Origin of the sequence: Stutzerimonas stutzeri (assembly GCF_002890915.1) — a bacterium.
GTDB lineage: Bacteria > Pseudomonadota > Gammaproteobacteria > Pseudomonadales > Pseudomonadaceae > Stutzerimonas > Stutzerimonas stutzeri_AF.
This window is the reverse complement of the sequence record NZ_POUT01000007.1, coordinates 226,181-274,797: the sequence shown is the minus strand read 5'-3', so window position 1 is coordinate 274,797 and position 48,617 is coordinate 226,181. Positions and strand designations below refer to the sequence as shown.

Below are 48,617 nucleotides of genomic sequence, written 5' to 3'. Positions count from 1 at the left end.
GAAATGTACGGCGCTGTCGAGACACGAAACCCTCCAGAAAGTGGCTTGAAATGGTGTCCACCAAAAATAGGTGGACACCATGCCGTTATCTGGAAGAAGCGGGGAGATGGGTTCGGCGGACGGTTACGTTATTCTTGCCATAGATCGAGAGCAGCCGCTCCACCTCGGCAATTATGATAGGTATGTCGGCCGCAGCAGCCTGATCCGTCTTGGCGTCGACAAAAACCCTACGCTCAAGACCGTAGAAGAATAGGAACACGTAGCCGATGTTGGCATGCGGAGCCTTTCGACCACTGGATAGCCATTGCAAGTATGCGCGGCGGGCCTCAGGAGAGATGCTGTCGTAACTGGGCCAGTAAGAGGTGAGACGCTCAGATATATCGACGATGCCCCGTGCGACCTTCAGTTTGGGGTTGATCAGTGACGGTTCCGAAGGTCCATTGCGCCTGTTTTTATCTTCGCCGACGTAGATCAGACCAATTGGGATATTTTCGCCCGCCACTTCGATGGTTTCGCCAGCAGAAAGCCACCGGACGTTGGCACTATTCAGGTTCGCCGGCGCGCTCGGAATTCGGTGGGAAGGCCGCTCAGTGGCCTCCAAAGTTACGGTAAAAAAGCCAGAGTCGTCTCGCTTTGCCGAAACCTGCCGGGGCGACGCCGAGACTTGCGCAGGAGCAGAGGGCTCACTTAGTGGCGAGACCTCATCCAATGAAAACGTCAGGCCGGTGCTCATGCCGAGGTCCGAGGAACTTGAACGAGTTCCCCCTTGAGGTGGCCGCATAGTTGTTGCCGAAGACATGACTGACGGTTTGCTGAAGGCCTTTCTTACTAGCCACCCGCCTATGCCGACAATGAGTGCTCCGCCCAAGAAAACCCAAACACCCTTGGGAACGGAAGCTAGCCCCCCAATCACTAGGGCACACAGAACTATCGCTCCAGATACACCAGACTTGCTGCTGCGCTTACGCTTCCCTGCCATCGCTTCGACTCCCTATACAAGCATGCTGGCCATTTAGCAGTATCGGCAATTCGGGTGCATCAGCCAATACCTCGCACCAAGCTACGTGTTGAATCTCTTTATGACGTTATCCAGATGTGTTCCGTATGCACTGGTGAAAAGGCGGCTCGATGCGAGCCGGGCGACCACGGGGTAGAATTGATGAGCAGGCACAGCGCTGTCCGCCCTACTACGTCGGTTGCCTCGCGCTGAGCAGTAACTGCGCTAACCGTGCCAGATTACGCGCATCGTCGATGGCCCTGTGATGCTCACCCTCCCAGGAAAGGCCTATGCTTTCCACTGCATACTTCAGTCCTAGCGCACGGCAAGCGAAAATCTTCCAAAAGCACTTCTTTAGATTGATATGACGCGCCGGATCCAGCAATACATCTACCCCTGCTCTGAAAGCGTCCTCCTTCAGCTGGTTTAGGTCGTAATCGCCCCAAGAGCACCAGCGCCAGCCTTCTGTATTTCGCGGCTTCAACCAGTCACCAAGCTGCTCTTGTACCTCCGCGAAACGCTTTGCAGTATCGACGTCAGATTGAGATATGCCGGTCAGCCCCGTGCAAAACTCAGTCAGCGTGGGGCGAAGTAGCGGCCGGACAAACTGTCCGAAATGATCGACAATCCTGTACTCCGACTGAACATCCAACAGCGCGATGCCAATATCGATCGTCTCCATCTCGTCGCGCTGGACCTTCAATACGTGAGCGTTCCGGGCCGCCTCGTTTAGGCCGGCAGGGTAGTCATCGCAAGTCGCTTCCAGATCCACGCAAAGTAACCAGCGACTTTCTCCAAGTTGTTGACGAAGCGCATCAAGCTGCCCCCAACGCTTTACCTGCATGACACCCCGCCCTTCTTTTCCTCAGAGGATATAAACTTACGAGCATCAGCACGGACCGTGGGCTCAGCTTTATAGTACTGACACGAGAAAAGGATCACTGTTTCGTTACCGGGGTTGCGTGTATGCCTTTTGCCCTCTGTGCCAACAGCCAATCCAGTGACAGGCGCCCGTCTTCTTTGAAAGTCACAATAACGTACAAGCTGCCCGTGGCGGTAAACAGCGCCCAAAACCCGCCTTGCTCATGAGCTTTCAGTACATCGGAGGTCCGAACCCGGTGACCGTCCTGGAACCTACCATACACATCCGCCCGCACGTGACGATGAACCACGCCGATACAACAGCCTGCGATTAAATAAGCGTCCGTGAGATACGCCGTAACTTCCCTACCAAAAGATATATCCATTGCTCGCGACAACGCGTCAGATACATCACGTGCTTGGTCGATACTTCGTTTAGTTGAACTCATCACGTCAGCACCCAAATTCGGATCAAAACTCGTTGCCTCCCCCCACTAACGGCTAGCTGTCCAACCAATAATCGTCTCGAGCAATACGCCCAAACTTGTAGTCTTCATGCTGCGGGGCGTCGCCAAACAAATGATGTATGCGTCGCTCCTGTCGCAAATACGCCAAGGTCATGAAGAAGCAGGTTTCACACATCCGTACGCGATAACGCTCACCGTCATGTCGCGCGCCGTATCCCCAGTGCGCTTGCAGCACACCGAACTGTTCGCCGTACCCAGGCACTCGCATGGAGGTACCACAGACGTCGCAAGGCACATCGGGGTGTCGGTTGTCTGGTACGTCCATGCCCGCCAATATCTGACTACGCATCAAAAAATCTTCAACACAGTAGTGAGCTCGGCGCTTTTGCGAGCCCCTGGGCCAGCAAGCACATATCGCGTATTGCGCGTTCTGAAAATGCACCCATCGGCAAACTCAATCAGTTGTGTTGTACGCACCCAGTCACCCTCTTGGAAACGGTTGGCACTGTCGTACAACACGCGGCCGGCATACACCATCGCGGGCTGTTGCCCGGACGCCTGTAACGTTTCTCGTATCGCGTCAGGCACGATGAGATCGATCCAGATCCAGTCACGCACAACACAGAAAGGCACCTCGTCATGCAACGCAGCCGCTGAACCACGCGCGCACGCCTCTGCTAACGACATCTCGATACCAGGCATTACCTCACCCGGGGCGTATAACAAATGAGATACTTTCTTTAAATCGTCCATACCGTCTCTCTATCTGAGCCATAGATGTCTAGAGGCAGAATCTGGGCAAAACGTCCCTACCTTGACAAACCTACCAAGTATGAAAAGCTTGTTTCCCAATGAGCGTCAGTTCTGACTTTTAATATATGGCCTGAGTCTAAAAGGCGAGCAGCGCAACCCCATCAACCTCCATTATTAAACTAAGTACTTTATTCATCGATGCAAGCCTATGGCGTCGCCCCACTACGCTCAGTATTGGACAAAAAACAGCAACCTGAAACCAATGCAATAAAATAATCCAGCTCCAGCGACGGCTCGTCAAGCACTTTTAGAAAAGAAAAAAGCCAACCACTGACCATCGGTATTTGTAATACGTATATATTGACAAGGATTGCCAGAACACATGCACCAGAAGAGAAAGAAGATAATCCTTATCGGACTTACCCTGGGCGCGGCCAATGACTATTTGAGATCAAGACATATCTCCACGGACGATGCGAGGCTGATCCAACCGGCTCGGAGTCGTCTTTTCGAATTTTGAAATTTCGCACCGTTGGTAATCACCACAAGCGAGGCGCGTCTGTGACGCGGAAGGGTACCGCGACTCCTCGCGACTGCTTAAATTGCAAACGAAAGCGGATGATCTGAGTAATTTGTAGCGAGGGGCAGGTTCGAGAAAGTCTGCGTACGCTGAGATCTGCTTACTAACACCTAGCTACCTATCTAGTGCACGCATGAAGCGCGTCACGCGTCGAGCTGAACGGCGGGGCCACAAAATAATGGAAATTATGGCTCAGCAATAATTATGGCTGAGCCATAATTCCATATAACCGCAGCGTCACGGAAAAACCGCAATTATTTACAGCCTGCAATTGACCATGACAGCTGCCCCTCCAACGAGGGGATAGACTAAGTGGGTTAGCTAACTCGGGGCTGTGGAGATGATCGAGGATCGCGCCAATGAGCTGTTCATCAGCGCCGCTAGCATCTGGGAAATCGGCCAAAACGCGATGGGCAAAGCCAGCTTTCAGTTCGATTCAGGAGTACTAAGAAGGTCTCTTCTGGACGGCGACTACAAGGAGCTGTCCGTGACCAGCCGACACGCCATTACGGCTGCGGCCTCGCCTCTCCTTCACAGCGCCCATTTGATCGGATGCTCATCGGACAAGCAGCTTCGGAAGGCTTCATCCTAGTAACCAATAATCATGCTACAGCGAAGTATTCGGGGCCAATCAAGCACGTCGGTTGAATGCGCCAGCCTTCATACCCTGTCGTAACGGGATGTCTAATGACCATACAAGCCGTCATTTTTGATGCTTTCGGGACACTGATAAAGATTCAAGATGGGTCGCATCCGTACCGACAGTTGATGAAGATCGGAAAGGCGCATGGGCGGCGCCCCCGCCCGGACGACGCGTCTTTCCTGATGAAATCTGCGATAACGTTGACGCAAGCCGCAGCGCATTTGGGGATCACTGCAAGCCCTGAACAATTGAGCACTCTGGAAACTGTCCTGGCAGAAGAGATCGCAGCCGTTGAGGCATATCCTGACGGGCTCGAAGCGGTGAAACTGCTCCAAGAGCAAGGCATTCGAATCGGTGTTTGCTCGAATTTGGCTTTCCCGTACCGGCAAGCCGTCCTGCGTTGCTACCCCATGCTAGACGCATATGCGTTTAGCTGTGATTTAGGCGTAATGAAGCCCGAACCCACCATCTACAGTTGGATTTGCGATCAGCTTGGGGCGTCCCCGACCGCATCGTGGATGATCGGTGACTCCCAACGTTGCGACCGAGATGGGCCAACGGCAGTAGGCATCCGAGGCTTTTTTGTTGACCGAAACAGCACCAACGGTGACTGCCCTGAATTGGTTACGTTCGCTCGTAAGGTATTGGCAACCGCGCGTTGAGCGAGCGATGTCAGCCCCATCCATTTTCGCACCTCGCGATTGAAACCTGGAATCACACCAGGCAATCCTGCTCCATGAACCTCGAACCGCAGTCAAAATAAGACCGTAAATTGAGTTGAGGTGATTATGATCGGGTGCCAACGGGAACACCTTAGAAACCCAAGGCGCCTCCCTAGATCATTGGTAACTTCAAACTCAGGAGCGTTTGGCTTCAACGCAGCCTAAACCCAACCGACTGCGGGCAGCTCTACTCGCCAACGCACGCAAAGCCACTCTCACAGATAGGTGAATGCGATGCTTGACAAGGCTCGAAAGGTTCATATACTCGCGCTCACTGTGAGCAATCCAACAAATCAAGGTTTCTTGCATAATGCGCTGAAGCCTTGATTTGGCCGGGATATTGAAGTTTGGGATTCAAATCCCCCCGGCTCCACCATCACAAGCGCAGAGCCCCGTACTCCGGGGCTTTGTGCTGTCTGAGCCTGTCGTTTTTGGCAGGTGTGACATCGAGTAGTCACATCCACGTGGGGCATCAGCAGGTGCCCAGGATGAAACTCATTGTGCGCTTCGATTCGATCCCGGTAGAGCTTCGCGCATGAGCGTGCGCAACGACTACGGGCCATATTGCAGGCGGCAACCGGGAACAACCTCCGTCGTGCTCAATGAGCAGTCCGACACGCCCCCATAGGGGGGCGTCGGTACTGGCATCAGAAGATGTAGTCGGTGGTCAGGAAGCTCGAATGGCGGCCCTGGATGATCTCGCTGAACAGCGCCTTGTTGGCTTCCCGATCACGCGTGGCGACCAGGGTGCGGATGGAGAACACGCGCAGCGCATCGTGCACCGACAGGGTGCCTTCGGCCGAGTTCTTGCGCCCGTTGAACGGGTAGCGGTCCGGGCCGCGCTGGCACTGGGTATTGACGTTGATGCGGCCGACCTGGTTGGCGAAGGCGTCGATCAACCGGCCGATCTGCAGCGGGTCGTTGCCGAACAGGCTGAGTTGCTGGCCGTAGTCCGAGCGCAGGACGTAGTCGATCACTTCAGCGAGGTCGTCATACGGCACCACCGGAATCAGCGGGCCGAACTGCTCTTCATGGTACAGGCGCATGTCCGCGCTGACCGGGCTGAGTAGCGCCGGGTAGAAGAAGGTTTCGCGCTGGCCGCCACCGCCCGGGTTGATCACCTGTGCGCCTTTTGCCAAGGCGTCCTGCAGCAGGCCGTTGAGGTAGTCCACCTTGCCCGGCTCCGGCAACGGCGTCAGGGCCACGCCCTCTTCCCATGGCATGCCGGGCTTGAGTGCCGCCAGCCGGGCGCTGAAGCGATCGAGGAACGGCTGCAGGACATCGCGCTGGACGAACAGAATCTTCAGTGCGGTGCAGCGCTGGCCGTTGAACGACAGGGCGCCGGTCACGGCCTCTTCCACGGCGTTGTCCAGGTCCACCTGGGGCAGCACGATGCCGGGGTTCTTCGCATCCAGGCCGAGCACCGCGCGCAGGCGGTGCGGGCGCGGGTGGAGCTTCTTCAGGTCGCTGGCACCCTTGTTGGTGCCGATGAAGGCGAACACGTCCACCTTGCCGCTGGCCATCAGCGCGCTGACGGTATCGCGGCCCTTGCCGTAGATGACGTTGATGACGCCGGGCGGGAAGCTGTCGCGAAAGGCTTCGAGCAGCGGACGGATCAGCAGCACGCCGAACTTGGCCGGCTTGAACACTACCGTGTTGCCCATGATCAGCGCCGGGATCAGGGTGGTGAAGGTTTCGTTGAGCGGGTAGTTGTAGGGGCCCATGCACAGCGCCACGCCCAGCGGCGCGCGGCGGATCTGGCCGAGGGTGCCCTGCTCCAGCTCGAAGCGGCTGGAACGGCGGTCGAGCTCTTTCAGCTCGTCGATGGTGTCGACGATGTAGTCGCAGGTGCGGTCGAATTCCTTCTCGGCATCCTTGAGGCTCTTGCCGATTTCCCACATCAGCAGGCGCACCACGGCGTCGCGCTGCTGGCGCATGCGCAGCAGGAAGCTTTCCACATGGCGGATGCGCTCGGCCACGCGCAGGGTCGGCCAGGCGCCCTGGCCGTTGTCATAGGCCCGCACGGCGGCATCCAGCGCCGCCAGGGCGGCTTCGGCGTCCATCAGCGGGGCACTGCCGAGGATCACCTGCTCGGTGTGGCCATCGCCGTGGGTCAGGCAGATCGGGCTGCGCACACTGGCCAGCGGGCCTTCCCAGCGATGCAGTTGGCCATCGAGCAGGTACTCGCGCTGTTCGATCGGAATGTCCAGCCGGTACTGCTCGGGAATCCGGGCTGCACTGGGAAAGAGATTGTTCAATGCGTTCTCTGAGCTCATGGTTCCGGTCCTTTCGGTCGCTGCGAATAGGGGGGCGCCGCCAGCGGCGCCGGGTCCGACTGGCTCACGCCAGCAGTTGCAAGGCCTCGGAACCGGCCTGGGTGATGCGCTGCCAGTCACCGCTGCGCACCCAGGCATCCTCCAGCATCCACGACCCGCCGACGCACATCACGTTGGGCTGCTGCATGTAGTTCCGCAGGTTGCCCGGGTTGAGACCGCCGGTGGGGCAGAAACGCACGGTGCCGAATGGGCCGCGGAACGCCTTGAGCGCGGCGATGCCGCCGGCCAGTTCAGCGGGGAACAGCTTGAAACGGCGGTAGCCCAGAGCGTAGCCGAGCATGATTTCCGAGGCGCTGCTGACGCCGGGCAGCAGCGGTACCGGGCATTCGATACCGGCTTCGAGCAGGGCCTGGGTACAACCCGGTGTAACGATGAACTCGGCGCCGGCGGCCACCGCATCGGCCAGCATGCTTTCATCGAGCACCGTGCCGGCGCCCACGCACAGTTCCGGTCGCGCCTTGCGCAACTCGGCGATGGCCTGCAGGCCGAGGTCCGAGCGCAGGGTGACTTCCAGGGTGCGCAGGCCACCGGCGGCGAGGGCATCGGCCAGCGGCAGGATGTCCGCTTCGCGTTCGATCCTGATCACCGGGAGGATGCGTGCCGCCGCGCACAGGCTGTCGATGCGCGCGATCTTGCTGGCCATGTCCGGCAGTGGTGCGGAGGTCGCCTCGTGGCGTTGCGGGTCGTTCATCGGTTCTATCCTCGGGGGCCGTGGCCCCTGACTGGGGGTTGGGAAAGGCGGAGACCGGCCACTGGGGCGACCCGCCTCGGCATTGCAGCGACGCGCCAAAGATAGCGCTGTCTTTTCGCGATGCAATCGTGATGGCCCGGGCGGGTCGTCACGATTGCAGTGGTTCTATTTCAGCGCCGCCAGGGCCTGGGTAAAGACGCTGGCACCGAGTTCGGCCGAACTGAAGGAGCCGCGCATGAAGGCGAACAGCTCGCGGCCACAGCCCACGCTCTCAGTGGCCGAGGGCTGCACAGGCTGGCGCGCGGCCAGCTCGGCGGCGTCGACGTTCACCTGCAGCTCGCCGCTGCTGCCATCGACCCGCACGATGTCGCCGTCGCGCAGGCGCGCCAAGGGGCCGCCATCGATGGCCTCGGGGTAGACGTGGATGGCCGCGGGCACCTTGCCGGAGGCGCCGGACATGCGCCCGTCGGTGACCAATGCGACCTTGAAGCCGCGATCCTGCAGCACGCCGAGGTAAGGGGTCATCTTGTGCAGCTCGGGCATGCCGTTGCTGCGTGGCCCCTGGAACAGCATCACCGCGACCAGGTCGCGCTCCAGTTCGCCGGCCTCGAAGGCCTCGACCAGTTGCTGCTGGTCATGGAAGATTCGTGCCGGCGCTTGCACCACCTGGTGTTCCGGCGCCACGGCAGAGATTTTCATCACCCCCTGGCCGAGGTTGCCGCGCATCACCCGCAGGCCGCCTTCGGCCGAGAAGGGCCGCGCCACCGGACGCAGGACATTCTCGTCGAGACTCCGTGCCGGACCGTCGCGCCAGACCAGCCGGTCGCCATCGATGAACGGCTCCTGGGTGTAGCGGCGCAGGCCGTGGCCCACGACCGTGTCCACGTCCTCGTGCAGCAGGCCGGCGTCGAGCAGCTCGCGCACCAGCAAGGCCACGCCGCCGGCGGCCTGGAAATGGTTGATGTCGGCCTTGCCGTTGGGATAGACGCGGGTCAGGGTCGGCACCACCTCGGAGAGGTCGGCCATGTCCTGCCAGGTCAGCTGGATGCCGGCGGCCTGGGCGATGGCCGGCAGGTGCAGGGTGTGGTTGGTGGAGCCGCCGGTGGCATGCAGGGCGACTACGGCGTTGACCAGCACACGCTCGTCGAGCAGGCGGCCAAGCGGCGTGAAGCTGCCGCCCTGGCGGGTCAGGCGCACCACCTGGCGCGCGGCCTCGTCGCTCAGCCACTGGCGCAGCGGGGCCTCCGGGTTGACGAAGGATGCACCGGGCAGGTGCAGCCCCATCACTTCCATGAGCATCTGGTTGGTGTTGGCGGTGCCGTAGAAGGTGCAGGTGCCGGGGTCGTGGTAAGCCTTCATTTCGGCTTCGAGCAGTTCTTCGCGGCTGGCCCGGCCATCGGCGAAGCGCTGACGTACATCGGCCTTGTCCTTGTTGGGCAGGCCGGAGGTCATCGGCCCGCTGGGCATGAACAGCGCCGGCAGGTGGCCGAAGCGCAGGGCACCGATCAGCAGGCCGGGGACGATCTTGTCGCAGATGCCCAGGTACAGCGCCGCGTCGAACATGTTGTGCGACAGGGCTACCGCGGTAGACAGCGCTATCACTTCGCGGCTGGCGAGGGACAGCTCCATTCCCGGCTCGCCCTGGGTCACGCCATCGCACATGGCGGGCACGCCGCCCGCCACCTGGCCGACCGAGCCGATTTCGTGCAGCACGCGCTTGATCCGCTCGGGGTAATCGACGTAGGGCTGGTGCGCCGACAGCATGTCGTTGTAGGCGCTGACGATGGCCACATTGGCCGAGTCCATCAGGCGCAGGCGCTGCTTGTCGCTACCGCCGCAGGAGGCCACGCCGTGGGCGAAGTTGGCGCATTGCAGCTTGCCGCGCTGCGGGCCGTCGCTAGCCACGGCCTCGATCATGGCGAGGTAGCCTGTGCGAGTGGCACGGCTGCGTTCGATCAGGCGCTCGGTCACCTCAAGGATGCGTGGATGCATGGGCGGACTCCAAATCGGGTGTTCGTGTGAGCAGGAGCGGCACTGCGCCGTTCCTGCCGGTGGCTGGGGCGCCGCCGCGCGCGGCGCACGATGGCGTCTGGCTCAAGTGCTCTCGCGCAGCATCAGCTCAAAGCCCAGATCCTGTACCTGTTCAGGCAGCGTCTGGCCGCCCATCAGGGCAAGCAGCATCTCGGCGGCGCGACGGCCAATCGCTTCGCGCGGCGTGCGGATGCTGCTGAGCCGCGGCACGCAAAATGCTGAGGCGGGCAGGTCGTTGAAGCCGAGCACCGAAATCTGCTCGGGAATGCGGATGCCCAGGCGCAGAGCTTCGAGCAGGGCGCCCTGGGCAAGGTCGTCGTTGCCGAAGAAGATGCCGTCCAGGTCCGGATGCTCGGCGACCAGGCGGGCGAACAGTTCGCAGCCCAGGCCGACGGTCGAACGCCGGGGCGTCAGCACTTCCAAAGCGGGGTCGTAGAGCCCGGCCCGCTGCAGGGCGCGGCGAAAGCCCTCACCGCGCAGCAGGGTCCGCTGATCCAGCTGGGCGCCGACGAAGGCCAGGCGGCGGCGGCCTCTGGCGACCAGGTGTTCGGCGGCGCAGGCGCCAGCCTGTACCTGGGAGAAACCCACGCAATGCAGGCCAGCGCCCGGATCGATGTCCATCATGTAGACGCAGGGAATACCGCTGGAATCGAGCAGGCGGCGGGCGCTCTCGGTGCGCTCGAAGCCGGTCAGCAGGATGCCGCGGGGCTGGTATGCCAGGTAATTGCGGATCAGGTCTTCTTCTTCATCGCGCGAGTAATGCGAGTTGCCGATCAGCACCTCGAGGCCGCGCGGGCGCATGACATCGTGGATGGCCTCCAGGGTCTCGACGAACAGCTGGTTGGTCAGCGACGGCACGATCACGGCAATGGTCTGGCTGTGCGAGGAGGCGAGCGCGCGGGCTGCCGGGTTGACCACATAGCCCAGCTTGCTGGCGGCCTCGCGAACCTTGTGTGCCAGCTCCTCGGCGACGCTGGGGATGCCGCGCAGGGCACGAGACGCGGTGATCGGGCTGACGCCGGCGTGGCGGGCAACTTCATTGAGGGTCGGCCGGCCGGTCGTGCGGGTGCTTCTACCAGTTTTGGAAGTGCTCATCGGGGACATATCGCATGTTCTATATTTTTTATTCTGCTGCACTCGGCGCCTGGATCGCGAGCCCGGCGAAGCAATCAGCCGGGCGCACGAGAGAAGACGTCGGCGCACCCCGAGGCGGATACCCCGCATGACTCCCGGCCTGCCGCTCTTGCCAAGACGAAACATGCCACCTAGGATAGCGCTGTCTTTCCAGCGCGGCAACGCTAAAGCGTCAGGCATAACCATAAATAGCGGCATGTTGATGGAATTTTCGCTGCCGTTACGACAAAAACTACAATGCACTTTGGCGCTCCTCGCTTCACCTCAATGAGATAGCGCTATTTTTACGAGGTACCGTACCTATGCAACCAAGCATCAATGCACTGGTGATCATGGGTGTCGCCGGCTGTGGAAAGAGCAGCGTCGGTCATGCCATCGCGACCCGTACCGGCGCCGCGTTCATCGAAGGCGACCAATTTCACCCCGCGGCCAACATTGCCAAGATGAGTTCGGGCATCCCCCTCGATGACGATGATCGTGCCGGCTGGCTGGCTCGTCTCGGTGAAGAGCTGTGCAAGGCGACCCGCAACGGCGGGCAGGCGGTGCTGACGTGCTCTGCGTTGCGGCAGGCCTACCGCAGGCAGCTACGCCAGGCGGTCCCCGGCCTGGGCTTCGTCTACCTGGAGCTGACCCGCGAAACGGCGGGTGAACGGGTCGCCAGCCGCCCCGATCACTTCATGCCGGCCAGCCTGATCGACAGTCAATTCGCCGCCCTGGAACCGCCTACCGCCGAACCCCTGACCCTGGTGCTCGATGCCACCCAGCCCGTCGACCAGCTCAGCCGCCAGGCCGAAAGCTGGTGGAAGTCGGTGAATGCCCTCGCGAGGCAGGCCTGACCGCAACCCGTTCACTTGCCATTCCTCTACGACAAGAATAATGAGGTAGACCATGAACCCACTGGCTTCCACACCCGACGCCACGGTATTGCTGCTCACCGCCACCGCTGCCGTCGCATTGCTGCTTCTGCTGATCATGCGCTTCAGGGTGCATGCCTTTCTTGCGCTGGTCCTGGTCAGCATCGTCACCGCGTTGGCGACGCACATCCCCTTCGATCAGGTCGTTCCCACGCTGCTGAGCGGCTTTGGCAATACTCTGGCTGCGGTCGCCCTGCTGGTGGGCCTCGGGGCGATGATCGGGCGTCTGCTCGAAGTGACGGGCGGCGCCCAGGTGCTGGCCGACACGCTGATCGGCACCTTCGGCGAGAAGCGCGCACCGCTGGCGCTCGGGATTGCGGCGCTACTCTTCGGTTTCCCGATCTTCTTCGATGCCGGCCTGGTGGTGATGCTGCCGATCATCTTCAGCGTGGCCAAGCGCTTCGGCGGCTCGACCCTGCTGTATGCCTTGCCGGTCGCCGGTGCCTTCGCGGCGATGCATGCGCTGGTGCCGCCGCATCCCGGCCCGGTCGCCGCTGCCGATCTGCTCGGCGCGAACATCGGCCTGCTGGTGATCATCGGAGCGCTCATCGCGCTGCCAACCTGGTACGTCGGCAGCTACCTGTTCGGCCAGTGGGCCGGCAAACGCTTCGACCTAAAGCTGCCGGCGACCTTTCTGACCGACACCGAGCGCGACAGCTCGGTGACGCCACCCAGTTTTCCCCTGGTATTGGCCATCCTGCTGCTGCCGTTGCTGCTGATCTTCCTCGATACCGGGCTCAACACGCTGACGGTCATGGGGTATGTCGAGGCCGGCGATAGATGGGTGCAGCTGCTGCGCATGATCGGCAAGACGCCCGTGGCGCTGCTGATCACCACCTTCTTCGCGTTGCTGGTATTCAGCGGGCGCTACACCCCCAGGCATCTGGAAAAAGTCTGCGAGGGTGCGCTCGGGCCGATCTGTTCGATCGTGCTGGTGACCGGTGCCGGCGGCATGTTCGGCAGCGTGCTGCGTGCCAGCGGCATTGGCGACGCGCTGTCGTCACTGCTGGCCGATACCGGGCTGCCGGTGATCGTGGCGGCCTTCCTGATCTCCGCCGCCCTGCGCGTGGCGCAGGGTTCGGCCACCGTGGCGCTGACCACTGCCGCCGCGCTGATGGCACCGACCGTGGCCGCCACGCCGGGCCTGAGCCAATACGACCTGTGCTTCATCGTCGTCGCCATCGCCGGTGGTGCGACCGTGCTGTCGCATGTCAACGACTCCGGTTTCTGGCTGGTCAGTCGCTTCCTGCAGATGGACGAGAAAACCACCCTCAAGACCTGGACGGTGATGGAGACCCTTCTCGGCGGTATCGCCTTCCTGCTGGCGCTGATTGGCAGCTTGCTGCTCTGAGCCACCCCGTCCCCACATACGCAAGACCCGCCAGTGACGGCGGGTCTTGTCGTGCCGGGCAGTGTGGCGCAACGGCGGCGCCCGGCCTTTTTAGGCGAACACGCGGAACCGCTGTTCGTCGTCGATGAAGGCCTTTTCGCCGAAGCCGCCCTTGTTGGCACCGAAAGGCATCTGGGCGCGCAGCTTCCAGCTGGCCGGCAGGTTCCATTCGGCGGCGACGGCCGCGTCGGGCAGCGGGTTGTAGTGCTGGAGGCTGGCGCCGATGCCGGCGTTGGCCAGCGCGGTCCACACGGAGAACTGGGCGATGCCGCTGGCCTGCTCGGACCAGACCGGGAAATTGTCGGCGTAGGTCGCGAACTGCTTCTGCAGGCCGGCGATGACGTCCTGGTCTTCGTAGAACAGGACGGTGCCGGCACCGGCAGCGAAGCTGTCGATCTTGGCTTCCGTCGTGGCGAAGGCATCGCCCGGCACGATCTTGCGCAGTTCTTCCTTCACGAAGCCCCAGAACAGGTCGCTCTGGGAGCCGTACAGGATCACCGCGCGCGAGCTTTGCGAGTTGAACGAGGACGGCGACAGCCTGATCGCCTCCTGGATCAGCAGGGTGACTTCTTCCTGCGGCAGCGGCAGATCCTTGCCCAGCGCGTACTGGCTGCGGCGACTCTTGATGGCATTGATGTAGGCATTACTCATGCAGATGTTTTCCTATCGAAGGGTTCGGTCAAGATGAAACTCAAAGCCAGCGGCACCACGGGGTGCCGGGCCCTGCCAAGAGGCTCTGTGGCGACGATCATAAGAGTGCAAAGCGGATGCGAGAACAGGGGGAATCGAATAGCACGCTTTCCACTTTCACCAGGGTCGGTTGACGTTTCAGTGTGCGGGTAGCGTCGACATCGCCGCGGGGACGCCGCGTCCATGCCCGGCTTCCATCATCTGCGGGTTGTTCCTGGCGAGCCCGGCTCCGGCCTTCTTGTTTTGGGAGAGGACTTGACTCCAGTCGTTGAGCAGCATGGCGTGTCTCCGATTGTGGGGGAGTGAAATGCCAGGGCCTCGTCCCGGCATGTGGCAAGCATTCATTCAGGCGGGTTGGCCAGCGCCTCGCTCCAGGCACGGATGCCGCCCTGCAGCGCGAAGACACGGGGACGCCCCGTCGCCCGGATGCGTTCGGCCAGGTAGGCCGCCGACACCTCGCTGGGGCAGTCGCAATAAACCACCACCAGGGCATCGGCAGGCAGCGTGTTCAGTTCATGCGCCTTGGCGTCGAGGCTCATGTGGATGGCGCCGGGGATACGCACCTCGCCATCGCCGAGGTCGCTGCGTACATCCACCAGGACATGCGGCAGCCCCTGGGACTGCAGGGTCTGCAGGTCGCCGACCTGCAGCCGCGGCACCTTGTGGCTGCGCCGCATCAGGCGTGCCCGATGCGCCCATTTCCAGACCAGGAAGGCCGCGAACAGGGCGAGCACGACAAGCGTGCCCGGCAGCACATAGCGGGTGAACAGCGCCAGGATGGCCCACACGGCGTTCTCGAAAACGATGCCCATCATCAGCGCCGAAGCGACCCAGATGGCGGAACCGGCGGCGTCATAGAGCAGGAAGGTCACCAGCGAAGTGCCGGAGGTGCCCGCCATCAGCGTGGTCATGGCCCCCGCCCCGGGCAGGAACTTGGCGATCAGCAACAGCCGCGGCCCCAGCTGGCGATAAAGGTGGGTGCTCTTGCGGATGCAGCTGTCCGGCGACAGCGAGACCCGGCAGATGCCGCGCATCAGCCAGGTGCCATGCCGGCGCCCGAGCCAGAACCAGACCGTGTCGGCGATCAGGCAGGCCAGGACGGCAAGCCCGAACACAGTGGCCACCGAGGCCCCATTGCCGCCTTGCGCCAGCGTCCCGGCCACGACCAGGGACGGATAGGCGGGGATCGGCAATCCTGCCTGCTCCAACAGGATGTTGAAGAACAGCAGGGCCAGTCCGTGCTCGGCCAGCGATGATTGAAGCGCCTCGGTGAAAGCCATCGGTCAGAACCGCTGCTGGTAGTAGAACTGAGTGAAATTTATACCAATAGGCGAGCTGAGCCTCATGCGGCAGCGGCATGGACGGCAAGAGATATCTGTTTCATCGATTCACAACTTCCAACGGCTCGAAACCGAGCGCTTAGCAGCAATGAGCATCGCCCGAGGCCGATGCGATGAGGAGCACGGTCGCGAGGTTCAGCGCGCGCTGCGCTTGCGCCGGCTGTCCAGGCTCAGCAAACCACCGCCGAAGGCCACGATCTGCAGCAGGCCACCCGCGACGACGATGTTCTTGAAGAAGTGGATCGACTGGTTCTGGTCGCTGAGCTGCAAGTGGAAGACCAGCGCCGTCACGACCGAGAACACGGCCAGGATGGCGGCCGTCAGGCGCGTCTTGTAGCCCAGCACGAGCATGATCGGCAGCACGATCTCGACGAACAAGGCAATTGCGTAGCCCAGCGTGGGCACTGGCAGGCCGGCCGATGCGATATAGCCGATGGTGCCGGCTGGCGCAGCCAGTTTCCCGAAGCCACTGACCAGGAACAATGTCGCGATGAGTACACGGCCAATGACGGCAATGAGCGGGTGATTACGGTTTTCCATGATGCGTTACTCCAGTTGGTTGCGAAAAAAGGTACCCATGCCGTGGTCGCGGCGACCACAGCAGATCGTTCTGTATTCATTGGTTCGGCATTGGCCCTGAAGGCCGCCAGGCGGACTCAGGAATCGGGCCAGCGCCCTCCCCTATGCCCGCCCGGATGGGGCTTCGGAACCGCTCCGTAGGAACCCGCTTGCGGGCGATCGCTCCAGCACAACGCCGATCGCCGCAAACGGTTGGGCGAGTGCCTCACACGGCCCAGCAGGAACAGCCCAGGGCGCCGAAGAAGCTCCTGGCGTCCGATACCGGCACATTGGAGCCCCAGGCACTGGCATGGTCATGGCCATGCAGGCCGCAGGAACTGGCGCAACCGCACGAGGCCGCAGCATGGGCGCGTACCGGCGCCAGCGAGTTCCGCCCTGCGCCATCCGGTTCGCCCCAGGCGCCGTAGCCCTTGAAGGTGCGCGTCGGCGACCAGTCGGGCATGGCCGGTGGCAGCGGGTTGTCGTCCAGCGGCGCGAAGTCGCCGGCGCCATAGACCACGCGCCCGCCGACCACGGTGAGGTCCGAGGTGAGGAAGGAGATCTCGTCCTCGGGCACCGTGAAGTAGTCCTTGCTCGGCACGATCAGGTCGGCGAACTGGCCCACTTCGATGCGCCCGCGCTTGCCTTCCTCGTTGGAGAACCAGGCAACGTTCTCGGTCCACATGCGCAGCGCTTCTTCCCGGTCGAGCAGGTTGGCCCGCGGATACAGGCCGAGGCCGCCGACGGTCTTGCCGGTGATCATCCACGACAGCGACACCCAGGGGTTGTAGGACGCCACGCGGGTGGCGTCGGTGCCGGCCGAGACCTTCACGCCCTTTTCCAGCATGCGCTTGACCGGCGGCGTCGCCTCGGCGGCGCGGGCGCCGTAGCGCTCGACGAAGTATTCGCCCTGGTAGGCCATGCGGTGCTGCACGGCGATGCCACCGCCAAGCGCGGCGATGCGGTCGATGGACTTCTCCGAGATGGTCTCGGCATGGTCGAAGAACCAGTTGATGCCCTGCAGGGGAATGTCCTGGTTGACCTTCTCGAACACGTCCAGCGCGCGGGTGATGGTCTCGTCATAGGTGGCGTGCAGTCGCCACGGCCACCTGTTCTGCGCGAGGATGCGCACCACTTCCTCGAGTTCGCCCTCCATCTGCGGCGGCATGTCCGGTCGCTCGACGCGGAAGTCCTCGAAGTCGGCCGCCGAGTACACCAGCATCTCGCCGGCGCCGTTGTGGCGGAAGTAGTCGTCGCCCTGCTTGTACTTCACGCTGGAGGTCCACTTGAGGAAGTCCTCCTTTTCTTCCTTGGGCTTCTGGGTGAACAGGTTGTAGGCCAGGCGCACGGTGATCTGGCCTTCATCGGCCAGCTTCTGGATGACTTCGTAGTCCTCGGGGTAGTTCTGGAAACCGCCACCGGCGTCGATCACCCCGGTCACGCCCAGGCGGTTCAACTCGCGCATGAAGTGGCGGGTGGAGTTGACCTGGTAGTCGAACGGCAGCTTCGGCCCCTTGGCCAGGGTGGAATAGAGAATCATCGCGTTGGGCTTGGCCAGCAGCAGGCCGGTGGGGTTGCCGTTGGCGTCGCGGGTGATCTGGCCGCCCAGCGGTTCCGGGGTGTCCTTGGTATAGCCCACCGCGCGCAGGGCCGCGCCATTGAGCAGCGCGCGGTCGTACAGGTGCAGCAGGAACACCGGGGTGTCGGGTGCGATGGCATTGATTTCGGCGATGGTCGGCAGGCGTTTCTCGACGAACTGGTGCTCGGTGAAACCACCGACCACGCGCACCCATTGCGGCGCGGGCGTGACAGCGACCTGGCGCTTGAGCATGTCCAGCGCGTCGGCCAGCGAGCGTACGCCGTCCCAGCGCAATTCGAGGTTGTAGTTCAGACCGCCGCGGACCACATGGGTGTGGTTGTCGAACAGGCCGGGCAGCACGCTGCGGCGCCTGAGGTCGACGACGCGCGTGGCGCTGCCGGCCAGCGGGAGGATTTCCGCGTCGCCGCCGACGGCCAGGAAGCGACCGTCCTTGATGGCGACGGCGCTGGCGACAGGGTTGCTGCGATCCAGCGTGGTGATCCGGCCGTTGTGGAAGATGACGTCAGGTACGGAATCGGACATGGAAGACGCTCCTTTTCTGAATGCTTCAGCGACCGCGCCGCGGCCCAGGACGCTGTTCAGCGCCAGCGCGGACGCCAGCGTCGTCGCGGCACCGAGAACTTTTCGCCGGGATGTCATGGGTTTTGGCTCCAGTTGATTAATCGACTGCCTTCACCCGTCCCCCCCTCGAGCCCGCCACTGCGCCGCAGTCTCGAGGGGTGGGCGGGGTTTGCTCATGCGCGGTCCTCATCGGATGCCTTACCTGCGGCGCTCCGGCCGGGCAACTGACCGAGTACGTGGTCGGCTGCCCGGGCCTTGTCGCAGGCGGCACTGAAGGCGCTGCCATTCAACAACTGCTTGCCGACCGGGATGACCTGCTCACCGAGCAGGATGCCAAGCAGGCCGACCAGGGCCACCAGCGGGGGCGCGGGAGAACGGACACTCAATAGACTGTAGATGATGCCGACGAGCAGACCGGCTCCCAGGGACAGAACATAGAGTTTCATGGCTCACCTCGGATCAGAGCGCGGGGTACGCCGGGCGGCTGCCGCGCTCGCGGCAGTGCCCGGTGCCTGTGCCTGCCTTACTGGGCCGGGTTCGGGCCGACGGTCTCGCCGTGCTGCACGCGCTCGGGCGCCTTGTGCACCATGGTGTAGGCATAGTCGACGCCCATGCCGTAGGCGCCGGAATGCTCGCGCACGATGTCCATCACCGCATCGTAGGTGTCGCGGCGCGCCCAGTCGCGTTGCCATTCCAGCAGCACCTGCTGCCAGGTCACCGGCACCACGCCCGCCTGGACCATGCGGTCCATGGCGTATTTGTGCGCGTCGGCCGAGGTGCCGCCGGAGGCGTCGGCGACCATGTAGATCTCGTAGTCGGTGTCGTGCAGGCACGACAGGGCGAAGCCGAGGTTGCAGACTTCGGTCCACAGGCCGGAGACGATGATCTTCTTGCGGCCCTGGGCGGCACCGACGGCCAGCGCATCGCGCACGTTCTGGTCGTCCCAGGAGTTCATCGAGCTACGCTCGAGGAGTTTGTGGCCGGGGAACACGGCCAGCAGCTCGGGATAGGTATGGCCGGAGAAGCTTTCGGTCTCGACCGTGGTGATGGTGGTGGGGATGTCGAACACCTTCGCCGCCTTGGCCAGGCCGACGACGTTGTTCTTCAGCACCTGGCGGTCGATCGACTGCACGCCGAAGGCCATCTGCGGCTGCTGGTCGATGAAGATGAGCTGGCTGTTCTGCGGGGTCAGCACTTCGAGGTATTTATTGGACATGATGCTTCTCCTTTGATGGGAGCGGATTGAGTCATGGAACGCAAGAGGCGGCGGGTAATGCGTGACGCAAGGGGCGCCGCCAGCTCCCCCTGCGCCAAGCGGAAACTCAGCTGGCAGCGTCCACCAGCACGAGTTCGGCATCTTCGAGGGCGGTGACGCGGATCACCTCCTCACCACTGATGGCCGCGCCATCGCGGGCATCGAGGTGCACGCCGTTGACCTCGACCTTGCCGCTGGCCGGGACCAGATAGCCGTAGCGTTCAGCATCGGCAAAACGGTATTCGGCCGTCGCCCCCGCTTTCAGCGTGGCCCCGAGCAGCCGTGCATCGGTACGGATCGGCAGCGCGTCCTCGTCACCTTCGAGGCCGCTGGCCAAGGCGACGAACTGGCCGGAGCGCTCGCCCTTGGGAAAGGGCTTGGTGCCCCAGGCCGGCGGCTCGCCGCTGCGGTCGGGAAAGATCCAGATCTGGAAGATCCGCGTGATGCCGGGTTCGAGGTTGTATTCGGAATGGCGAATGCCGGTGCCGGCACTCATTACCTGCACGTCGCCGGCGAGGGTGCGGCCTTTGTTGCCGAGGTTGTCCTGGTGGGTGATGGCGCCTTCACGGACGTAGGTGATGATTTCCATGTCCGCATGCGGGTGCGGCGGGAAGCCACTGCCGGGCTGGATGGTGTCGTCATTCCAGACCCGCAGCGCACCCCAGTGCACGCGCGCCTCATCACGGTATTCGGCGAAGGAAAAGTGGTGCTTGGCATCGAGCCAACCATGGTTGGCTCCACCGAGGCTGTCGAAGGGGCGACGTTCGATCATGACGTCCTCCTGTTGGCGTCTGATTACGATGGCCTCAGCTTATGCCGTTCTCCTCCCCTCCGGAATACGATGAATCGAATTACATTCTTTCCATTATTGAGATGCTGTTTTCATGCTTCCGTCATCATTCCGCGGTGCTCAGAAGAGTCCTGCTAGAGGCTGGCTATCGGAAGCTGGCGATGACTCCATTCACAACGATCCATTCGATCGCCTGTTGTTCGGGCAAGCGTTCACTGAAGGTTTCTTTCTAGTCACAAACGATCTGGCCACTGCGAAATACGTCGGTTCTATCAGGACGTCAGGTAGTATCACCTGACGCTCAGCCAGGAAGCCCCAACACGGAGCAGCCAGATGGGCGGGCCCTCATGCGTGAGAGATAAGCTCCGAGCCGTGGCCAATGACCGAGCCAGTCAGTAGCCGGGGTCATGGCCAGATAGTCGAGCATGGGCGTCAGCAATGCGTCCGCCAAACTGTAATGTTTCCCACATAAGTAGGGATGTTCATCTAATTGAACATCGAGGATGGCGAGCGTTGCTTCTACCTGCAATTCCGCACTAGCCAATGTAGCGGGATCAATTACTGTGGGCCGGTTGGGTCCAGCAACAAGCAGCAAGTAATCGCGTACAAGATCTTTGTCGACAGAGGTGACCAAGGCACTCGACCATTGGTCGACCAATATCCGTGTGGACATTTCGAATGGTTGAAGAGAATTCTCTGGAAACGCCGTGTCCAGATAACGGCAGATCGCATTAGTCTCGAACACATGCGCGTCTGCATGAAATAGCACCGGCACCTTCCCAAACGGATGATAATTCCGGTGCGCCTCACTGCGCCAATCAATCGCTTGCCCCTTCAGATTCATGCCATAGGTGTAGCTCAGGCCTTTTTCCTCGCAATACAGACGAACACTGCGGGCAAGGGTGCTGAAATCGGGGCCAAAAATATGCAGTTCCATATGCGCCTCTCTTGTTGGACCAAGGCTGGAATTCTGCAGCCCATCACCTTATGTTCAAGAACATAATCACAAGGAGAGCGTTTATGTCTTGGCCTACTCAGCAGCGCGATCGGACTCGTACCCGCATCTTGGAAAGTGCTGCACGGTTATTTGCACTGCGGGGTTTCGAACAAGTAGGCATTGACGAACTGATGGCCGATGCAGGTCTGACGCGTGGCGCGTTCTATCACCACTTTCAAACCAAGGCAGAACTCTATGCCGAAGCCATTCGGTACTCTGCCAAGGCAGGTAGTGAGCGACTTGACGAGCTGGGTGCCTATGGATTGGGCGATTTGATAGAGGGCTATCTTCGGCTTACCCATGCGCAAGGTGAGTCAATGAGATGTCCGCTGGCGTTCATGGCCACCGACGTGACCCGGCAAGAACCCAAGGTACGACAGGCTTACAGCACGGCGCTTCGAAACTTCGTGGGGCGTTTGGAGGCGACAGCGCCGGCCATAGATCGCCAGCAAGCACTACAGACCACCGTTGCGCTGATAGGCGGCGTGGTGCTGGCGCGTGCGGTTGACGACCCCCATCTCGCAGAGGAACTACTCGCAGCCTGCCGATCAGACTGCTATGCCTTACTGGCCAATCCGCAGGAATCGGATTAGCGAAGAGGCTAAGCGCCCGAGCTAATGTTCGTCCTATACAGGGGTACGATCACTTGATGAACGTCCTGATGTCCGCCATACCAATCGGTCGCCCCAGCCCTTAACCGCTCTGTGCCCACGGCGCGGCGGCGAAGCGTTCGGCCAGATAGTCGATCAGCGCCTGCACGCGGGCCGGGCGGCTGCGGCCCGGAGGAGTCACGATGTGCAGGGCGATCGGCTCCACCTGCCAGTCGTCCATCGCTGTCTCCAGCGCGCCCGACTGCAGGTCCTTCCAGGCCAGGAATTCCGGCTGCAGCGCCAGGCCCAGCCCCGCCCGCAAGGCCGGCGCCAGAGCCTCGGCGTTGTTGGCCAGCAGCGATGCGGAAATTGCCTGGGCGAATTCGCCATGCCGTTTATGGCGGAAGCGCCAACTGCTGCCGCCGCGTGAATAGCTGTATTGCAGTGTGCGATGCCCGGTCAGCTCGCGTGGATGGCTGGGGCGCCCGTGGCGCTCGAAATAGGCCGGCGCGCCAACCAGCAGAATGCGCACGGTGCACAGGCGGCGGGCCAGCAGGCTGGAATCGGCCAGGGTCGAGATACGCAGGGCCAGGTCGAAGCCCTGAGCGACCAAGTCGACCAGCTCGTCGCTGAAATGGGCGTCGAGCACCACGTCGGGATGGCGCGCCATGAATTCCGGCAGCACCGGTCCCAGGTGCGAGACCCCGAACGACATCGGCGCGGCGATCCGGATGGGCCCGCGCAGGCTGGTCGACTGCTCGGTCACCTCGGCCTCGACCGCCTCGCCCTCGGCGAGGATGCGGGCGGCGCGCTCCAGCGCGGCGTGGCCGCTCTCGGTCAGCGACATGCGGCGCGAGGTGCGATGGAACAGCATGGTTTTCATGCGCCCTTCCAGGCGCGTGATGGCTTTGGAAACGGTGGCCTGCGACAGGCCGAGTTCGGCGGCGGCGCGGGCGAAGGAGCCCGTTTCCGAGACCGTGGCGAAGATCGCCCAGGCTTCGAGATCCGGCAGTTTTTTCATGGCAGTCCTGGAAATGATCCGATCACATGGATTCCATGGGATTCTCCACGATCAGTATGAAACCCGCCACATACAACAACAAAATAGAAAGAATGGCTTTCCATTGGTTCCATTCTCAATTATTGATTTCGCTGCCTATAGTGACTTCATCGAAACGAACTCGACCCGAAAGTACCGCTTCGCCGGCGCCAACCGCTATGGCTACCTGGTGCCGGCCAACGGCGAAGCGCCCATCCGTATCAGCGCCAGCGAGGATGCCGAGCTGGTGCTGGTGGACGCCGCAAGCTGAGCGGCAATACTCAAGGTGCGGTTTTCGCGGCACCTGCGTGCCGGCAGGGCCACGGCGACCGCCGCATGCAGGCTCCTGCCGGACGGCGGTTCCAGGTGAGCAACCACTATTCGATGCATGACCAATCAGGAGTGCAGCATCCATGACAGCACCAGCGTCCACGTCTGCCGGCGGTTTCGCTCCGCTGCGGCAGACGCTGTTCAGCGTCCTGTGGGTGGCGACGATCATCGGCAACACCGGCAGCTTCATCCGCGACGTCGCCAGCGCCTGGATCATGACCGACCTGTCGCCATCGCCGGCGGCCGTCGCGCTGGTACAGGCCGCCGCGACGTTGCCGATCTTCCTGCTGGCGATTCCCGCCGGCGTGCTGTCCGATATCCTCGACCGGCGCCGACTGCTGATCGCCATCCAGCTCCTGCTGGCCAGCGTCAGCGTCTGCCTGATGCTGCTGTCGTTCGCCGGGCTGCAGTCGATCGCCTCGCTGGTGACCCTGACCTTCCTCGGCGGCATCGGCGCGGCGTTGATGGGGCCGACCTGGCAGGCCATCGTCCCGGAGCTGGTGGAGAAGAAGGACCTCAAGAGCGCAGTGGCACTCAATTCGCTGGGCATCAACATCGCCCGCGCCATCGGCCCGGCGATGGGCGGCCTGATCCTGGCCAGCCTGGGGGCGGCGTTCACCTATGGCGTCGACGTCATCAGCTACGTCTTCGTCATCGCCGCACTGCTGTGGTGGCGGCGCCCGAAAGCGGAACAGGATGTGCTGGCCGAGCGTTTCCCCGGCGCCTTCCGTGCCGGGCTGCGTTATGCCCGCGCCAGCCGCGAGCTGCATGTCGTGCTGGTGCGCGCCTTCGTCTTCTTCGCCCTGGCCAGTTCGGTCTGGGCGCTGCTGCCGCTGGTGGCGCGCGGCCTGCTCGGCGGTGGCGCCGGCTTCTACGGCATCCTGCTCGGTGCCGTCGGCCTGGGCGCGATCGTCGGCGCCATCGTCATGCCGAAGCTACGCGAACGGCTGAGTGCCGACGGCCTGCTGCTGCTGGCGGCGCTGGTGACGGCGGCGGTCATGGCCTTTCTCGCCTTCGCGCCGCCAAAGTGGGCGGCGGTGGCGGCCCTGCTGTTGCTGGGCGCGGCCTGGATCAGCGCGCTGACCACGCTCAACGGCGTGGCACAGTCCATCCTGCCGAACTGGGTGCGCGGGCGTTCGCTGGCGGTGTACCTCACTGTGTTCAACGGCGCCATGACCGCCGGCAGCCTGAGCTGGGGCGCGGTGGCCGAGCTGATCGGCGTCCCCTTCACGCTGCTGGCCGGCGCCGGCGGGCTGGTCGTGGCGGGGCTGGTCGCCCATCGTCTCAAGCTGCCCAGGGGCGAGGCCGACCTGATGCCCTCCCGGCACTGGCCCGAGCCGCTGACCGCGGCGCCGGTCGAGCATGACCGGGGCCCGGTGCTGATCCAGATCGAGTACCGTGTGGCTCCGCAAGATCGCGCCGAGTTTCTCAAGGCGCTGGCCCGGCTGTCGGCCGAACGCCGCCGCGATGGTGCCTACGCCTGGGGCATCAGCGAGGATACGGCCGACCCGACGCTGATGCTCGAATGGTTCCAGGTCGAGTCCTGGGCCGAGCATCTGCGCCAGCACAACCGGGTATCCAAGGCGGACGCCGACATCCAGGCCGATGTGCTGCGCTTTCACCAGGGCGAGGACCGGCCCGTGGTGCGACACTTCCTGGCGTTCAACCATCCGGGCGAAGGGCGGGCGTAGCGGGCGCTCAGCGGGCCGGCAGCTTTCTCACCTGCTCCAGCAATGGCCCGCACTGGTCCGCCTGACCACCGCTGGGCGCGACCAGTGCGAGCAGGCCGGCCACCGGACCGACGGTGCTGCCCAGCACGATCAGGCCCACACTGCGCAACGCCAGCGGGCCGGCATGGACGCCCGGGCGCGGATTCTTCAGGGTGCCGCGAACGTAGAGCGGCGAGCGCAGCGAGATGATGCGGATGCCCTTGGAACGCGGCACCACGTCCAGGTCGATGTTTTCGCTCTTGAAGTCGACCTGGCCGGTGACATTGATCACCGCATTCTCGGTGTCCAGCACGAACAGCCGGGGCGCGGCCAGGCCGTCCTTCATGCCCAGATCGACCACCGCGCAATTGATCTGCACCTCTTCGTCGCCGAACAGCCGGCCGACCAGGTAGTTGCCGACGTTGAGGCCGGCCAGTTCCATCAGCCCGCGGCTCACGGTGCCATCGTTCATCAGCAGGCGCAGCTCGCCATTGGCGCTGCCGAGCAGCGCCGCCACCGAATTGCCGGTGCCCTGGATATCGGCTGTGCCGTTCAGCTCGCCGAGGCTCTTCTGCATGGCCTCGACCGTGGGGAACAGCTGGCGCAGCTTGAGCGAACGGGCTTCCAGCCGCATCCGGCCGGCCAGCGGCGTGCGCTGCCCATCCAGGCGCACGTCGGTTTCCAGGCGGCCGCCGGCGACACCAAAGCTCAGCGGCTGCAGGCGCAATACGCCGTCGTCGAGCAGCACGTGGGCGTTGAGGCCCTGGATGGGCAGGGCCTCGTCGTGGACGATGCGCTTGCCGACGAAGCGCACGTCGGCGTCCATGTCGCGCCAGCGGTCGGTGCGGAACGCTTCCACCGGCAGCGCCTTGGCCGCCGGCTGCTTGCGGGACGCGCCGCGCGCCTGGCGCGATTGCTCGGAGTCGGCGCCGATCAGCGGCGCCAGGTCGGCGAAACGCAACTGGTTGGAGGTCAGCTCGCCGCTCAGCCGCGGGCGCGGCTCACCGGCGACGTAGCTGAGGTCGCCATGGATGTCGCTGCCACCGATGCGGCCGTTGAAGCCCTGGTAGTGGAACGCGGCGCCGTCCGGGTCCTGCAGGTCGGCACGCAGGCGGCCGTCGGTGGCATAGGCGCCGGTGTCGGGCAGGGTCACGCCGATCAGCGGGTAGAGGTTGCCCAGGCTGTCGCCGGACAGGCGCAAGCGCAGGTCCAGCGCGCCCAGGTTGCGCGGGTCGGTCAGGGTACCCTCCACCGTCACCCGGGTCTTGCCGGCGCGCAGGTCGACCTGCAGCGGGAAGGGCAATGTCGCATCCTGCAAGGCCAGCAGGCCACCCACACGGCCCTCGCCGGCCAGCGGCTGGCCAGCGTAACGGCCCTTGGCGTTCCAGGCGAAGGCGTAGTCCTGGGTCGCCGCACCCTGCGCCTGGCCCTCCCCGCTCCCTTCGCCCTGGGCCGCGCCGAGAATCTGGCTGTAGGGCACCGGCTCGCCCAGCGGGGTGACGTTCAGTTGCAACTGGGCGCGCGAGAGCGGGTCGTCGAGGCTGACGCTGCCCTGGTCGAAGCCGATGGTGCCGATGTCCAGCACCCAGGCCGAAGGCTTCTCGTCCGCCGCCTCGTCGCTGGCGGCCAGCTTCTCGAAGGTCCAGTTGGCGCGGCCGTCGGCGAGCCGCTCGAGATGCGCCGACGGCCCGCCCAGGGTGATGGCCGGGATGCTCACGCGCTTGCCCAGCAGCGCCAGTGGGCGCAGCTCCGCCGCGACGCTATCCAGGTGGATGAAATAGGGCGCCTGGCCCCATTCGGCATTGCCCAGGGTGATGTCCTCGGCGATCAGGGTCGGCTGCGGCAGCCAGGTGCGCCAGCCCGGCCGTTCGCGATCGCGCTGCCAGCGCAGGTCCAGCTCGCCCTGGATGGCGAACGGCCGGCCGAGGGTGTCGGACACCCGCTCGTTGAGGGTGGGCCGGAGCAGGTTCCAGTCGAAGGTGGCCAGCAGCACGACCAGCGCCACGGCCAGCACCGCCACGCCGCCCAGCAATCCTAGGAGAAGTCCACGCGTTCGGCTCATCGCGCTCTCGCTGTTTCCGCTTAGCAGGCATGCTCGTCTTGTTTCGACTGGCATCGGACCGGATCGACTCCCCAACGGCCGGCATTTCCTTGTCCATCGGCGTCACCCCGCCAGCACCGGCGCGACGCCGAGCAGCGGCAGCCGGCTCACTCGGCGACATCGACCGGGCGCCTTTCCTCGGAATGACTGGGGTCGCGGCTGTCCAACTGCAGGAACAGCGCCGCCGCCAGCATGGCCATGGCGCCGACGCTGAGGAAGGTCAGCTGGAACGCCCTGAGCACCTCGTCGCCTTGCGCCCCGCTCACCGTGAAGCCCCCGAGCAGCGCACCGGCGGTGGCCACGCCGAGGCTCATCGACAGTTGCACCACCACCGAGAGCAGGCTGTTGCCGCTACTGGCGTCGGCATTGCTGAGGCCGACCAGGGTCACGGTATTCATCGCGGTGAACTGCATGGAGTTGACCATGCCGATCAGGCCCAGGTGCAGCAGCAGGAACCAGGTCGGCGTCTGCCCGCTGATGGTCGCCAGGCTGGCGATGAGGCTGCCGAGCAATAGCGTGTTGCCGATCAGCAGCCGACGGTAGCCGAGGCGATCGATGATCGGCTTGGCCAGCGACTTCACCGCCATGGCGCCCAGTGCCAGCGGGATCATGCTCATGCCCGCCTGAGCCGGCGAATAGCCCAGCGCCACCTGCAACAGCAGCGGCAGCAGGAACGGCAGCGCCCCGCCGCCCAGGCGGGCGAACAGGTTGCCGAAGATCCCCACGGCGAAGCTGCGCGTACGAAACAGCGCGGGGCTGAACAGCGGGGCATCGATGCGCCCGGCGCGCAACCAGTAGGCGGTCATGCAGGCCACGCCGCCGAACAGCAGCAACGTGACCCGCGCATGCGGCATGTGCAACTCGCCGAGCCCCTCCAGGGCGATGGTGATGAGCACCATCGCCGCACCGAACAGCAGGAACCCCAGGCTATCGAAGCGCACCCGCTCGGCGCCCTTGAGGTCCGGCATGAAGCGCAACGCGGCAAGGCAACCGACCACACCCACCGGCAGGTTGATCAGGAAGATCCAGTGCCAGGACGCGTATTCCACCAGCCAGCCGCCGAGGGTCGGCCCCAGCAGCGGACCGACCAGCCCCGGCAGCGCGATGAACGCCATGATCCGCACGAACTCGCTGCGCGGGAAGGCGCGCAGCACCACCAGCCGCCCCACCGGCAGCATCAGCGCGCCGCCAAGGGCCTGCAGGACGCGGGAAGTCACCAGCTGGTTGAAGCTGGTCGACAGCGCGCAGAACAGCGAGCCCAGGGAAAACAGCACGATGGCGACGACGAAAATGCGCCGGCTGCCGAAGCGGTCGGCGATCCAGCCGGACGCCGGGATCAACAGCGCGACGGTGAGCATGTAGGCGATGACCACGCCCTGCATGCGCAGCGGGTCCTCGGCCAGATCGCGCGCCATCGCCGGCAGCGCGGTGTTGAGGATAGTGCCGTCCAGGGTCTGCATGAAGAAGGCGATGGCCACCAGCCACGGCAGGATTCGGGCGGTGCGGGCGTCGAGCGGAACGGGCGGTTGCATGGAGTCCCCGGATGCGAAAGGTGCAATATCTTAGAGGAACTGGCGCCCGCGGGTTCGCCGAAGCGCCGTGCACCCCGACCGCGGCGCCCCTGTGACGACACGCCGCACCTTGGCGTGCAACGCCCGCCATTGTGGCGTTCTGCTGGCAAATACCGCGCACTGCGGAGCGGCCGTAACAAAATATTTCTTCATAAATTGACGCGAATCATTATCATTCGGAGCCGCAAGTGCGACCCTCGCTCCGTCATTTCCCGTTTCCGGAGGCTCCAATGCGCATTCCCGCCACCCTGGCCATCACCTCGTTGCTCCTCACCCCGCTCGCCCAGGCGAAGGAATATCCCATCGGCGAGCCACAGCAGTGTGGCGGCATGGAAGTCGGCGCAGTGTACTTGCAGCCGGTCGAAATGGACCCACCGGGCATGATGCGTGCCGCGGCGGAATCCGACGTGCACCTGGAAGCGGACATCAGCGCCACCGAGGACAACCGTAACGGTTGGCAGGAAGGCAGCTTCGTCCCCTACCTGAGCATCCGCTACGAGCTGCGCAAGAGCGGTTCGGAGCAAGTGGTCGAGGGCGACTTCCACCCGATGGTGGCCAACGACGGGCCGCACTACGGCGACAACGTCAAGCTGCTCGGCCCCGGCAAGTACCAGCTGACCTACAAGATCCTGCCGCCGGGCTCGGGGCATAACATGTTCGGTCGCCACACCGACAAGGAGACCGGCGTCGCGCCCTGGTTCGAAGGCTGCGAGCTGCACTACGAATTCACCTATGCCGGCATCGGCAAGAAGGGTGGCTACTGATGTGCCGCGCCGGGCGCACGCTGCTCGGCGTCCTGCCGCTGCTGGCCGGGCTCGCCGGCACGGCCCAGGCCGCCCTGCCGACGTATGAGCTGACCATCCGCGATGGCCATTTCGAACCGGCGACCCTGGAGGTGCCGGCCCGCCAGCGCTTCAAGATCATCGTGCACAACGCCGGCAGCGGACCGACCGAATTCGAGAGCACGCCGCTGCGCATCGAGAAGGTGCTGTCGCCGGGCGTGACCTCCTTCGTCGTGATCCATCCGCTGAAGCCGGGCCGCTACCCATTCTTCGACGAATTCCATATGGATCTTCCCGAAGGCGAGATCATCGCCAAGTAGTAAGCAAGTAGCGAGGAGCACATCCATGGGCCAATCCATGTTCATCGTCTGGCGTGAAAGCATCGAGGCCCTGCTGGTCATCGGCATTCTGCATGCCTGGCTGCGCCAGCAACCGGGCGCGGCCGGCGCGCTGCGCATGCTCTGGGCGGGCGTAGCCGCCGGCCTGGGCCTGGCCAGCGCGTTGGGCTGGGGCATCCTGCAGGCCGGGGATTGGCTCGCCGGCAGCGCGGGCGAATGGTTCCAGTGCGCGATGCTGCTGGCCGCCAGCCTGCTGATCCTGCACATGGTCGGCTGGATGCACCGTCACGGCCGTACCCTGAAGAGCAGCCTGCAGAACAGCGCGGCGGAAAAGCTCGGCCAGGGCAGCGGCATCGGCCTGCTGCTGCTCGCCATGCTCGCGGTCGGCCGCGAAGGCAGCGAGACGGTGGTGTTTCTCTACGGTATCGGCAACCAGCAGCAGGGCCAGGACCTCGCCGGGTTCGTCATCGGCGGCGTGCTGGGCTTCGCTCTCGCCCTGCTCAGCTATGCCGTGTTGCAGGCCGGCAGCCGCTACTTCAGCTGGCGGCGTTTCTTCCAGGTCAGCGAAGTGATGTTGCTGCTGCTCGGCGGGGCCCTGCTGATGGCCGCGCTCGACCGCTTCAGCGGCCAGCTGATGGGCATGGACGTGCCGGAACTGCTCTATAGCGTCTTCGGCGATCCGCTCTGGGATACCTCCGCCCTGCTGGATGACGGCAGTGCGCTGGGCGGCACGCTCGCCGGCCTCACCGGCTATCGCGCCATGCCTTCGCTGGCGGCCGCGCTGATCCTGGGCCTGTACTGGCTCGCGGCATGGTTCTGGCTCACTCCGAGGCCACAGGCACAGCTGGCCGCGAGGCCGGTGTGATCACCCAGGCGCCGTGGCTGGCGCGACTCGGCGATCTGCTGCGCCAGCATGCGAAGGCCATTCGCACGCTGCAGTGGCTGGTGGTCGGCTTCTACCTGACCCTGCTGGTGATCCCCGCCTTCCTCGACTTGCCGCCGGCCCAGGCAGGCATGCTCGACAACCTCACGCTGCTGGCGCAGTTCATCTTCTGGGGCCTGTGGTGGCCGTTCGTGCTGCTGTCGATGATCTTCTTCGGCCGCCTGTGGTGCGGCGTGCTCTGCCCGGAAGGCTCGCTCAGCGAGTGGATCAGCTGGCGCGGGCTGAACAAGCGCACGCCGCGCTGGATCCGCTGGAGCGGCTGGCCGACCATCGCCTTCATTCTCACCACCGTCTACGGCCAGCTGATCAGCGTCTACGACTACGCCCAGGCGGCACTGCTGATCCTCGGCGGCTCCACCGTCGCGGCGATGCTGGTGGGCTTTCTCTACGGCCGCGGCAAGCGTGTCTGGTGCCGCCATCTGTGCCCGGTCAGCGGCGTGTTCGCCCTGCTCGCCCGGCTGGCGCCGGTGCACTACAAGGTCGACGAACAACGCTGGCTGGAGAACCGCGAGCCGCATCTGCCGACGCCCAACTGTGCGCCCTTGATCGACATCCGCCGCATGCAGGGCAACGCCGATTGCCATGCCTGCGGCCGCTGCAGCGGTCAGCGCGGCGCCGTGCAGTTGAGCGCGCGTTCGCCCAACACGGAAATCCTCATCGTCGGCGGCCAGCACAAGGGCGATCACTGGGACAGCACGCTGCTGCTGTTCGGCATGATCGGCCTGGCCATGGGCGCCTTCCAGTGGACGGTCAGCCCCTGGTTCATCGCCCTCAAGCAGGCGGCGGCGGAATGGCTGGTGGAACGCGACATCTTCTGGCCGCTGGAGGCCAACGCGCCCTGGTGGCTGCTGACCCATTATCCGCAGGCCAACGACGCCTTCACCTGGCTCGACGGCGCGGTGATCCTGACCTACATCTTCGGCAGTTCGCTGCTGATCGGCGGCGCGCTATGGCTGCTGCTGCGCGGCGCGGTGCGCTCGATGCGCCGGGGCGACAACGTCTTCCAGCACCTGGCCCTGGCCCTGACGCCTCTCGGCGGCGCCGGGCTGTTCCTCGGCCTGTCCGCCACCACGGTGAAACTGCTGCGCTACGAAGGCTTCCTGCTGGCCTGGGCGCAGCCGGCACGCGCGGCGCTGCTGATCGGCGCCGTGGCCTGGAGCCTGTACCTGGCCTGGAACGTCATCGGCCGCCACGGCGCCAACGGCCTGCGCCGCCTGCTGGCATTCGCCTGCGTCGGCGCCGGCTGCGCGCTGGTGGGCTATGGCTGGTGGCTGCAGTTCTGGGGCTGGAGCTGAGCCCCACCCTGCTTCAGGCCAGCAGGTAGGTTGGGTTGAGCGCAGCGAAGCCCAACGAGCGAGGCGCGCCTCACCCCAACCTACACCGCTTAACCACGGACCACGAACGACGGAAACAACCTGTCCAGGCGCTCCCACAGGCGTTGCTGATCGTACGGCGCGCGGCTGTCGGCGAGGCTGTCGTCGAGCATCCGCGCGGTGCGCACGCACTGCACGGCGAAGCGCTCGACACCCAGCCGGCGCAAGCGCTGGGCCATGTCCCAAAGCGTGTTCGCATCGAACAGCTGCCAGTGCACGGTGGTTCGGCACTCATGCTCGACGCCACTTTCCAGCAGGTGTTCGAGGCTCTTCCAGTTGGCCTTGCCGCTGCCCTCGACACCGGTGATCGCCGTGCTCTGTTCGGGCAATGCCTTGACGTCGAAACCGACCCAGTCCACCAGCGGCAGCACCTGGGCGAACAGCTTCGGCTTGATCCCGGCGCTGTGCAGCCCGACCTTGTAGCCCAGCGCACGCACCTGGGCAATGGCCTCCGGCAGCGCGCTCTGCAGGGTCGGCTCGCCGCCGCTGAATACCACCGCCTCGAGCAGGCCGACGCGCTGCTCGAGGAAGGCGAGAATCTCCGCCCAGGGCTTTTCCTCGCCGCCACAGGCGGGAATCAGCTGCGGGTTGTGGCAGTAGCGGCAGCGCCAGCCGCAGCCCTGGCAGAACAGCACGCAGGCCAGATGATCGGGAAAATCCAGGGTGGTCAGGGGGACCAGCCCCCCGACGCGCAGTGTTGCGGTCACCGCGTGGCCGCTTCGGTGAAATGCAGCCGCTCGCGATGCTCGGACTGCTTGCCCGGATTGAAGGCGGCGACCGGGCGGTGATAGCCCATCACGCGGGTCCAGACTTCGCAGCGCTGGCGTTGGTTCTCGGGCAGTTGGGTCGCTTGGCTCATGGTGTCGCTCCATTGCTTGGGTGAAAGAGAAAAGTCGTAGGAGCCCGCTTGCGGCGAGCGTTGGCAGCTGCAGAAGCATCGCTCGCAAGCGGGCACCGACAAGTGATCAGGCGCAGCAATCCTGCTGTTTTTGCAGCAGCGCCTCGTCGCATTTCGGGCAGAACTCGTGCTCTCCGGCCAGGTAGCCGTGCACCGGGCAGATCGAGAAGGTCGGCGTCACCGTCAGGTACGGCAGGCGGAAGCGCGACAGGGCGTTGCGCACCAGCTTCTTGCAGGCCTCGGCCGAGGAAATCCGCTCGGCCATGTACAGGTGCAGCACAGTGCCGCCGGTGTACTTGCACTGCAGTTCGTCCTGCAGCGCCAGCGCCTCGAACGGATCGTCGGTGAAGCCCACCGGCAGCTGCGAGGAGTTGGTGTAGTACGGCGCCTCGGCCGTGCCGGCCTGGAGGATGTCGGGAAAGCGCTTCTTGTCCTCCTTGGCGAAGCGGTAGGTGGTGCCTTCGGCCGGCGTCGCCTCCAGGTTGTACAGATGCCCGGTGTCCTCCTGGAACTGCACCAGCCGCGCCCGCACGTGATCGAGCAGCTCGATGGCCAGCGCCCGACCGGCCGCGGTGTGCAGCCCCTCGCTGTCATCGGTGAAGTTGCGCAGCATCTCGTGCAGGCCGTTCACGCCGATGGTGGAGAAATGGTTGCGCAAAGTACCGAGGTAACGCTTGGTGTACGGATAGAGCCCGGCATCCATGTGGTGCTGGATGACCTTGCGCTTGACCTCCAGGCTCTGCCGCGCCATCTCCAGCAGCGCATCCAGGTGTTCCAGCAACGCCGCCTTGTCGCCGGCGTGCAGGTAACCCAGGCGCGCGCAGTTGATGGTCACCACGCCGAGCGAGCCGGTCTGCTCGGCCGAGCCGAACAGCCCGCCACCGCGCTTGAGCAGTTCGCGCACGTCCAGCTGCAGGCGGCAGCACATGGAGCGCACCTGGTTGGGCTGCATGTCCGAGTTGAGGAAGTTCTGGAAGTACGGCAGGCCGTAGCGCGCGGTCATCTCGAACAGTCGCCCGGCGTTCTCGCTATCCCAGGGGAAGTCGTGGGTGATGTTGTAGGTCGGGATCGGGAAGGTGAACACCCGGCCGAGGCCGTCGCCGGCCTGCATCACCTCGATGTAGGCGCGGTTGATCAGCTCCATCTCGGCCTGCAGCTCGCCGTAGGCGAAGGGCATCTCCTCGCCGCCGATATAGGGGATCTGCTCGCGCAGGTCCTGCGGGCAGACCCAGTCGAAGGTCAGGTTGGTGAAGGGCGTCTGGGTACCCCAACGCGACGGCACGTTGAGGTTGTAGATGAACTCCTGGATGGCCTGGCGCACTTCGTCGTAGCCGAGGCGGTCCTTGCGCACGAAGGGCGCGAGATAGGTATCGAAGGAGCTGAACGCCTGCGCGCCGGCCCATTCGTTCTGCAGCGTGCCGAGGAAGTTGACCATCTGCCCGAGGGCGCTGGACAAATGCTTCGGCGGGCCCGCCTCGACCCGCCCGGGAATGCCGTTGAAGCCCTCGTTGAGCAGCGTGCGCAGCGACCAGCCGGCGCAGTAGCCGGCGAGCATGTCCAGGTCGTGGATGTGCAGGTCGCCCTCGCGATGGGCGGCGCCGATCTCCGGGCTGTAGACCTCGTCCAGCCAGTAGTTGGCGGTGACCTTGCCGGAGACGTTGAGGATCAGCCCGCCGAGCGAATAGCCCTGGTTGGCATTGGCGCGCACGCGCCAGTCTTCGCGGCTGAGGTACTCGTTCATCGAGGCGGCGACATCGACGATGGCCTTGCGATCGCGGCGCAGCCGGCCGTGGCGCTCGCGGTAGACGATGTAGGCGCGCGCGGTGTCGAAGTAGCCGGCCTCCATCAGCGCGTGCTCGACGCGATCCTGCACCTGCTCGACCTCGACGGTCGCCTGCGCCGCCAGTTGCTGCCGAACGTCGTCGGCCAGCGCCTGCGCCACCGGGGATGCGAACTCGCCGGTGGCGGCGCCGGCCGCCGCGATGGCACGCCCGATCTTGTCCAGCTCGAAGCCCACCAGACGCCCGTCGCGCTTGCGCAGCGACACCGGCCCCACCGTTTCAGCCTGCCAGGCCATTCCTGCCTCCATCACCATATGTAGTTGCGAACAAATCAGAAAAACACAATATGGTGTGACTTTAGGCGGATGGAGCGAATATCGAATTGACCACCGTCAAGCTTGCTCCGGCAAACGATGAAAGCCTCCCGCGTCCAGCGACAGCGGGCAGACTTGTCTGCGATCAAGGAAGTATCCGGGCGCTGCCTCCTAGGATGCAGCCTCAAAGACCCGGTCGCTCCTCCGGGAGGAATCATGCTCACCGAAAAGTCCCTTGTTGCCGAGCTGCGCCGCCATCACCTGTTCAGCCGCCTGCCGGAAGCCGCGATGCAGGAGGTGTGCGCCACGGCCAACCTCAAACGCCTGCCCACGGGCGCCTCGCTGTTTCACCAGGGCGACAAGGCGGACCGCTTCTATTTCCTCTTCAGCGGCCAGATCAAGCTGCACCGGGTGGTCTGCGACGGCCAGGAGAAGCTGGTGGAAGTCATGCGCGCCGGCGAATCGTTCGCCGAGGCCCTGCTGTTCAAGGGCACGCCCTGCTATCCGGTCAGCGCCACCGCGCTCAAGGCGAGCCTGGTGGCGAGCCTGAATGGGCCGCACTACCGGCGCATGCTCGAACAGCAGCCGGACATCTGCCTGGATATCCTCGCAACCCTGAGCATTCGCCTGCATCAGCGCATGACCGAGATCGACACCCTCACCCTGGCCAACGCCAGCCACCGCGTAGTGCGCTTTCTCGCCCAGTCGCAGCACGACGGCAGCGGGGTGGTCACGCTCGACGTGCCCAAGCGACTGATCGCCTCGAAGCTGGGCATCCAGCCGGAGACCTTCTCGCGCATCCTGCATCGGCTGATCGATGCCGGAACCATTTCCGTGCAGCGCCGGCGCATCGAGATCCTCGACAACAGCAAGCTCGCGACCTACGACGAATAGCCTGCGGCGGATTGCCCCAGCGTTCTTGATTGCTGTCAAAGGCAGCCGTCGGCACGGGCGCGACAATGACGGCCGTCACGAAGCCGTCAGGAAAAACACCATGAGCAAGCCCATGCCCACCCCCCTGGTTTACTCCTGCTCGGGTTGTTCCAACGTCGCCCAGCTCGCCAATACCCTGGCGGTGCGCCTGGACCGCGCAGGGCTGGCGGAGATGTCCTGCATCGCCGGCGTCGGCGGGCGCGTCGCCGCGCTGGTCAACAAGGCCAACTCCGGACGCCCGATCCTCGCCATCGACGGCTGCCCGCTGCACTGCGCGCGCGCCTGCCTGGCCCAGCACAACGTCATCCCCGACGTGCACATCACCCTCAGCAGCTACGGCCTGCGCAAACGCTACCGCGAAGACTGCAGCGAGGCGGAGACCGAAGCCCTGTTCGAGGACCTGAAGGGCATCATCGCCAGCGATCGCATGCGCCCGCGCCAGCTGCGCGTCTGCTGAGGCGGGCCGTCGCCACAGGCGGCGCGTGACCGCTAGGCCCCGGCAGCCTGCGCCTTGCCGGCCCGGGCGACCTCTTCGCCAGCGCCCTGCAACAGCTTCCACAGCCAGGCCGGCAGGGTATCGGGATCGAGGCTGTCGATCAGGTTCTTGATCGCCAGCCCCAGTTCGGTGTCGCCCTCGATGACCAGGCGGCGACGGAAGAACAGCGTATCCGGATCCTCCTGGCGGCTGGCCAGCAACAGGAACTCGCGCCAGTTGCCGCGGATGGTCACCTGCACCGGTGCCTGGGCGGCGACGCGCAGCTTCTCGCGCTCGCAGGTCAGGCACCAGGCCAGGCCGAGGTCGGCGACCTCCAGCCGCATCCAGTGGCCGTCGAGCACGTCGAAGGCCCCGTCGGCCAGTGCCTCGGCGAACACCTGGTTGAGGCTGCGCTCCAGCGCCAGGCGCTGCAGCAGGAACGGCGTCTTCGCCGCCAGCGGCAGCAGCCGCCCGCCGAGATTCACCAGATGGGTACGCGGGTTCAGCATAGACCGGCCTCCTCGGCACGCAGCATGCCCGGCTGGCCATGCCAATAACCATTGCAGCCGTCCACCGCCAGCGGCGGCAGCGCGCCCTTGCGCACCGCGTCGAAGGCGCCGATAACCTCTTCCATGCCGGCGGCGCGCGGGCTCAGGCGCAGCAGGTCGGCGCCGCTGTCGACCAGCCCCTGGTAGTCGGCGAGCAGGTTGCTGACCGACGCGGACATGGTCTGGATGCCGTTGATGGTGAACAGCGCCTCGCCTTCCTGACTGAGCAGCGGAATGCCCTCGGGGTAGTTCTGGCAGCAGAACTGGCAGTCGTCCTTGGGCCGGTTCTCGGCGCGCGCGGTGAAGCAGCGTGCCGAGTAGGCCAGCGGCAGGTGGCCGTAGGCGAATATCTCGATTTCCGGCAGCTCGACGCCCAGCCCGTGCAGTTGCCCACGGGCGCTCTTGATCAGCGCACCGGAGGCTTCCACCGGCGGTACCCAGCGCATCATCCCGGCGGCCACCAGTTCGGCCAGGGCATGGCCGTTGTAGAGGTTCAGCGCCGGGCCGCCGACGAAGGGCAGCTTGCGCTCGGCCAGCAGCTGCACCGCGCCCATGTCGTTGGCCTCCACCAGCAGCTCGCCGTTGTCGCACAGGCGGCGCAGGCTGGACAGCTCGGACGCCGCCTCGACCAGCGTCAGGCCGGACAGCACCAGTTGCGCCGAGGAAGCCTCGGCCAGGTCGCGGGCCAGGCCCAGCCAGTCGTCGAGCATCATCGCCCGGCGCTTGGAGCACACCGTCTCGCCCATGTAGATCACGTCCAGCGGCTGTTCCGCCATGTTCGCGTAGAAATCCAGCGTCTGCTGGCGGTCCCAGTAGAACAGCACCGGGCCGAGAGAGAGTTTCATGCTTGGCTCCTCGTTCATTGCCAGGCCCGGTGGTAAGCACCCAGGGTGGTTTGCGAGCCCTCGGACAGGCCGTCCAGCACGTCGCGCCAGGCGGGTTGCACCACGTAGCGTTGCGGTGCGTTGAGGTAGGCATCCAGCGCCGCGCGCCAGACCCGGGTGACCTGCTCGACATAGGCCGGGCTGCGTTGGCGCCCTTCGATCTTCATCGCGGTGACGCCGATGGCGGCCAGTTCCGGAATCAGGTCCAGGGTGTTCAGGCTGGTGGGTTCTTCCAGCGCGTGGAAGCGCTGGCCGTTGACCATGAAGCGGCCCTTGCACAGCGTCGGGTAACCGGCCGACTCGCCCTCGGCGTAGCGGTCGATCAGCACGTTGTTCAGCCGCGAGGTCAGCCCTTCCGGCTCCTCGCTCCAGCGTACCGCCTTGGCCGGCGAGCAGACGCCACAGAGGTTCGGCGACTCGCCGGTGAGATAGGACGACAGGTGGCAACGGCCCTCGGCCATGATGCACAGGCTGCCGAAGGCGAACACCTCGATCGGTACCGGGCTACTCGCCGCGACCTGCTTGACCTGCTTGAGCGACAGCACCCGCGGCAATACCGCGCGGCTGATGCCGTAGCGCTCCTGGTAGAAGCCGAGGGCCGCGGCATTGGTCGCCGAGCCCTGCACCGAGAGGTGCAGCTTGAGCTTGGGATGACGCTTGCTGGCGTAGCCGAGCACGCCGGGGTCGGCGGCGATCAGCGCGTCGACGCCCAGGTCGGCCGCCTGGTCCACGGCACGGCGCCAGCGGTCCCAGCCCTGCGGCTGGGCATAGGTATTGACCGCGATGTACAGCTGGCGGCCCTTCTCGCGGATCAGCTGCAAGCCCTTGTCGAGCTGCTTCTCATCGAGGTTGAGGCCGGCGAAATGGCGGGCATTGGTGTCGTCGCGAAAACCGACATAGATGGCGTCGGCGCCCTGCTGGACGGCAGCCTTGAGCGCGGGCAGGCTTCCTGCCGGGCAGACCAGGTGCATGGCAACTCCTAGACATTCGGGTACATGCGCGCCGCGCAGAGGCAGCGCGGCGGTCGTTCGGCTGAACGGAAAAAACAGCCGGCAGTCTAGGCAGCTGACCTGTGGCCAGCATTGATGAGGGTCAAGATTGAACGGCCACGGCAACTGCGACGAAAGGCAGCAGTGCAGCGCGCCTGCCGGCCAGCCGCGCTGGCCCGCGCGCCCGCGTCAGATCCCTTCGTCCCCCTCGAATTCCTCGGTGGCGCGGGCGACCATCTGGCGCCAGGCGCCGGACTCCTCGCCCAGCAGGCGCATGGCCTTGAGGCTGGCGAGGAAGGCGTCGCGGTAGTGCAGTGGGTTGTTTTCGCTGGCGGCCCGCTCGGCGAAGGCTTGCGCTTCGTTGAGCAGCGCGTCGAATTCGTTCTGGTTCAGGGCCATGAAGCTCTCCTCGTAAGTGACGACCTGAGGTTAGACCATGGCGGGCGCCCGACGTCGCCTGCCGCCGGGCGGCGCTACTTGAGCTTCAGCCGCCGCGCCAGCTTGTGCAGGTTGCTCGGGTCGACATCCAGCAACCGCGCCGCCTGCGCCCAGTTCTCGTTGCTGGCCTCCAGCGCACGGACGATCGCCTGGCGCTGGCTGGCGTCCACCGTCTGGCGCAGCGGCAGTATCTCGTCGGCCGCCGCCGGCGCCTCCGCCACGCTGGCCGGCTCGACGCCTGCGGCGCGGCTGTCCAGGTCCAGCAGCTCGGGCTCGAGGGTGAGAATCTCGCCGCGCGAGGCGCCCCGGCTGAGCAGGCGCAGCGCCGCACGGCTGATCACATGCTCCAGTTCGCGAACGTTGCCCGGCCAGGCGTAGCCCAGCAACGCGCGCTCGGCGGCCGGCGACAGGCGCATGCTGCGCAACCCCAGGCGCGCGCGGTTGAGCTCGAGGAAATGCCCGGCAAGGATCAGCACGTCGTTGTCGCGTTCGCGCAGCGGCGGGATCGGCGCCGGGTAGACCGACAGCCGATGGTAGAGGTCGGCGCGGAAGTGCCCTTCGCGCACGCTGTCGCGCAGGTTGCGGTTGGTCGCGGCGATGATCCGCACGTCGACTTGTCGCGGCTTGTCCGCGCCCAGGCGCTGGATCTCGCCGTTCTGCAGGGTGCGCAGCAGCTTGGCCTGCACCGTCAGCGGCAGCTCGCCGACCTCGTCGAGCAGCAGCGTGCCGCCGTTGGCCGCATCGAAGCGCCCGGGGCGGTCGGTGGTGGCGCCGGAGAAGGCGCCCTTGACGTGCCCGAATAGCTCGCTCTCGGCCAGCGACTCGGGCAGCGCCGCGCAGTTGACGTGCACCAGCGGCTTGTTGCGCCGCCGCGAATGGCGGTGCAGCCAGCGCGCGAACAGCTCCTTGCCGACCCCGGTCTCGCCGAGCAGCAGCACCGGCAGTTCGGAATCGGCCACCACCTGCAGTTCGCGCAGCAGTTCGCGGATCGCCTCGCTCTGGCCGAGGATCTCGCCCTCCTCCTGCATCAGCGTGGTTTCCAGCGCGTCGCTGCGCGCCAGGCGCAGGCCGCGGTTCTCGTGTTCCAGGCGGGTCACCCGCACCGCCGCCTCGATCACCAGGGTGTAGCGCTGCAGGTCGCGGCGGGCGTCGTCGTCGAAGGTGCCGGCATGCAGCGCATCCAGGGTCAGCGCGCCCCACAGCTTGCCTTCGACGAAGAGGCTGACGCCCATGCAGTCATGCACCGGCAGCGGTTCGCCGACGTGCTCGTCGAGCAGGCCGTCGTAGGGGTCGGGCAGGCGGCTGTCCGGCTCGAACCAGGTCGGCTCGCGCTGGGAAAGGATCGCCGCCAGGCGCGGGTGCTGGGCGACGACGAAGCGCCGGCCGAGCGCCTCCTGCACCAGCCCTACCGCCGCCAGCGGACGCAGGCTGTCGTCGTCCAGCCGCAGCAGCACCACCGCGCCGCAGCGAAAGCGCTGGTGCAGGGTCTGCACCAGCCGCTGCAGGCGCACGGCGTTGGGCAGTTCGGTGATCAGGTCGGCGAGCAGCGCTTCTTCCATCATGGTACGAGTTACCCTCAAGGTTTTTTAAACCATATCCGCTGAGGGTCACTATCACCACACCTTTCTTTAAAAACATTGAAAATCAATAGGTTAGAAATGGCACAGGGCATGCAACGAACCGCTCAACCATCCCTGGAAGCATCGCCATGACCTCTACGATCGATCAAACCCTGGGCAGCCTGGCCTGCTCGATCCCCGGCGCAACCCGCGTGCTGCGCCAGTACAAGCTGGATTTCTGCTGCGGCGGCAATGTCCCGCTGCGCGAGGCCGCCGCCCAGCATGGCCTCGATGCCGAGCAGATCGCGGCCGAACTGGCGGCCCTCAGCGATCACGGCGACGCTGCGCCGGACTGGCGCAGCGCGCCGGCCAACCAGCTGATCGAACACATCCTCGAGAATTTCCATGAGCGCCACCGCGACCAGTTCCCGGAGCTGATCCGCCTGGCCAACCGGGTCGAGCACGTCCACGGCAGCCGCCCGGAATGCCCGAACGGGCTGGCCGAGCACCTGTGGACCATGCAGCAGGAGCTGGAGAGCCATATGCTCAAGGAGGAGCAGATCCTCTTCCCCATGCTGCAGCGCGGCATCGGCTTCCCGCAGGCCCAGGGGCCGATCTCGGTGATGCGCTATGAGCACCAGCAGCATGGCGAGGCCCTGGAGCGGCTGGCCGCGCTGACCAACGACATCACCCCGCCGGCCAACGCCTGCAACACCTGGCGCGCGCTGTACCGCGGGCTCGAGGAGCTGCGCAGCGACCTGATGCAGCACATCCACCTGGAAAACAACATCCTGTTCCGCAATGCCGAGGCCGGCTGACCGCCGCGCCGCCCATCGGCACCGCGCCAAACGCGCCAAGAGGATTCGCCCATGAAGCAGTACCTGCAACCGATGGCCTGGGGCCTGGCGATGGCCACGATGGTCGCAACCGCCAGCACGTTCGCGCTGAGCATGGTCGCCGGCACGGCGCAGGCCGCCGTCGCGCATGACCACGGCCAGGCGCATGCGCCCTTGGCCGGCGTGGCGAGCGGCGAACGCTGGGCCACCGACGCCGCGCTGCGTGAGGGCATGACGCGTATCCACGAGGCCCTGGAGCGCAACCTGCCGCATGATCCGCAGCAGCCGCTGGGCGACGACCAGGCCACGGCCCTGCGCCACGACATCGAAGCCGCGGCCGGCTACCTCGTCGCCAACTGCCAGTTGCCCGCGGCGGCCGACGCCGCCCTGCACGGGCTGCTGGCCGAGCTGCTGCAAGGCGCGGCGACGCTGCCTGAAGCCGGCCGGCGCGAGCAGGCCCTCGCGCGCATCGCCAGCGCGCTCGAGCACTATCCGCAGCTGTTCGACGAACCGCTCTGGCGCGACGGTTTCGGCGCCCGCCTCCACTAAATAGAACGAATGAGCCCGCTCGCCAGCCCTTGATCGTCATCGCGGTCTGGCCTGCTTTCCCGATGGCATATGCGCTAGGCTGTGTCGTCATCGCTCAACTAGAAACAGGACGCCTTGCATGGTGCTTCACCGCGTACACCACCAGATTCTCCGCAGCCATCACCTGTTCGAGCCATTGAACGAGGAACAGATGGAGGAACTGCTCAATTCCAGCCAGTTGCTCAACCTGGACAAGGGCGACAACCTGTTCCACCAGGGCGAACCGGCGCACAGCTTCTACTTCGTCATTTCCGGCGCGGTGAAGGTCTACCGCCTGACCCCGGACGGCCAGGAAAAGGTCTTCGAGGTCATCGGCAACCGCCAGACCTTCGCCGAAGCCATGATGCTGATGGACACGCCCAACTACGTCGCCTCGGCGCAGGCGGTGTGCCCATCGCAGGTCTACCGCTTCTCCAACGCCGCCTACATGCGCCTGCTGGAGGCCAACCAGCGGCTGTCCTTCGCCCTGCTCGGCAAGCTCTGCGTGCGCCTGCACCAGCGCATCAACGAGATCGAGACGCTGTCGCTGAAGAACGCCACCCACCGCGTGGTGCGCTATCTGCTGACGCAACTGGCGCGGGTCAAGGACGGCAGCAACAGCTTCGAACTGCCGATGGCCAAGCAACTGGTCGCCGGGCACCTGTCGATCCAGCCGGAGACCTTCTCGCGGATCATCCGCCGGCTGATCGACGAAGGGATCATCACCCAGGAAGGCCGGCAGATCACCATCCTCGACCGCCAGCGCCTCGAGCAGTTCGAGTGAGTTGATCGTCATCAAAGCCTGCGGCTTTCGGGCCATGCCAGGCTTTATCGGTCAGGAGGAGCGACCGTCCATGGCCAAGTGCCTTTACTGCCAGCAAGACAACCCGCCGCGGCAAGCCGAATGCGACAACTGCGGCATGCCCTTGCCCGAACGGGCCGACAGTGCCCCGGAGCGGCGCCAGCGGCGCTTCCTGTGGTTCTGCATCGGCCTCGCGCTGTTCTGCGCCGTGATGATCATCTGGTTGCCGCGGTATCTGTTCTGACCCGTAGGGTGGATCACGCTTCGCCGATCCACTGGGCCGCGCCATGGTGGATGTAAAAAGCGACATCCACCCTACCTGCCCCGCAATACCTCGCGACCACCGTAGGGTGGATCACGCTTCATCGATCCACCGGGCCGCGCCATGGTGGATGTAAAAAGCGATATCCACCCTACCTGCCCCGCAATACCTCGCGGCCACCGTAGGGTGGATCACGCTCCACCGATCCACCGGGCCGCGCCACGGTGGATGTAAAAAGCGATATCCGCCCTACCTGCCCCGCAATACCTCGCAGCCACCGTAGGGTGGATCACGCTCCACCGATCCACCGAGCGGCGCCACGGTGGAGGTAGAAGACGACATCCCCCCCTACGGCTGGGTCAGTTGCTTGTACAGCTGCGGCAGGCGGAACGGCAGTTGCTGCGGTTCCTTGATCAGGGTGTAGCCGTTGGCGCCGAACATGTACGGCAGGTAGTCGCCGGCCTCGCGGTCGATGGTGATGCAGAACGGCAGCAGGCCTTGCTTGCGCGCCTCCATCACCGCCTGGCGGGTGTCCTCGACGCCGTAGCGGCCCTCGTACAGATCCAGATCGTTGGGCTTGCCATCGGTGACCAGCAGCAGCAGCTTGCGCCGCTGCTTGCAGGCACCGAGCAGTTCGGTGGCGTGGCGGATGGCCGCGCCCATGCGGGTGTAATAGCCGGGCTTGAGCGCCTGGATACGTCCGCGCGTCTCGTCGCCGTAGGGCTGGCGGAAGCTTTTCAGCTCCTGCATGCGCACCTGCTGGCGGCGCAGCGAGGAGAAGCCGTACAGCGCAAAGGGATCGCCCACCGCCGACAGCGCCTCGCCGAACAGCAGCAGGCTGTCGGTGACCACGTCGATCACCCGGTGCTCGTTGTCCAGGTGCGCGTCGGTGGACATCGACAGGTCGGCCAGTAGCAGACAGGCCAGGTCGCGGCGGTTCTGCCGCTGTTCCATGAACAGCCCGCGCTCGGCGCACTGGCCGTTCTGCCGCTCGACGTGGAAATCCAGCCAGGCCTGCATGTCCAGTTCCGCCCCCTGGGGTTGCTGACGCAGCCACTGGCGATCGTTGCGCAGATGCTCGAATTGCCGGCGCAGGCGCCGCGCCAGCGGCGACAGGTGCAGCGGCAGCGGCTTGGCCTCGGAGCCGCGCGGCAGCATCAGCTGCAGGTTGACGAAATCGGGTTGCAGGCACTGCTTGCGGTAGTCCCACTCGGGCAGCTTGATGCCCTCGCCCAGCGGCACGTCGTCGAAATCCGCCGCCGGCAGGTCCAGGTCCAGCTTGAGTCCGCCGCCCTGGCGCATGCGCTGGCGCGACAGCGCCAGTTCGTCGAGGTCCTCGGCGACGCGGGCGGCATCGAGGTCCTCGGTATCGTCGCCGCAGCGATCCAGTTCGATGTGTTCGGACCAGCTGAACAGGTTCTCCAGGCGGAACAGCAGTAGGCCGCCCTTGCTGGTGCTTTCCTCGACTCGCCGGGCGCGCTTGCGCTGCCGGGTCTCGCCCGCCGGCGGGGTTTCCAGGTTGCCCTCGCCGTCCTCGCCACGATCCGCGGCCTGCGGTTCACCGAGGTTTTCCGCCGGATACAGCCACAGCGGCAGCGGCCAGGGCGCGCGCTCGCTGCGCGGGAACCGGTCGACGCTGCCCGGCTCGCGCAGGGCCTGGCATAGCGCCGCTTCCAGCGCGGCCTCGGCCTTGGGCAGTTGGCCCGGGTCCGGGCGCAGTTGCAGGTGCGCCTCGACCAGCCGCTGGTAGCGTGGCCACATGGCCGGAAAGCGTTCGAGCAGCGCCAGGGTCCAGCGCTGGTTGTCACGCGCCCAATGGCGCATCTCGCCCGCCTGCGCCGCGAGCAGCGCCAGCCAGCGATACAGATCCTGGTTCAGCGCCGCCTCGGGGTATACCGCGAGGCTTTGCGGAAGCCGCAGGTTGTTGCGGTCGCACCAGGCCACCGGCAACTGCTTGCAGGTGCCGGCGACCTGTTGCAGCAGGTTGCGCCGCAGCAGCAGATCCCGCGCGCTGGCGGCTTCGACAGCGACGCCGCTGGCCCCGCCCATGGCGCGGAACAGCAGCGACAGCGGCCGTTGCATGCTTTCCAGCTCGACCCGCGCCTCGGGGAAATCGGGGCTGGCGCGGCGGGTGATGAAGCGGTGCCAGACGCTGCCGACCCACTCTTCCACTTCGATGGTAAAGGCCATGGCGGGTTACTCCGTGCAGGCGGGGAAAAAGCACGACGGCCCGCTAGTACCAGCCGGGCCGTCGGTTCTCATTGCGCGCCGTCTCAGGCTGCGCTGGCGGCTGCCGCTGCGACCGTCACACGACCGCGCTGGCGGAAGCTGTACAGGTAGCAACCCAGGCCGATCAGGAAGAACACCCCGGCGATCAGGCGCAGCCAGAAGAAGATGGCCAGCTGGTCGGCGGTATTCATGAACGACATGGCAGCACCATCGGCGGGAATGCGCTGCAGCCAGACCTGGACCACGCCCGCGGCGGTGAGGAACAGGGTGATGGCGACCATGGAGATGGTCATCAGCCAGAAGCCCCAGATCTCGACCCGCTGCGCCTGTGCATCCGGCGCTTCACCCAGGCCACGCAGGCGCGGCATGGCGTAGCTGATCATGGTCATCACGATCATCGCGTAGGCGCCGTAGAAGGCCAGGTGGCCATGCGCGGCGGTGATCTGCGAACCGTGGGTGTAGTAGTTCACCGGTGCCAGGGTGTGCAGGAAGCCCCACACGCCAGCGCCGAGGAACGCGGTCACGGTGGTGCCGATGGCCCACAGCGAAGCGGCCTTGTTCGGATGCTCGCGGCGACGACGGTTCACCATGTTCAGGGCGAACAGCACCATGGCGAAGAACGGCAGCGGTTCCATGGCGGAGAAGATCGAACCCAGCCACAGCCACACGGTCGGCGCGCCGATCCAGAAGAAGTGGTGGCCGGTACCGATGATGCCGGTGATCAGGGCCATGGCGATGATCACGTACAGCCACTTCTCGACCACTTCGCGGTCCACGCCGGTGATCTTGATCAGGACGAAGGCCAGCATCGAACCCATGATCAGTTCCCACACGCCTTCCACCCACAGGTGCACGACGAACCACCAGTAATACTTGTCGCGCGCCAGGTTCTCCGGGTTGTAGAAGGAGAACAGGAAGAACACCGCGAGGCCGATCAGACCGGTCATCATCACCGTGCTGACCACGGTCTTGCGACCCTTGAGCATGGTCATGCCGATGTTGTAGAGGAAGCCCAGGGCCACCACCACGATACCTATCTTGGTGATCGTCGGCTGCTCGAGGAACTCGCGGCCCATGGTCGGCAGCAGGTCGTTGCCGGTCATCGCGGCCAGCCCGGCGTAAGGCACGAACAGGTAGCCGAGGATGGTCAGCACGCCGGCGGCGGCGAACACCCAGAACAGGATCAGCGCCAGTTTCGGGCTATGCAGTTCGCGGTCCGCTTCCTCGGGAATGAGGTAGTAGGCCGCGCCCATGAAGCCGAACAGCAACCAGACGATCAGCAGGTTGGTATGAACCATGCGCGCCACGTTGAAGGGCAGCAGCGGGAACAGGAAATCGCCGACCACGTATTGCAGGCCCATGATCAGGCCGAACAGGATCTGCCCGACGAACAGCATCAGCGCAAACACGAAATAGGGCTTGGCGACGGCCTGCGATTGGAATTTGAGATGCGGGTTAATGATGCCCATCTCGTGGCCCTCCTATGGATTGGAAAACAAAGACGCCCATCACACTCAACCCTCCTTGTTCGGCGGCCAGTTGTTGGTATCGATCTTCGAAGTCCACTTGAGGAACTCCGCCATATCGTCAACTTGCTGCTCGGTCAGATTGAATTGCGGCATCGCCCGGCGACCTGGCGCCCCGAGGGGCTGAGCCTTCATCCAGGCGTGCAGGAAGGGCTTGAAGGCCTCCTCGCCGCCGCGACGGACGAATACGTTGCCCAGCTCCGGCGCGAAATAGGCGCCCTCGCCGAGCAGGCTGTGGCAGCCGATGCAGTTGTTGTTTTCCCAGACCGCCTTGCCGCGCACTACCGCTTCGGTCATTTCCGAATCGTTCGATCGCTCGGGGAAGGTCTGCTCTGTGTGGTAGGTCAGGCCGAGGAATACCAGGAAGAAGAACACGCTTCCTCCGAAGTAGATATTCCTGGCCATCCCTTTGGTGAAGGTCTCGGACATGGTCGCCTCCTCATGGCTTGGCGTGGCCAGTTTAAGAAGGAGGCTATCGAAACCTGCTTGATGGCAATCAAGAAAAACCTGAACGTGGCAGTCGGGCTTTCCGGAGCCTCAAAGGGTGGTATGCGGTGCGGCGGAGCATCGGGGGCAACGTCCGCTCGATGCGCGCAGGTTGGGTTGCGGCGCGAAGCGTCGAAGCCCAACCTTGCCATCGCCCTAGCCACTGGCAGCGAAGCCAGGCGAGGCATGCGCGCCGAAGCCCAGCGCCATGCGAAAGCAGCGCCTGGGCGCTCGCGTGTTGGGCTTCGCTGCGCTCAACCCACCCTACGCCCAACCCGCACCAGCGGCTTTCTCAGGCGCTGCGCTGCAGGGTGCCGACGCGCAGGCCGGTCTTTTTCAGGATGCGGCTGGAAACCAGCATCTCGTCGCCGCGGCAGGCCTTGCCGAGCAAGGCGCGGATCTGGTTGCGGTAGGCCTCGATGGCCGCCGCGTCGCGGCCGTGGACCATGGCGAACAGGTTGTACGGCCAGCCCTCGCGGCGCGGCCGGCGATAGCAGTGGCTGACGAAGGGCTGCGCGCCGATCAGCGCGCCGAGGCGCTCGATCTCGGCATCGTCGACGTCCCATACGGTCATGCCGTTGTGCCGGTAGCCCAGGCGGTAGTGGTTGGGCACGGCGGCGATGCGGCGAATCGCACCGGCGGCCTGCAGCCGCTGCAGCAGCGCCAGGGTCTCGTCCACTTCGAGATCGAGCTCGCCGGCGAGCCAGGCCCAGGGGTCCTCGACCAGCGGCAGGCCGGCTTCGGTGAGCGCCACCAGGCGTTGCGCCAGGGCCCGGTCAGACGGGGAAATGCAATCCGACATGATAGGTTTCCTCCTTCGGCAGGTTGAGCACCACGAGCCCGGTCTGCGCCTCGATGCGCGCCACGGTTTCGGCGATGCCCTGCGGGGTCGCGCAACCGAGCACGAACCACATGTTCCAGGGGTGTTCACGGCGATAGTTGTGCGCCACCTCCGGCATCGCCGCGAGCTGCGCGGCGACCTCGTCGAAGCGCGCCTCGGGCAC

50 protein-coding genes (1 of these 50 cut by a window edge) are annotated in these 48,617 nt (G+C 64.8%); 17 read left to right on the top strand and 33 right to left on the bottom strand.

What is annotated here, in order from left to right; genetic code table 11:
- Window positions 1-85: 85 nt before the first annotated feature.
- The 4 genes from CXK94_RS14330 to CXK94_RS14310 form a co-directional block, all read right to left on the bottom strand.
- Entirely contained in the window at window positions 86-979 is an 894-nt protein-coding gene (locus tag CXK94_RS14330) for a TerB N-terminal domain-containing protein (protein WP_336436020.1), read from the bottom strand.
- Between the two features lie 208 nt (window positions 980-1,187).
- A complete protein-coding gene (locus CXK94_RS14325; RefSeq protein WP_102894850.1) occupies window positions 1,188-1,841 on the bottom strand; it encodes a 3'-5' exonuclease in 654 nt (217 codons plus the stop codon).
- A 518-nt stretch (window positions 1,842-2,359) separates the two neighbouring features.
- Window positions 2,360-2,674 carry a hypothetical protein gene (locus CXK94_RS22650; RefSeq protein ID WP_057380855.1) on the bottom strand — a complete coding sequence of 105 codons (315 nt, stop codon included), beginning with the start codon at window positions 2,672-2,674 and terminating at the stop codon, window positions 2,360-2,362.
- Window positions 2,674-3,078 carry a DUF6957 family protein gene (locus CXK94_RS14310; protein ID WP_017246334.1) on the bottom strand — a complete coding sequence of 135 codons (405 nt, stop codon included), beginning with the start codon at window positions 3,076-3,078 and terminating at the stop codon, window positions 2,674-2,676. The genes CXK94_RS22650 and CXK94_RS14310 overlap by 1 nt, the downstream gene beginning before the upstream one ends.
- A gap of 920 nt (window positions 3,079-3,998) precedes the next feature.
- Between CXK94_RS14310 and CXK94_RS14305 the strand changes: the two genes are divergently transcribed.
- On the top strand, window positions 3,999-4,250 hold the full coding sequence (locus CXK94_RS14305) for a hypothetical protein (RefSeq protein WP_026006656.1): 252 nt from the start codon (window positions 3,999-4,001) through the stop codon (window positions 4,248-4,250).
- 95 nt (window positions 4,251-4,345) lie between these two features.
- Window positions 4,346-4,963, top strand: coding sequence for an HAD family hydrolase (locus tag CXK94_RS14300; protein ID WP_019407037.1), 618 nt, complete (start codon window positions 4,346-4,348; stop codon window positions 4,961-4,963).
- Between the two features lie 707 nt (window positions 4,964-5,670).
- On the opposite strand, the gene CXK94_RS14295 is transcribed toward CXK94_RS14300, so the two are convergent.
- The 4 genes from CXK94_RS14295 to CXK94_RS14280 all read right to left on the bottom strand — a co-directional run bounded on the left by CXK94_RS14295 (window position 5,671) and on the right by CXK94_RS14280 (window position 11,176).
- On the bottom strand, window positions 5,671-7,299 hold the full coding sequence (locus CXK94_RS14295) for an NADP-dependent glyceraldehyde-3-phosphate dehydrogenase (RefSeq protein ID WP_102894848.1): 1,629 nt from the start codon (window positions 7,297-7,299) through the stop codon (window positions 5,671-5,673).
- A gap of 64 nt (window positions 7,300-7,363) precedes the next feature.
- Entirely contained in the window at window positions 7,364-8,050 is a 687-nt protein-coding gene (locus CXK94_RS14290) for a bifunctional 4-hydroxy-2-oxoglutarate aldolase/2-dehydro-3-deoxy-phosphogluconate aldolase (protein ID WP_423835243.1), read from the bottom strand.
- Window positions 8,051-8,215: 165 nt separating this feature from the next.
- Window positions 8,216-10,042 (bottom strand): phosphogluconate dehydratase, encoded by a 1,827-nt coding sequence (gene edd / locus CXK94_RS14285; protein ID WP_102894847.1) that lies wholly within the window; start codon window positions 10,040-10,042, stop codon window positions 8,216-8,218.
- A gap of 102 nt (window positions 10,043-10,144) precedes the next feature.
- Window positions 10,145-11,176, bottom strand: a complete 1,032-nt coding sequence (locus CXK94_RS14280) for a LacI family DNA-binding transcriptional regulator (RefSeq protein WP_102894859.1) — start codon at window positions 11,174-11,176, stop codon at window positions 10,145-10,147.
- Between the two features lie 341 nt (window positions 11,177-11,517).
- On the opposite strand from CXK94_RS14280, the gene CXK94_RS14275 reads away from it, so the two are divergent.
- Complete coding sequence (locus tag CXK94_RS14275) at window positions 11,518-12,051, top strand: gluconokinase (RefSeq protein ID WP_102894846.1); 534 nt, start codon at window positions 11,518-11,520, stop codon at window positions 12,049-12,051.
- A 52-nt stretch (window positions 12,052-12,103) separates the two neighbouring features.
- Window positions 12,104-13,480 (top strand): GntP family permease, encoded by a 1,377-nt coding sequence (locus tag CXK94_RS14270; RefSeq protein ID WP_102894845.1) that lies wholly within the window; start codon window positions 12,104-12,106, stop codon window positions 13,478-13,480.
- A 90-nt stretch (window positions 13,481-13,570) separates the two neighbouring features.
- On the opposite strand, the gene CXK94_RS14265 is transcribed toward CXK94_RS14270, so the two are convergent.
- The 9 genes from CXK94_RS14265 to CXK94_RS14225 all read right to left on the bottom strand — a co-directional run bounded on the left by CXK94_RS14265 (window position 13,571) and on the right by CXK94_RS14225 (window position 21,250).
- A complete protein-coding gene (locus CXK94_RS14265; RefSeq protein ID WP_102894844.1) occupies window positions 13,571-14,170 on the bottom strand; it encodes a nitroreductase family protein in 600 nt (199 codons plus the stop codon).
- A gap of 177 nt (window positions 14,171-14,347) precedes the next feature.
- On the bottom strand, window positions 14,348-14,488 hold the full coding sequence (locus CXK94_RS22435; RefSeq protein WP_180984426.1) for a hypothetical protein: 141 nt from the start codon (window positions 14,486-14,488) through the stop codon (window positions 14,348-14,350).
- A gap of 62 nt (window positions 14,489-14,550) precedes the next feature.
- The gene (locus CXK94_RS14260; RefSeq protein WP_102894843.1) at window positions 14,551-15,489 is read right to left on the bottom strand and encodes a VTT domain-containing protein; all 939 of its coding nucleotides are present in this window, start codon (window positions 15,487-15,489) and stop codon (window positions 14,551-14,553) included.
- 195 nt (window positions 15,490-15,684) lie between these two features.
- Window positions 15,685-16,089, bottom strand: a complete 405-nt coding sequence (locus CXK94_RS14255; protein ID WP_102894842.1) for a DoxX family protein — start codon at window positions 16,087-16,089, stop codon at window positions 15,685-15,687.
- Between the two features lie 244 nt (window positions 16,090-16,333).
- Window positions 16,334-18,346 (bottom strand): amidohydrolase, encoded by a 2,013-nt coding sequence (locus CXK94_RS14250; protein WP_102894841.1) that lies wholly within the window; start codon window positions 18,344-18,346, stop codon window positions 16,334-16,336.
- 95 nt (window positions 18,347-18,441) lie between these two features.
- Window positions 18,442-18,714, bottom strand: a complete 273-nt coding sequence (locus tag CXK94_RS14245; RefSeq protein ID WP_102894840.1) for a XapX domain-containing protein — start codon at window positions 18,712-18,714, stop codon at window positions 18,442-18,444.
- Between the two features lie 77 nt (window positions 18,715-18,791).
- Window positions 18,792-19,484: a hydrolase gene (locus CXK94_RS14240; protein ID WP_037038802.1), complete on the bottom strand. Its 693-nt coding sequence runs from the start codon at window positions 19,482-19,484 to the stop codon at window positions 18,792-18,794.
- Between the two features lie 106 nt (window positions 19,485-19,590).
- Window positions 19,591-20,295: a pirin family protein gene (locus tag CXK94_RS14235; RefSeq protein WP_102894839.1), complete on the bottom strand. Its 705-nt coding sequence runs from the start codon at window positions 20,293-20,295 to the stop codon at window positions 19,591-19,593.
- Between the two features lie 319 nt (window positions 20,296-20,614).
- On the bottom strand, window positions 20,615-21,250 hold the full coding sequence (locus CXK94_RS14225; RefSeq protein ID WP_102894838.1) for a glutathione S-transferase family protein: 636 nt from the start codon (window positions 21,248-21,250) through the stop codon (window positions 20,615-20,617).
- Window positions 21,251-21,333: 83 nt separating this feature from the next.
- Between CXK94_RS14225 and CXK94_RS14220 the strand changes: the two genes are divergently transcribed.
- Entirely contained in the window at window positions 21,334-21,903 is a 570-nt protein-coding gene (locus CXK94_RS14220; RefSeq protein WP_102894837.1) for a TetR/AcrR family transcriptional regulator, read from the top strand.
- Window positions 21,904-22,003: 100 nt separating this feature from the next.
- Here CXK94_RS14220 and CXK94_RS14215 read toward each other — a convergent pair whose 3' ends face one another.
- The gene (locus tag CXK94_RS14215; protein ID WP_102894836.1) at window positions 22,004-22,921 is read right to left on the bottom strand and encodes a LysR family transcriptional regulator; all 918 of its coding nucleotides are present in this window, start codon (window positions 22,919-22,921) and stop codon (window positions 22,004-22,006) included.
- Here CXK94_RS14215 and CXK94_RS22285 point away from each other — a divergent pair.
- Together CXK94_RS22285 and CXK94_RS14205 are read left to right on the top strand one after the other, a co-directional pair.
- Window positions 22,920-23,210: a hypothetical protein gene (locus CXK94_RS22285; protein WP_146032312.1), complete on the top strand. Its 291-nt coding sequence runs from the start codon at window positions 22,920-22,922 to the stop codon at window positions 23,208-23,210. The genes CXK94_RS14215 and CXK94_RS22285 overlap by 2 nt on opposite strands.
- Before the next feature lie 142 nt (window positions 23,211-23,352).
- Window positions 23,353-24,960, top strand: coding sequence for an MFS transporter (locus CXK94_RS14205; protein WP_102894834.1), 1,608 nt, complete (start codon window positions 23,353-23,355; stop codon window positions 24,958-24,960).
- A gap of 7 nt (window positions 24,961-24,967) precedes the next feature.
- Here CXK94_RS14205 and CXK94_RS14200 read toward each other — a convergent pair whose 3' ends face one another.
- Complete coding sequence (locus CXK94_RS14200; RefSeq protein ID WP_102894833.1) at window positions 24,968-27,040, bottom strand: AsmA family protein; 2,073 nt, start codon at window positions 27,038-27,040, stop codon at window positions 24,968-24,970.
- Between the two features lie 146 nt (window positions 27,041-27,186).
- Window positions 27,187-28,611, bottom strand: a complete 1,425-nt coding sequence (gene mdtD, locus CXK94_RS14195) for a multidrug transporter subunit MdtD (protein ID WP_102894832.1) — start codon at window positions 28,609-28,611, stop codon at window positions 27,187-27,189.
- A 269-nt stretch (window positions 28,612-28,880) separates the two neighbouring features.
- Between mdtD and CXK94_RS14190 the strand changes: the two genes are divergently transcribed.
- The 4 genes from CXK94_RS14190 to CXK94_RS14175 are packed head-to-tail and all read left to right on the top strand — an operon-like array spanning window position 28,881 to window position 32,008.
- Window positions 28,881-29,414: an iron transporter gene (locus tag CXK94_RS14190; protein WP_102894831.1), complete on the top strand. Its 534-nt coding sequence runs from the start codon at window positions 28,881-28,883 to the stop codon at window positions 29,412-29,414.
- On the top strand, window positions 29,414-29,752 hold the full coding sequence (locus CXK94_RS14185; RefSeq protein WP_102894830.1) for a cupredoxin domain-containing protein: 339 nt from the start codon (window positions 29,414-29,416) through the stop codon (window positions 29,750-29,752). The genes CXK94_RS14190 and CXK94_RS14185 overlap by 1 nt, the downstream gene beginning before the upstream one ends.
- A 25-nt stretch (window positions 29,753-29,777) precedes the next feature.
- Window positions 29,778-30,635: an FTR1 family iron permease gene (locus CXK94_RS14180; RefSeq protein ID WP_102894829.1), complete on the top strand. Its 858-nt coding sequence runs from the start codon at window positions 29,778-29,780 to the stop codon at window positions 30,633-30,635.
- The gene (locus tag CXK94_RS14175; protein WP_102894828.1) at window positions 30,632-32,008 is read left to right on the top strand and encodes a 4Fe-4S binding protein; all 1,377 of its coding nucleotides are present in this window, start codon (window positions 30,632-30,634) and stop codon (window positions 32,006-32,008) included. Before CXK94_RS14180 ends, CXK94_RS14175 begins: the two co-directional genes overlap by 4 nt.
- 89 nt (window positions 32,009-32,097) lie before the next feature.
- Here CXK94_RS14175 and CXK94_RS14170 read toward each other — a convergent pair whose 3' ends face one another.
- The 3 genes from CXK94_RS14170 to CXK94_RS14160 form a co-directional block, all read right to left on the bottom strand.
- A complete protein-coding gene (locus tag CXK94_RS14170; protein ID WP_102894827.1) occupies window positions 32,098-32,793 on the bottom strand; it encodes an anaerobic ribonucleoside-triphosphate reductase activating protein in 696 nt (231 codons plus the stop codon).
- Entirely contained in the window at window positions 32,790-32,945 is a 156-nt protein-coding gene (nrdD, locus tag CXK94_RS14165; RefSeq protein ID WP_102894826.1) for an anaerobic ribonucleoside-triphosphate reductase, read from the bottom strand. The genes CXK94_RS14170 and nrdD overlap by 4 nt, the downstream gene beginning before the upstream one ends.
- A gap of 106 nt (window positions 32,946-33,051) precedes the next feature.
- Window positions 33,052-35,061, bottom strand: coding sequence for a ribonucleoside triphosphate reductase (locus CXK94_RS14160; RefSeq protein WP_102894825.1), 2,010 nt, complete (start codon window positions 35,059-35,061; stop codon window positions 33,052-33,054).
- Between the two features lie 234 nt (window positions 35,062-35,295).
- On the opposite strand from CXK94_RS14160, the gene CXK94_RS14155 reads away from it, so the two are divergent.
- The gene (locus tag CXK94_RS14155; protein WP_102894824.1) at window positions 35,296-35,973 is read left to right on the top strand and encodes a Crp/Fnr family transcriptional regulator; all 678 of its coding nucleotides are present in this window, start codon (window positions 35,296-35,298) and stop codon (window positions 35,971-35,973) included.
- 100 nt (window positions 35,974-36,073) lie between these two features.
- Window positions 36,074-36,469: a putative zinc-binding protein gene (locus CXK94_RS14150; RefSeq protein WP_102894823.1), complete on the top strand. Its 396-nt coding sequence runs from the start codon at window positions 36,074-36,076 to the stop codon at window positions 36,467-36,469.
- A 32-nt stretch (window positions 36,470-36,501) separates the two neighbouring features.
- Here CXK94_RS14150 and ubiT read toward each other — a convergent pair whose 3' ends face one another.
- From ubiT to norR, 5 genes are all read right to left on the bottom strand, one after another.
- Window positions 36,502-36,996 (bottom strand): ubiquinone anaerobic biosynthesis accessory factor UbiT, encoded by a 495-nt coding sequence (gene ubiT, locus CXK94_RS14145; protein ID WP_102894822.1) that lies wholly within the window; start codon window positions 36,994-36,996, stop codon window positions 36,502-36,504.
- Window positions 36,990-37,880, bottom strand: a complete 891-nt coding sequence (locus CXK94_RS14140) for a U32 family peptidase (RefSeq protein WP_102894821.1) — start codon at window positions 37,878-37,880, stop codon at window positions 36,990-36,992. Before CXK94_RS14140 ends, ubiT begins: the two co-directional genes overlap by 7 nt.
- Before the next feature lie 14 nt (window positions 37,881-37,894).
- Window positions 37,895-38,890, bottom strand: coding sequence for a ubiquinone anaerobic biosynthesis protein UbiU (gene ubiU, locus CXK94_RS14135; RefSeq protein ID WP_102894820.1), 996 nt, complete (start codon window positions 38,888-38,890; stop codon window positions 37,895-37,897).
- A 207-nt stretch (window positions 38,891-39,097) separates the two neighbouring features.
- The gene (locus tag CXK94_RS14130; RefSeq protein ID WP_102894819.1) at window positions 39,098-39,307 is read right to left on the bottom strand and encodes a hypothetical protein; all 210 of its coding nucleotides are present in this window, start codon (window positions 39,305-39,307) and stop codon (window positions 39,098-39,100) included.
- 74 nt (window positions 39,308-39,381) lie between these two features.
- Window positions 39,382-40,908, bottom strand: a complete 1,527-nt coding sequence (gene norR / locus CXK94_RS14125; protein ID WP_102894818.1) for a nitric oxide reductase transcriptional regulator NorR — start codon at window positions 40,906-40,908, stop codon at window positions 39,382-39,384.
- Window positions 40,909-41,054: 146 nt separating this feature from the next.
- On the opposite strand from norR, the gene ytfE reads away from it, so the two are divergent.
- From ytfE to CXK94_RS14105, 4 genes are all read left to right on the top strand, one after another.
- Complete coding sequence (gene ytfE, locus CXK94_RS14120; protein WP_102894817.1) at window positions 41,055-41,723, top strand: iron-sulfur cluster repair protein YtfE; 669 nt, start codon at window positions 41,055-41,057, stop codon at window positions 41,721-41,723.
- A 51-nt stretch (window positions 41,724-41,774) separates the two neighbouring features.
- The gene (locus CXK94_RS14115; protein ID WP_102894816.1) at window positions 41,775-42,290 is read left to right on the top strand and encodes a DnrO protein; all 516 of its coding nucleotides are present in this window, start codon (window positions 41,775-41,777) and stop codon (window positions 42,288-42,290) included.
- 118 nt (window positions 42,291-42,408) lie between these two features.
- A complete protein-coding gene (locus CXK94_RS14110) occupies window positions 42,409-43,092 on the top strand; it encodes a Crp/Fnr family transcriptional regulator (protein ID WP_037039974.1) in 684 nt (227 codons plus the stop codon).
- Window positions 43,093-43,162: 70 nt separating this feature from the next.
- Window positions 43,163-43,354, top strand: coding sequence for a hypothetical protein (locus tag CXK94_RS14105; protein ID WP_037039972.1), 192 nt, complete (start codon window positions 43,163-43,165; stop codon window positions 43,352-43,354).
- Between the two features lie 366 nt (window positions 43,355-43,720).
- Here the strand turns inward: CXK94_RS14105 and CXK94_RS14100 are convergent, their stop codons facing one another.
- From CXK94_RS14100 to CXK94_RS14080, 5 genes are all read right to left on the bottom strand, one after another.
- On the bottom strand, window positions 43,721-45,562 hold the full coding sequence (locus tag CXK94_RS14100) for a nitric oxide reductase activation protein NorD (RefSeq protein ID WP_102894815.1): 1,842 nt from the start codon (window positions 45,560-45,562) through the stop codon (window positions 43,721-43,723).
- Window positions 45,563-45,645: 83 nt separating this feature from the next.
- Entirely contained in the window at window positions 45,646-47,070 is a 1,425-nt protein-coding gene (locus CXK94_RS14095; RefSeq protein ID WP_037039969.1) for a cbb3-type cytochrome c oxidase subunit I, read from the bottom strand.
- Window positions 47,071-47,115: 45 nt separating this feature from the next.
- Window positions 47,116-47,556 carry a c-type cytochrome gene (locus CXK94_RS14090; protein ID WP_037039967.1) on the bottom strand — a complete coding sequence of 147 codons (441 nt, stop codon included), beginning with the start codon at window positions 47,554-47,556 and terminating at the stop codon, window positions 47,116-47,118.
- A gap of 349 nt (window positions 47,557-47,905) precedes the next feature.
- Window positions 47,906-48,415: an Lrp/AsnC family transcriptional regulator gene (locus CXK94_RS14085; RefSeq protein ID WP_102894814.1), complete on the bottom strand. Its 510-nt coding sequence runs from the start codon at window positions 48,413-48,415 to the stop codon at window positions 47,906-47,908.
- Window positions 48,390-48,617 carry the 3' portion of an Lrp/AsnC family transcriptional regulator gene (locus tag CXK94_RS14080; RefSeq protein ID WP_037039962.1) on the bottom strand. Its footprint extends 216 nt past the window's final position, so only the last 228 of its 444 coding nucleotides appear in the window; the start codon falls outside the window, past its right edge; it ends in the stop codon at window positions 48,390-48,392. The genes CXK94_RS14085 and CXK94_RS14080 overlap by 26 nt, the downstream gene beginning before the upstream one ends.

Bases quoted from the DNA above. Each gene is read 5' to 3' on its own strand.
- CXK94_RS14310 (WP_017246334.1), bottom strand. From the start codon at position 3,078: ATGGACGATTTAAAGAAAGTATCTCATTTGTTATACGCCCCGGGTGAG.
- CXK94_RS14085 (WP_102894814.1), bottom strand. From the start codon at position 48,415: ATGTCGGATTGCATTTCCCCGTCTGACCGGGCCCTGGCGCAACGCCTG.
- CXK94_RS14130 (WP_102894819.1), bottom strand. From the start codon at position 39,307: ATGGCCCTGAACCAGAACGAATTCGACGCGCTGCTCAACGAAGCGCAA.
- CXK94_RS14155 (WP_102894824.1), top strand. From the start codon at position 35,296: ATGCTCACCGAAAAGTCCCTTGTTGCCGAGCTGCGCCGCCATCACCTG.
- CXK94_RS14160 (WP_102894825.1), bottom strand. From the start codon at position 35,061: ATGGCCTGGCAGGCTGAAACGGTGGGGCCGGTGTCGCTGCGCAAGCGC.
- ubiU (WP_102894820.1), bottom strand. From the start codon at position 38,890: ATGCACCTGGTCTGCCCGGCAGGAAGCCTGCCCGCGCTCAAGGCTGCC.
- CXK94_RS14270 (WP_102894845.1), top strand. From the start codon at position 12,104: ATGAACCCACTGGCTTCCACACCCGACGCCACGGTATTGCTGCTCACC.
- CXK94_RS14290 (WP_423835243.1), bottom strand. From the start codon at position 8,050: ATGAACGACCCGCAACGCCACGAGGCGACCTCCGCACCACTGCCGGAC.
- CXK94_RS14110 (WP_037039974.1), top strand. From the start codon at position 42,409: ATGGTGCTTCACCGCGTACACCACCAGATTCTCCGCAGCCATCACCTG.
- CXK94_RS22650 (WP_057380855.1), bottom strand. From the start codon at position 2,674: ATGCGTAGTCAGATATTGGCGGGCATGGACGTACCAGACAACCGACAC.
- CXK94_RS14100 (WP_102894815.1), bottom strand. From the start codon at position 45,562: ATGGCCTTTACCATCGAAGTGGAAGAGTGGGTCGGCAGCGTCTGGCAC.
- CXK94_RS14225 (WP_102894838.1), bottom strand. From the start codon at position 21,250: ATGGAACTGCATATTTTTGGCCCCGATTTCAGCACCCTTGCCCGCAGT.
- CXK94_RS14190 (WP_102894831.1), top strand. From the start codon at position 28,881: ATGCGCATTCCCGCCACCCTGGCCATCACCTCGTTGCTCCTCACCCCG.
- CXK94_RS14265 (WP_102894844.1), bottom strand. From the start codon at position 14,170: ATGAGTAATGCCTACATCAATGCCATCAAGAGTCGCCGCAGCCAGTAC.
- norR (WP_102894818.1), bottom strand. From the start codon at position 40,908: ATGATGGAAGAAGCGCTGCTCGCCGACCTGATCACCGAACTGCCCAAC.
- CXK94_RS14150 (WP_102894823.1), top strand. From the start codon at position 36,074: ATGAGCAAGCCCATGCCCACCCCCCTGGTTTACTCCTGCTCGGGTTGT.
- ytfE (WP_102894817.1), top strand. From the start codon at position 41,055: ATGACCTCTACGATCGATCAAACCCTGGGCAGCCTGGCCTGCTCGATC.
- CXK94_RS14325 (WP_102894850.1), bottom strand. From the start codon at position 1,841: ATGCAGGTAAAGCGTTGGGGGCAGCTTGATGCGCTTCGTCAACAACTT.
- CXK94_RS14255 (WP_102894842.1), bottom strand. From the start codon at position 16,089: ATGGAAAACCGTAATCACCCGCTCATTGCCGTCATTGGCCGTGTACTC.
- mdtD (WP_102894832.1), bottom strand. From the start codon at position 28,611: ATGCAACCGCCCGTTCCGCTCGACGCCCGCACCGCCCGAATCCTGCCG.
- CXK94_RS14260 (WP_102894843.1), bottom strand. From the start codon at position 15,489: ATGGCTTTCACCGAGGCGCTTCAATCATCGCTGGCCGAGCACGGACTG.
- CXK94_RS14250 (WP_102894841.1), bottom strand. From the start codon at position 18,346: ATGACATCCCGGCGAAAAGTTCTCGGTGCCGCGACGACGCTGGCGTCC.
- CXK94_RS14300 (WP_019407037.1), top strand. From the start codon at position 4,346: ATGACCATACAAGCCGTCATTTTTGATGCTTTCGGGACACTGATAAAG.
- CXK94_RS14205 (WP_102894834.1), top strand. From the start codon at position 23,353: ATGACAGCACCAGCGTCCACGTCTGCCGGCGGTTTCGCTCCGCTGCGG.
- CXK94_RS14105 (WP_037039972.1), top strand. From the start codon at position 43,163: ATGGCCAAGTGCCTTTACTGCCAGCAAGACAACCCGCCGCGGCAAGCC.
- CXK94_RS14180 (WP_102894829.1), top strand. From the start codon at position 29,778: ATGGGCCAATCCATGTTCATCGTCTGGCGTGAAAGCATCGAGGCCCTG.
- CXK94_RS14140 (WP_102894821.1), bottom strand. From the start codon at position 37,880: ATGAAACTCTCTCTCGGCCCGGTGCTGTTCTACTGGGACCGCCAGCAG.
- CXK94_RS14280 (WP_102894859.1), bottom strand. From the start codon at position 11,176: ATGAGCACTTCCAAAACTGGTAGAAGCACCCGCACGACCGGCCGGCCG.
- CXK94_RS14115 (WP_102894816.1), top strand. From the start codon at position 41,775: ATGAAGCAGTACCTGCAACCGATGGCCTGGGGCCTGGCGATGGCCACG.
- CXK94_RS14235 (WP_102894839.1), bottom strand. From the start codon at position 20,295: ATGATCGAACGTCGCCCCTTCGACAGCCTCGGTGGAGCCAACCATGGT.
- CXK94_RS14090 (WP_037039967.1), bottom strand. From the start codon at position 47,556: ATGTCCGAGACCTTCACCAAAGGGATGGCCAGGAATATCTACTTCGGA.
- ubiT (WP_102894822.1), bottom strand. From the start codon at position 36,996: ATGCTGAACCCGCGTACCCATCTGGTGAATCTCGGCGGGCGGCTGCTG.
- CXK94_RS14185 (WP_102894830.1), top strand. From the start codon at position 29,414: ATGTGCCGCGCCGGGCGCACGCTGCTCGGCGTCCTGCCGCTGCTGGCC.
- nrdD (WP_102894826.1), bottom strand. From the start codon at position 32,945: ATGAGCCAAGCGACCCAACTGCCCGAGAACCAACGCCAGCGCTGCGAA.
- CXK94_RS14295 (WP_102894848.1), bottom strand. From the start codon at position 7,299: ATGAGCTCAGAGAACGCATTGAACAATCTCTTTCCCAGTGCAGCCCGG.
- edd (WP_102894847.1), bottom strand. From the start codon at position 10,042: ATGCATCCACGCATCCTTGAGGTGACCGAGCGCCTGATCGAACGCAGC.
- CXK94_RS14275 (WP_102894846.1), top strand. From the start codon at position 11,518: ATGCAACCAAGCATCAATGCACTGGTGATCATGGGTGTCGCCGGCTGT.
- CXK94_RS14330 (WP_336436020.1), bottom strand. From the start codon at position 979: ATGGCAGGGAAGCGTAAGCGCAGCAGCAAGTCTGGTGTATCTGGAGCG.
- CXK94_RS14200 (WP_102894833.1), bottom strand. From the start codon at position 27,040: ATGAGCCGAACGCGTGGACTTCTCCTAGGATTGCTGGGCGGCGTGGCG.
- CXK94_RS14220 (WP_102894837.1), top strand. From the start codon at position 21,334: ATGTCTTGGCCTACTCAGCAGCGCGATCGGACTCGTACCCGCATCTTG.
- CXK94_RS22435 (WP_180984426.1), bottom strand. From the start codon at position 14,488: ATGCTGCTCAACGACTGGAGTCAAGTCCTCTCCCAAAACAAGAAGGCC.
- CXK94_RS14245 (WP_102894840.1), bottom strand. From the start codon at position 18,714: ATGAAACTCTATGTTCTGTCCCTGGGAGCCGGTCTGCTCGTCGGCATC.
- CXK94_RS22285 (WP_146032312.1), top strand. From the start codon at position 22,920: ATGGCAGTCCTGGAAATGATCCGATCACATGGATTCCATGGGATTCTC.
- CXK94_RS14215 (WP_102894836.1), bottom strand. From the start codon at position 22,921: ATGAAAAAACTGCCGGATCTCGAAGCCTGGGCGATCTTCGCCACGGTC.
- CXK94_RS14095 (WP_037039969.1), bottom strand. From the start codon at position 47,070: ATGGGCATCATTAACCCGCATCTCAAATTCCAATCGCAGGCCGTCGCC.
- CXK94_RS14305 (WP_026006656.1), top strand. From the start codon at position 3,999: ATGATCGAGGATCGCGCCAATGAGCTGTTCATCAGCGCCGCTAGCATC.
- CXK94_RS14240 (WP_037038802.1), bottom strand. From the start codon at position 19,484: ATGTCCAATAAATACCTCGAAGTGCTGACCCCGCAGAACAGCCAGCTC.